We start from the raw sequence: 57,269 nt of genomic DNA on the forward strand, positions 1-57,269 counted from the left end.
AACCTCATGCGCTCATCGTCCCACGCCCCGCCCGCCCCGGCAGGAGGGTTCGCCGCCTCTCCGGCCCTCGGCGGGGCGAGCCGCCCGGGCGAGCAGTTCGTCCGGCGCGGAGCCGTCCTCGTGCCGTTCCGTCGGCAGTTGGCCCGGACTGCCGTGCATTCCGTCCGGATCCGGAGGCCCGCCGCTAGGCTCAGGTGCCATGAACGACGCACAGCCCATCCGACCGCGCCCCGTCCTCGGCAGGCTCCCCGCCTACGCCGCTGGCAAGCCCCCCGCGCCGGTGGACGGCCTGGTCTCCTACAAGCTCGCCTCCAACGAGAACCCGTACGGGCCCGTCCCCGCGGTGCGCGAGTCCATCGCGCGGTTCGACGCCATCGCACGCTACCCGGACCCGCTCTCCACGGCCCTGCGCGAGCGACTGTCCACCCACCTCGGCGTCGATGCCCAGGACATCGTGAGCGGGGCCGGCTCGCTCGGCGCCCTCACCCAGATCATCACCACCTTCGCCGGCACGGGCGAGGACGGCGTCCCGGACGAGGTCATCTTCGCCTGGCGCTCCTTCGAGGCGTACCCGATCGTGGTCCGCTCCTCCGGGGCCCTGGACGTCCAGGTGCCGCTGACCGCCGACTTCCGCCACGACCTGCCGGCCATGGCCGCGGCGATCACCGAGCGCACCCGCGTGGTCCTGCTGTGCACCCCCAACAACCCCACGGGTCCGGTGCTGACCACGGACGAGGTGGAGGACTTCCTGGCGCAGGTGCCCCCGCACGTGCTCGTGGTCATCGACGAGGCGTACCAGGAGTTCGTCCGCCAGCCCGACGCGGTGGACGGGATCGACGTCTTCTCCCGCCACCCCAACGTCGCCGTGCTGCGCACCTTCTCCAAGGCCCACGGCCTGGCCAACCTGCGCGTGGGCTACTCCGTGACCCATCCCCACGTCACCCAGTACCTGCGTGTGCTCGCGGTGCCCTTCGCCGTGTCCTCGCTGGCCGAGCAGGCCGCGATCGCCTCGCTGGACCACCTCGAGGACGTCATGGAGCGGGTGGACACGGTCGTCGCCGAGCGCGAGCGCGTGGTGGCGGCCCTGGCGGAGATGGGCTGGGACGTGCCGGACACCCAGGCGAACTTCGTCTGGCTGGACCTGGGCGAGCAGACCCCGGGCTTCGTGGAGGCCGCCGCCCGCCGGGCCCTGTCCGTGCGCGGCTTCGGCACCGAGGGCGTGCGCGTGTCCATCGGCGAGCAGGAGGCCAACACCCGGTTCCTCGAGCTCTGCCGCGAGGTCCTCGTCCCCCAGCCCGAGTAGGGAGGACGCCGGCCCCGGAGGAGCCGCGCCGCGGGGACCGATTCCCCCGCGGGGCCGCCGTGCCGGCGCGCGCGTCATGCCCGGATGGACGATTCCCCCGGTACTGCCGTCATGGACCGTCCATCCGAGGATGACCACATGACGGACCACGGATGACCACGTGACGGGCCGCCCCGCTGCTGCGTCCCCCGGTGTCCCGTCGCCGCGGCGGCGGCCGGCCCGGCCATGCCCCGAGCCCTCGCGCCGGGCACGTGGCCGGTCGCGCGACAGGCGGTCGTGAAACGAGCGAGTACGCCGGGCTCGGACTAGTCTGGACCGGGACCGGCGCCGGGCGTGCCGGCCTGGAAGGAGTCCCCCCGTGCCCCAGACGCCGCCGCCGACCCCGGCGACCGAGCTTCCCGACGGTGCCGTCCGCCTGCTGGACGCCGACGGCACCCTGCACGAGGACGCGCGGTTCAGTCCCTACCTGCAGGGCCTGGCCGACGAGACGCTGCAGCGCATGTACCGGCTCATGGCCACCGAGCGCCGCGTGGACCAGGAGGGCACCTCCCTGCAGCGGCAGGGCCAACTGGCCCTGTGGGTGCCGGCCGTCGGCCAGGAGGGCGCGCAGGCCGGGGCCCTCACCGCGCTGCGGGACGAGGACTGGATCTTCCCCACCTACCGCGAGCACCTGCTCGCACTGGGCCGCGGCGTCACGCCGGGCCAGCTCTTCGAGCTCTTCCGCGGCACCGCCCACGCCGGCTGGACCGCCGCGGACCACCGGGTCCAGCCCTACACGCTCGTGCTCGCCGCCCAGACCCTGCACGCCACGGGCTATGCGTGGGGCATCGCCCGCGACCAGTCGGACTGGGACGCCGAGCGCCGGGCCGCCGAGGGCCAGGTCGTGCTGGCCTGCTTCGGGGACGGTGCCTCCTCCGAGGGCGACGTCCACGAGTCCATGGTCTTCGCCGCCAGCTACGACCTGCCGGTCGTCTTCTTCTGCCAGAACAACCAGTGGGCCATCTCCGTGCCCGCCTCGACCCAGACGCGCGTGCCGCTGGCCCGCCGTGCCGCGGGCTACGGCTTCGAGGGCGTCACCGTGGACGGCAACGACCCGCTGGCCATGCACGCCGTCACCGCGTGGGCGGCCGAGCAGGCGCGCACCGGGGCCGGGCCCGTGATGATCGAGGCGCACACCTTCCGCAGCGGCGCCCACACCACCGCCGACGACCCCACGAAGTACCGGACCCGGGAGGAGGAGCAGGCCTGGGCCGCCGTCGACCCCCTGGCCCGGCTCGCCGCGCACCTGCGGGCCACCGGCGCGGCCGGTGCCGACCCGGACGCGTTCTTCGCGGACGTGGCCGCCGAGGGCGAGGAGCTGGCCCGCCGCACCCGCGAGGCCGTGCTCGCCATGACCGGGGACGCGCTGCCGACCCTCGATGACGTCTTCGAGACCGTCTACGCCGAGCCCCACCCGCTGGTGGCGGAGGAGCTGGCTTGGCACCGGCAGTGGCAGGCCGGGTTCGCCGACGCCGAGACCGCCGAAGGAGACGCCTCGTGAGCACGGACACCACCACGACGCCGGCCGGTTCCCTTCCCGGGACCGCGGCCGGGACCGCGGCCGCCGGGACGGCCGGGGGCGCCCCGGCCGAGGGGACCCCCACCGCGGCCCCCGCCGGCACCGCCGCCGAGGCCGCCACCCGGCTCGCCGGCGTCGAGACCCTGACGATCGCCAAGGCCATCAACCGGGCCCTGGCCGACGAGCTCGCCGCGGACGAGAAGGTCCTGCTGATGGGCGAGGACATCGGCTCGCTCGGCGGCGTCTACCGCGTGACCGAGGGGCTGAAGGCCCGCTTCGGCGCCGACCGGGTGGTCGACTCGCCGCTGGCGGAGTCGGGCATCATCGGCACCTCGATCGGCCTGGCGCTGCGCGGCTACCGCCCCGTGGCCGAGATCCAGTTCGACGGCTTCGTCTTCCCCGGCTTCAACCAGATCACCACCCAGCTGGCCAAGATGCGCGCCCGCACCCGGGGCGCCGCGAGCGTCCCGGTGACGATCCGCATCCCCTACGGCGGCGGCATCGGCTCGATCGAGCACCACTCCGAGTCGCCCGAGGCGCTGTTCACGCACACCGCCGGGCTGCGCGTCATCACCCCGTCCAATGCGCACGACGCCTACTGGATGACCCGCCAGGCCGTCCGCTCCCAGGACCCCGTGATCATCTTCGAGCCCAAGCGCCGCTACTGGCTCAAGGGCGAGGTGGACCTGTCCGAGGCCGGGCATCGCGGCCTGTCCGCCTTCGAGGCGCAGGTCGTGCGCGAGGGCACCGACGTGACGATCGCGGCGTGGGGCCCCCTCGTGCCCGTGGCGTTGGCCGCCGCGAACGCCGCCGCCGAGGACGGGCGCTCCGTGGAGGTCGTGGACCTGCGCTCCCTCTCGCCCGTGGACTTCGACGCCCTGCAGGCCTCGGTGGAGAAGACCGGCCGGATGGTCATCACCCACGAGGCCCCCACCTTCGGCGGCCTCGGCGGGGAGATCGCCGCCCGGCTCATGGAGCGGTCCTTCCTGCACCTGGAGGCGCCGATCCTGCGCGTGGGCGGGTTCCACCTGCCGTACCCGCCGTCCCGCGTGGAGGAGCAGTACCTGCCGGACCTGGACCGGCTGCTCGACGCCGTGGACCGCACCTTCGCGTACTGACCCCCTCGGCCGCGGACCCGCCCGGCGCCGTCCGGGCCGCGTCCCGGGCCGCCGTCCTGACCCATCCAGACCCCAGACCTGACCACCGGACCCGGGTCCCACCGCGCGGCAGCGCGCGGCGAGACCGCGCGCCGGACCGACCACGACCGCCGGGAGAGCACCCCATGGAGACCTTCAACCTGCCGGACGTCGGCGAGGGACTGACCGAGGCCGAGATCACCGAGTGGAAGGTCGCCGTCGGCGACACGGTCGCCGTCAACGACGTCCTCTGCGAGATCGAGACCGCCAAGTCCCTCGTCGAGCTGCCCAGCCCCTACGCCGGCACCGTCGCCGAGCTGATGGTGCCCGTGGGCGAGACCGTCCCGGTCGGCACCCCGATCATCGGCATCACCACCGCCGCGGGGACCGGGGCGCCGGGCGGCGACGCCGCGGCCGCTGCCGGGGCCGTGGCCCCGTCCGAGAGCGTGGCGGGGGGAGAGACCGGGGGAGAGGCCGACGACGACGGCCCGGCCCCGCGCCCCGGCGTGGGCGAGGAGGCCCCCGTGCCCGCCGACGGCGGCGTCTCCCGCGGTGCATCCACCTCCGCGTCCCCGGGGGGCGCCGGATCGGGCGCCGCGCTGACCGGCTCGGGCCCGAAGGCCGACGCCACGCGCCGCCGCCCGCGCCGCTCCTCCGGCACGGGTGCCGGCACGGCGGCCGCCGTCCCGGCCACCACCCCGGCCGGCCGGGGCGGGACCTCGACGGCGGCGTCCTCCGCCGGCGCCCCGGCGTCCCCGACCGCCGCGACCACCCCGACCGCCGCCGCCCAGCCGTCGGCCCCCGCCCCGGCGGGCCGGGGCCGGAAGCTGCCGGCCGCCGTCGGGCAGTTGGTGGCCGCCGGCCGCGAGCGCCAGGCCGAGGCCGCCGGGCTGTTCGAGCGGGTGCTGGCCAAGCCGCCGGTGCGGCGCATCGCCAAGGAGCTCGGCGTGGACCTGACCAAGGTGCGCGCCACGGGCCAGTTCGGCGAGGTCACCCGCACGGACGTGGAGGACTACCTCGCCGAGCGGGAGACGAACATCCAGACCTCGGGCTCGTTCTGGATGCCGAACACCGGCGACAACGAGCGCCGCACGGAGCGCATCCGCGTCAAGGGCGTGCGCAAGGCCACCGCCCAGGCCGTGACCGAGTCCTACCGGGACGCCCCGCACGTGTCCATCTACGTGGACGTGGACGCCAGCCGGACCATGGAGTTCGTGCAGCGGCTGAAGAAGTCCCCGGACTTCGAGGGCATCAAGGTCACCCCGCTGCTGATCCTGGCCAAGGCCGTCATCTGGGCCGCCGCGCGCAACCCCCACGTCAACGCGAGCTGGACGGACGAGGAGATCCTCGTCAAGCACTACATGAACCTCGGCATCGCCGCGGCCACCCCGCGCGGGCTGCTGGTGCCGAACATCAAGGACGCCAACGAGCTCTCCCTCAAGGAGCTCGCGATGGCCCTGACCGAGCTGGCCAAGCGCGCCCGGGACGGCAAGACGCAGCCGGCCGAGATGGCCGACGGCACCATCTCCATCACCAACATCGGGGCGCTGGGCATCGACACCGGCACGCCGATCATCAACCGCGGCGAGGTGGCGATCGTCGCCTTCGGCACCATCCGGCAGAAGCCGTGGGTCGTCTCCGGCGAGGTCATCCCGCGGTGGATCACCACCCTGGGCGGATCCTTCGACCACCGCGTGGTGGACGGGGACCTCTCGGCGCGGTTCATGGCCGACGTCGCGGCGATCATGGAGGAGCCGGCGCTGCTGCTGGAGTAGCCCGGCGGGCCCCGGCGGGGGTCCGGCGGCCTACTCGCCGGCCTCGAAGGAGTGGGCGAGGACCCAGGACGGGAACGAGGTGATCTTCGCGTCGATCACCAGGGGCCGGTCCCGGGGCCCGTCCACCCAGTCCCGGACGGCCTCCAGGTCCGACTCCTGCCGCACGGTCAGCCCGTGGCAGCCGTAGCCGGCGGCGATCGCGGCGATGTCCGTCTCGGGGAACACCACCGTGTCCAGGTCCTCGGTCTCGTGGACGAAGTGGTGCACCTCGGCGCCGTAGGCGTTGTCGTTGTAGACCACCACCACGAGCGGCAGGCCCAGCCGCACGGCGGTGTCCAGTTCCACGAGGGACATCATGAACCCGCCGTCCCCCACGCCGGCGACCGCCACCCGGCCCGGCAGCGCCACGGCCGCGCCGATCGCGCTGGACAGGGCCAGCCCGATGGACTGGAAGGCCAGCGGGACGCAGTACCCCTCGTGGTCCGGCACCCGCAGGTGCATGGCGGGGTAGGCGTTGAAGTTGCCGCCGTCCGGCACCACCACGCGCTCGTCCGGCAGCATCCGGTCCAGGACGTTCGTCAGCAGCCGGGGGTCGATCCGCCCGCTGCCGGGCTCGCCCTCCACCACCGGCTCGGAGGTGTCCTCGAAGGGCTGGTCCGCCCAGTCCAGGGACGCGGCCACCTTCCGGGCCACCTCCGGGGTCCGGTACCCGACGGCGGCGCCCGCGCCCGGCGCGGCGGCGTCGCCCCCGCCGGTGCGTCCGGCCAGCGCGGCGGTCACCGCCTCAGCGGTCAGCGCCGCGTCCCCCAGCACGGCCAGGTCCACGGGGTGGTGGAAGCCGAAGGCCTCCCGCCGGTCGTCCACCTGGGCGACGGTGGCGTGGCGCAGCAGTTCCCCGCCGCGGGTGGTCCACCGGTTCAGGGCCGCCCCGAAGGCGACGATCACGTCCGCCCCGGCGATCAGCTCCGCCGCGCCCTCCGTGGAGAAGCCGCCCATGACGTCCAGGTGCCACTCGTCCTCCTGCAACAGCCCGCGGCCCGCCGCGCTCGTGGTCAGCAGGGCCCCGGTCACCTCGGCCAGGCGGCGCAGCCCGGGCACCGCACCCGCGGCCCCGCGGCCGCCCACGATCACGGGCCGCCGTGCCCCGGCCAGCAGCTCGGCGAGCCGGTCCACCGCCTCCGGGGCCGGCGCCGAGCGCAGGGGACCGGCCGGAGGGGCCGCCTGCTCCAGCCGCGCCACCTCCCGCTCCGGGACCTCCGCGTTCTGCAGGTCCAGGGGCAGGGACAGCACGACGGTGCGGCGCTGGTCCACCGCCGTCGTGACCGCCCGGATGACGTCCCGCACGGCCGAGGCGGGCGAGTGCACCCGCTCGGGGACCGCGCCCATGCCCTCGGCGACCTTGTCCTGGTCGACCCAGAAGTTGCTCTGCCGCTGGTCCCCGGGGGTGTCCCCGGTGACCACGAGCACCGGGGAGTGGGCCTTGGCCGCCTCGCCGATGCCGGTGAGCGCGTTCGAGAACCCGCAGCCCTGGTGCACGGTGAGCACCGTGAGCTCGCCCGTGGCCCGGGCGTGGGCGTCCGCCATGCAGGCCGCGCCCATCTCGTGCCGGGCGGCCACGAACTCCACGCCCGCGCGGGCCATCGCGTTGGTGACGCGGAAGTTCCCGCTGCCCACCACGCCGAACATCCTCCGGGCGCCCATCCTCCCGATGAGCGTGCCCACTGCCTCGTCCACTCGCACTGCCGCCGTCCTCTCTGCAGGGTGTCACCGCGTCCGCCGCGACGGGGCGGGCGCGTCCGGGGTGGGACCGTCCGGCCCCTACAGCTCGGCGAACATGTCCGGCACGGACAGCTCGCCCTTGATGGTCCCGTACGTGCGGGCCGTGGCGGCCAGTTCCTCCTGGGCGGCCATGTCGAACTCCGCGCGGAACCGCGGGAGCTTGACGTCCGCCAGCACCTTGGGGTCGATCTTCGTGTAGGTGCCGGTGATCCGGCGGACCTCGTCCGGGTTCGCCTGCGCGTACTCCAGGCCCTTCACGAGCGCGGCACGGAACGAGCGCACCAGCTCCGGGTCCTTCTCGATCGTGTCCTCGCTGGCGAAGTACCCGCCGGTGTCCAGCTCCGGGTTGGCCTCGGCGTAGGGCCAGGAGACGGCCACGAAACCGGCCTGCAGGGCGGGGGTGACGAAGGGCTCCACGACGATGCCGGCGTCCAGCTGCCCGTTCTCCAGGGCGGCCTGCACGTCCGGGAACGCCATCTCGATGAACTCGAGCGAGCCGCCGTCGCCGCCGGCCTTGTCCATGGCCTGCCGGCACGCGGTGTCCCCGATGTTCGCCAGCTGGTTGGAGGACAGCGTCTTGCCCTCGAGGTCGCGGATGTCCTCGTAGCCCGAGTCCTCGAGCGCGATGAGGGCGACGTTGTCGTTGCCCGGCTCGCCCGTGGTGGTGGAGCCGGAGCAGAAGAACTTCAGCCCGATGCCCTGGGAACGGGCGACCATCATGGACACCACGTTGCCGAAGGCGAAGTCGAACTGGCCGGAGGAGACGCCCGGGAAGGGGATGGCCCCGCCGGAGGTCGCCTCGATGCTGACGTCCAGCCCGGCCTCCTCGAAGAAGCCCTGGTCCTTGGCCAGGTGCAGGGGGGCCACGTCCACGATGGGGATGGCCGCCACGGACACCGGGCGCAGTCCGGCGGAGGAGCTGCCGGAGGCGCCGCCGGACGGGCTCGCCGCCGAGCCGGAGCCGCCGCCGGAGGGCTGGCCCTGGCCACAGGCCGCCGCCGTGCCGGCCACGAGGGCGGCGGCGCCGGTGAGGAGCAGGTGGCGGCGGCTCAGCGAGCGCCCTGCGCGCGGAGGGGTGGGAGTGGTCTCGGTCCGGGTGCCCATGCGAACTCCTTCGGTCGGTAGGCCGGGTGAGTCCCATCGAACCCGTTGGGCGGCCACCGGACCACTGATCCTTTCGCCAGTGACCCATAGAGATGGTCTATGGGTGCGCGGCCGTCCCCCAGTCCGCGGGCGCATCCAGCGGGTGCTCGCGCAGGACCGCGAGGACCCAGCCGGCGAACCACTCGGCGGCCGCGGTGCGCGGCGAGGAGGCCGCGTGCAGGTACACCGGCGTCTCCACGTCCCCCAGGGGCAGGTCCCACGCGTGGAGGGGCCAGCGGGAGGACCAGCCGGGCACCACGATCCCCGGGGCGATCGCCAGCAGGCCCGTGGCCGAGAGGACGGCCGGGATGCCCGCGAACCCGTCCACCGTCACGGAGCCCGGCGGGGCGGGCGGCAGCCGGGACTCCACGACCGTGTGCCCGGTGGTGCCCCGCACCACGATGCGCGGCAGTGCGGCGAGGTCCTCGAGGGTCGGGGGCGAGGTGAAGCGCCCCGCCCGGGAGATCCCCACGTAGCGGTCCCGGCGGAGGGGCGTGGACTCCAGCCGGCCCCCGAGCCGGACGGAGGCGATCGCCACGTCGAGCTCACCGGACCCCAGGTCACGGGCCGCCGTGCCGGTGTCCAGGGGCAGGACGTCCAGGCGGGCCCGCGGGGCCACCGCGCCCAGGGCGGACACGAGCACGGGCAGGAACGTCGCCTGGCCCAGGTCGGTCATGGCCACCCGGAAGGTGGTCGGCGCCGTGGCGGGGTCGAAGGCCTCCAGCCGGGCCACGGCCGCATCGGCCTCCCGGGGCAGGTGCCCCACCTCGGCGTAGAGCTGGAGGGCGGCGCGGGTGGGACGGATACCGCGGCCGGAGCGCTGGAACAGCTCGTCGCCCGTGGCCCGCCGGAGCCGGTTCACCGCGTGGGTGACGGAGGACTGGGTGAGGTTCAGCCGCGCGGCCGCCGCCGTCAGCGTGCCCTCCTCGACCACGGCCGCGAACACCCGGACGAGGTTCAGGTCCAGCATGGCCGGTCCGGCGGGCGGCGGGGCGGCGGAGGGATCATGGGGACCATTCTGTCCCGGCCGCGGCCGGGACTCCACGGATCGCGGCGGGCGGAGCCGGGCGGTCCCGGGCGGCCGGCTCGGTGCCGAAGCAGTTGCGGGTCGGAATGATTGACGTATTGAACTATCCACGCCGGATGTCTATTCTGGTGCCACGCTGTGGGACACGTCACACCGCGGCCCGCGAGGGCCCGGGCCCCGTACCCCGGCACTGACAACCCCCTGTCACGAGCGGAGCACCACGAGCGATGACCGACCAGACACCGTCCACCGGAGCGCCGGGGCCCCGCCGCCCCCGCGGGTCCGGGGGCTCCCACCGCGAGACGGAGGTGGAGCGGCTGCACCGCCTCGAGGGCGCCTCCCGCGTCGACCAGCGCCGCGGGGACACCCGCCGGCACGTGGACGCGGCCACCGTGGCGGGCCTCGACATCCCCACGCGCCCGGACCCGGCCGCCCCGCCCACCTCGGTGGCCCAGTCCGGTCCCACCGGCTTCCCGACGCCGTCCGGCCCGGCCCGCGCCCGGCGCCGGTCCCGGCGCGGCGGCATGACCCGGTTCCTGGGCCTGCTGGGCCTGCTCGGCTTCCTCGTGACCTGGCAGCTGCTGCCCCTGACCGGGATCGTCAACCCCGCCTACCTGCCCCCGGCCTCGGCGGCGATCACCGACCTCTTCCGCAACCTCGGCCTGGCCGCCTTCTGGGAGGCCGTCGGGGACACCATGTGGCAGTGGCTCCTGGGCATGGTCATCGCGGTGACCGCGGCCGCGGTGCTGGGCTTCGTGATCGGCTCGTCCACGGTCCTGCGCCGGTTCACCAACTCCACGATCGAGTTCCTGCGCCCCGTGCCCTCCGTGGCCCTGATCCCGCTGGCCGTGCTGCTGTACGGCGTGGACATCGAGTCCGCCCTGCTGCTGATCGTCTACGCCTCGTTCTGGCAGGTCCTCATCCAGGTCCTCTACGGGGTGGCGGACGTGGACAACGTGGCCATGAACACCGCCCGGTCCTACGGCCTCGGGCCGTTCGCCCGGCTGCGGTACGTCATCTTCCCCACCACCCTGCCCTACCTGATGACGGGCATCCGCCTGGCCGCCGCCGTCGCCCTCATCCTGGCGATCACCGCCCAGCTGATCATCGGCACCCCGGGCCTGGGCGCGGAGATCGCCAAGGCCCAGTCCGGCGGCTCCTACGTGGCGATGTACGGCCTCGTGCTGGCCACCGGCCTGCTGGGCGTGCTCATCAACCTGGTCATGCGCATCATCGAGCGCCGCGTGCTGTCCTGGCACTCCTCGGTGCGGACGGAGGTCGTCAAGTGAGAATGCTCAAGTCCGTCCTGTACATCGTCGCGCTGCCGGTGCTGCTGCTGGTGATCTGGTACCTGGCCACCGCGTTCGGGGAGAAGAACTTCTTCGTCCCCACCCCCACCCTGCTCGCCGAGACCTTCGTGGACACGTGGACCTGGGACCGGATGACCCGGGACGTCTTCCCGTCGCTGACCCGCCTGCTGTTCGGCATCGCCGGGTCCATCCTCATCGGCATCGTCGCCGGCCTGCTCATCGGCTCGATCCGCTGGCTGCGCGCCCTGCTCGAGCCCACCCTCGAGTTCTTCCGGGCCATCCCGCCCACCGTGCTCATCCCCGTGCTGATGCTGCTGATCGGCATCGGCGACGACATGAAGGTCGCCGTCATCATCTTCGGCGCCGTCTGGCCCATCCTGCTGAACACCATCGAGGGCGTGCGCGCCATGGACGAGGTCCTCTCGGACACCACGCGCACCTACGGCATCGGCGGCGTGAACCGCGTGCGCTACCTGATCCTGCCCTCGGCCGCGCCCCAGATCATGGCCGGCATCCGCCAGTCGCTGTCCATCGCGCTGATCCTGATGGTCATCTCCGAGATGTTCGCGGCCTCCTCCGGGCTGGGCTTCACCATCGTCCAGTTCCAGCGCTCCTTCGCGATCCCGGAGATGTGGTCCGGCATCGTGCTGCTGGGCATCATCGGCGTGGTGATGTCCTTCATCTTCCAGCTGGTCGAGCGCCTGGTTCTGCGCTGGTACCACGGCCTGCGGGAGATCGAGAATGCGGCCTGACCCGTCCCGCCCCGGCGCGGCCCCCGGGCCCGCCCCCCACGCTTCCGACCCCACCATCCCCACCCAGGAAGGGACCGAGGACATGACCCCGGACCAGATCTCCCCCGCCGGGACCGCCGGCACCGTCTCGTCCCAGGGCGGCGTGGCCGAGACCCCGGACGGCCTGCTGACCGTGGGCAGGACCATGCCGGACGGCGAGGCCATGCTGGCCGTGCGGAACCTGAAGAAGGTGTACCACACGGACGGCGGCGACATCGAGGCCGTCCGGAACCTCACCTTCGACCTGCCGCAGGGCCAGCTGGCCTGCCTCGTGGGCCCCTCGGGCTCCGGCAAGACCACGCTGCTCAAGTGCATCTCGGGCCTGCTGGCCCCCACCGCGGGCGAGGTCACGCTGCACGGCAAGAAGGTCACCGGCCCGCCGAAGTCCATGGCCGTCGTCTTCCAGGAGTACGGCCGGTCCCTGTTCCCGTGGATGCGGGTGCGGGACAACGTGGAGCTGCCGCTGAAGAACCAGGGCGTGGACAAGGCCAAGCGGGACGAGCTCGTGGACAACGCGCTCGAGGCCGTGGGCCTGGCCCACGTGCCGAAGTCCTACCCGTGGCAGCTCTCCGGCGGCATGCAGCAACGCGTCGCCATCGCCCGCGCCGTGGCGTACCAGCCCGAGGTGCTGCTGATGGACGAGCCGTTCGCCGCCGTCGACGCCCAGACCCGCGCCGACCTGGAGGACCTCGTCCGCACCGTGTGGAAGCAGCTGGGCGTCTCCGTCCTGTTCGTCACCCACGACATCGACGAGTCCGTCTACCTGGGCGAGCGCGTCATCATCCTCTCGTCCTCGCCCACGGTGATCCAGCAGGACGTGCTGATCGACCTGCCGGACGAGCGCGACCAGCTCGAGACCCGCTCCTCGCAGCGCTTCTCCGAGCTGCGCCACCACGTCTACGAGCAGATCCAGCTCGCCAAGAAGGGCTTCCGCCCCGAGGACTCGATCGCGAAGTAGCCTCCCGGTCCGTCCCCACCGCTCGGTCCCTCTCGCTCTGCGGGCAATACCCGCGGGTCACTTTGCGGGCAATACCCACCGGTGGGTATTGCCCGCAAAGCGCCATCGGGGTGTGGGAAGGCCGGGCGTGTCGTCCACCTGGGCCGGTGGTCGCGGCCCGGGTGGGTGCCCCGCTCGGCCATGCTGGCCGCATGTCACGACGCCGGCCCCTTCCCGAGGAGTACCTCCACGCCCCCTTCAGCCGCGTCCGGGCCCTGGCGGACGGGCTGCCCGAGGGGCGGCTGCGGGCCGGCGACCTCGAACGCATCGGACACGGTCTCTACCGGTCCCGGGCGGCCCCGCTGGGGGACTGGTCCGGGATCGGGCTGCCCCCGCCGCCCCACGGGGTGGCACCCGGACACCTCGCCTCCCTGCTGGAGGCCACCGGCGGTGCCCTGTCGCACCAGTCGGCGGCCCATGTCTACGGGATCCCGTTGCCGCCGTGGCTCCAGGAGGAGACGGACATACAGGTCACGGGGCCGAGCCCCGTGCTGCGCAGTCGCCGCCCCGGGACCAGGGGACATCGCCGGCCGCTGGACCCGGCCGACGTCGTGGTCCACCACGGGATGCCCTGCACCACGCCGGAGCGCACCTGGCTGGACCTCGCCTCGCTGCTCCGGCCGGGCCAGGACGACCTGCTCGTGGCCGCCGGCGATCACCTCGTCAAGCATCCGTGGGTGGAGGGCAGGCGCGAGATGCCGTGGACGACGCGCGAGCGGCTGGAACGGGTGTTCCGGCGCACGGGGCGCTTCAAGGGCGTCCGGCTGGCCCGGGCCGCGCTGCCGCTCATCCGGGTGGGCGCGGACTCGCCGGCGGAGACGCTGGTGCGGCTCGCGCTGGTGGCCGCGGGGCTGCCGGAACCGGCACTCCAGGTCCACGCCACGGACCTGCCCGCGGACCGGTATCCCGCCGATCTCGGGTACCGGGAGGCCAGGATCGCCCTGCAGTACGACGGCGACCACCACCGGGATCCCGCGCAGCAGGAGGTCGACGCCCGCCGCGACGCGTGGTTCGTCCGCCACGGCTGGCTGGTCATCCGCATCACGGTGCAGGACCTGCGGGACGACCTGCGGGACGTGGTCCGTCGGATCCAGGGCCGCTTCGCTGCGCTCGCGCTGCCCTCCGCCTGAGGCGCGGCGGTCCGCTCCGCCCCGTGGCGCGCCGGTCCGCTCCGCCCCAGCACTTTGCGGGCATTACCGACCGGTGGGTATTGCCCGCAAAGTGCCAGGGGCTCGGCGCGCACCCACCGGTTATGCCCTGAAAACGCGATGGACGGCGGACGGGGGCGGGGCGGCGCGATCACTAGGCTGGGGCCATGGCGGAGCACGGCGCGAGCGATACGACCCTGGACCGGCTGATCCGGATCCTCGGCGCGTTCGACGCCGAGCGCTCCACGCTGTCCGTCGCCGCGCTCGCCCGGCGGGCGTCCATCCCGCTGCCCACCGCCTACCGGTGGGTGGACCGGCTCACCGCGGCGGGCCTGCTCGAGCGCGGGGAGGGCGGCGCCGTCGGGCCCGGGATGCGGCTGTGGGAGCTGGCCTCGCGGTCCTCGCCCGGCACCTCCCTGCGGCAGGCGGCCATGCCGTACATGGACGACGTCCAGGCGGTGCTGCGCCAGCACACCCAGATCGCCGTGCTGGACCCGGCCGGCGTGCTCGTCCTCGAGCGGCTCTCGGCGCGCGGTGCGGTGCCGAACCAGGCGACCATCGCCGGCCGGCTGCCGCCCTTCACCACGGCGCTGGGCCTCGTGCTGCTCGCCCACGCGCGGCGGCACGTCACGGAGTCCTTCCTCGCCGAGCACGCCGCGGAGCTCGGCGCCCCGCTCTCCGACTTCTGGCACGACGGCGGCGCCTCCATCGCGGGCGCGTCCGCTCCCGGCCAGGGGACGCTGCGCGGCAGCGCGCGCGGCGTGGTCAACCCGACGGAACCGGAGCTGCGCGCCCAGCTCGCGGAGGTCCGCCGGCGCGGGTGGGCCTCGGTGGACGGGCAGATCGACTCGGAGGCCACCGGCGTGGCGGTGCCCGTGCTCGCCCCGGACGGGCAGACGATCGCCGCCCTGGGCGTGGTGGTGCCCCGGTCCTCGGAGTTCCGCCCCGGCCTGGCGCCCATGCTGCTCGCCGCCGCCCGCGGCATCAGTCGGGCGCTGTCCCCCCAGGACGCCATGCACCCGGCCGACGCCGTCCAGCCGGTGCACGCGCCCGTCGACGTCCCGGGGGAGTGACGGCGCCGGGGTGCCCCCGGCCCCCGCGGCTCCGCCGGCCGCGCCCCCGGCCTCGCCCCGGCTCCGTCGGACGCCGCCCTGCCCGCCGGACGTGCGTCGCGTCACCCCCGGCGGGCGCCATGATTCTCACTGGATGAGAATCGAGGCGTCGCCGGGCTGTACGCTCGATCACACTGGAGCCAAGCAACCCGTACTTCCGTACATCTTCCGTACACCGAAGGAGTTGGCATGGCCGAGACCCCCCGGGTCACCCGTACCAAGGTCGGCATCGTCGGCGGTGGACCCGCCGGACTGCTGCTGTCCCACCTGCTGGCGAAGCAGGGCATCGACAACGTGGTCGTGGAGAAGCGCGACCACGAGACGATCGCGAACACGCACCGCGCCGGCATCCTGGAGCAGCAGGCCGTCCGGATGCTGACGGACACCGGCGTGGACGGCCGCGTGCTGACCGTCGGCGACGAGCACGAGGGCATCGACCTGCGGTTCAAGGGCGAGTCGCACCTGCTGCACTTCCCCGAGCTCGTGGACGCCACCGTCACCCTCTACGCCCAGAACGAGGTCTTCGTGGACCTGGCCGCGGCGCGGAAGCGCGACGGCGGCGACGTCCGGTTCGAGGCCGAGGTCACCGAGGTCCTGGACCTGGAGACGGACACCCCGAAGTTCCGCTACCGGGACATCTCCGCGGGCGCGAACCCGGACGAGGTCTTCGAGGTGCACTGCGACATCCTCGTGGGCGCGGACGGCTCCCGGTCCTTCTGCCGCCGCGCGGTGGGGTCGGCCCAGGGCCACCAGGACTTCAAGATCGAGTACCCGTTCGCGTGGTTCGGCATCCTCACCGAGGCGCCGAAGTCCTCGCCGGAGCTGATCTACGCGAACTCCCCGGAGGGCTTCGCGCTGATCTCCCAGCGCTCCGAGACCGTGCAGCGCATGTACTTCCAGTGCGCCCCGGACGAGAACGTGGACGACTGGTCGGACGACCGGATCTGGTCCGAGCTGCAGAAGCGCGTGGACGGCCCGGACGGCTTCCAGCTCAAGACCGGCCCGATCTTCGACAAGACCGTGCTGAACTTCCGCTCCTTCGTGCGCGAGCCCATGCGCCACGGCAACATGTTCCTGGCCGGGGACGCGGCGCACACCGTCCCGCCGACCGGGGCGAAGGGCCTGAACCTGGCCTTCGCCGACGTCCAGGTGCTGTTCAACGCCCTGGAGTCCTTCTACTCCTCGGGCTCCCGGGACCTGCTCGAGGCGTACTCGGACACCGCCCTGAAGCGCGTCTGGAAGGCCCAGAACTTCTCCTACTGGATGACGTCCATGCTGCACACGCGCGCCGACGCCAACCCGTTCGAGACCAAGCGCGCCCTCGGCGAGCTCGAGACCGTCACCTCCTCCCGCTACGGCCAGCAGTACCTGGCCGAGTCCTACACCGGCTGGCCGCACGCCTGACCGGTCCCGACGCCGGCCCGGCACCGCCCAGCGCGGGCGCCGGGCCGGCGTCGCCCCCGACCACCGGCCCCACCCACCGTCCCACCACGAAAGGAGCAGCCCGTGAGCCAGGACCAGGCAGCCGCCTCGGCTGATGAGAGCTTCACCAACAGCCACGTGCTCGACCCCGCGGCGACCCAGGACTCCCAGGAGACCATCAACGCGGAGATGAAGGAGATCCACGACTCGGCGTCCGGGGAGACCCAGCCGCGCGTGGACTTCCCGCCGTACCGCAGCTCGCTGTACCGCCACCCCACCAAGTCGATGCACCACGCGGACCCGGAGACCATCGAGCTGTGGTCCCCGGCCTTCGGCCACCGGGACGTGCACACCCTCGAGTCCGACCTGACCATCCAGGGCCAGGGCGAGCCGCTGGGCGAGCGCATCGTGGTGCGCGGGAGGATCCTGGACGGCGACGGCCGCCCGGTGCGCAACCAGCTCGTGGAGATCTGGCAGGCCAACGCCTCCGGCCGCTACGTGCACAAGCGCGACCAGCACCCGGCGCCGCTGGACCCCAACTTCACCGGCGTGGGCCGCACCATCACCGGTGACGACGGCTCCTACGAGTTCACCACCATCAAGCCGGCCCCGTACCCGTGGAAGAACCACCACAACGCGTGGCGCCCGGCCCACATCCACTTCTCGCTGTTCGGCACGGACTTCACCCAGCGGATGATCACCCAGATGTACTTCCCGGGCGACCCGCTGTTCAGCCTGGACCCGATCTACCAGTCGATCACGGACCAGAAGGCCCGCGACCGCCTGGTCGCCACCTACGACCACAACGTCTCCACGCACGAGTGGAACACCGGCTACTACTGGGACATCGTCCTGAGCGGCAGCAACCGTACCTGGATGGAGGGCGACACCGATGCGCATTGATCAGAACCAGCTGGACGCGGCCCGCTCCGGCGAGGAGGGGCTCGTCCCCACCCCGGGCCAGACCATCGGCCCGTTCTTCGGGTACGCCGACGGCTACGAGCAGGTCCACCTGCCGTTCCGCGACGGCAACCACCTGGTGAACCCGGCCCGCCCGGATGCCGTGCGCCTGACCGGCACGGTGTACGACGGCAACGGGGACCCGATCCCGGACGCCATGCTGGAGATCTGGCAGGCGGACGCCGAGGGCAACATCCCGCAGGAGACCGGCTCGCTCGTGCGGGACGGCTGGACCTTCACCGGCTGGGGCCGGGCCACCGTGGACAACGTGGGCACCTACACGTTCTCCACCGTGAACCCGGGGCCGACCGAGGAGGGCAAGGCGGCGTTCATCCACCTCGTGGTCTTCGCCCGCGGCCTGTTGAACAAGTTGCACACCCGCATCTACCTGCCGGAGGACACCGAGGCCCTCGAGAAGGACGCGCTGCTGTCCTCCGTGGACGCCGACCGCCGCGGCACGCTGATCGCCGAGCGCCAGGCCGACGGCAGCCTGCTGTTCGACGTGCACCTGCAGGGCGAGAAGGAGACCGTGTTCCTGCAGTTCCCGGGCATCGAGTACCCGGACCACGCCTGAGCCGCGCCGCGCGGCCCCGCGCACGCCGGTCCGAGGGGCCGGATGCCCGGGGCCGTGACGCACGGCACCGGCACCGCCGACCACCGGCCCGGTGGGCCCGGTGCGCTCCGTATTCTGCGGACGCATCGGGCCCCCGGGCCGTCCGTGCGGATAGCCTAGAGACGATCCCGGCCGCCCAGACCGCCGCCCAGACCCCGTTCCCGAACCCCAGGAGTGCGTCACCCGATGACCGATCCCGCCGTGCTGCCGGAGACCCCCGCCGCCCCCCTGCCGGACGCCCCCGGCGGGACCGCGCCGGAGTCCCTCACCGTGCGGGCCCTGGAGGCCGACGCCGGGCTGCTGGACCCGCTGTCCGCGGGCACCACCGCGGCGGCCCGGTCCTCGGACGCCGCCTACCTGCGGAACCTGCTCGAGGTCGAGGCCGCGTGGACCGCGGTGCTCGCCGAGGCCGGGATGACGACGGCGGCGCACGCGCGCGCCGCGGCCGCGGCCGCGGACCCCGCGCTCTACGACCTGGCCGCGCTCGCCCACGCCGGGCAGTCCGGCGGCAACCCGCTGATCCCGGCCCTGAAGGCGATGCGGGCCCGCGCGGCCGAGGCGGCCGCGGCCGCGACTCCGGCCTCGTCGGGCGAGGCCGGCCCGGGGATCGACGCCGGCGCCGGGATCCACGTCGGGGCCACGAGCCAGGACATCATGGACACCGCCATGATGCGGATGTCCGCCCAGGTGGCCGCGACCGTGCTCGCGGACCTGCGCGCCGCCGTCGCCGCCCTGGCGGAGCTGGCCACGCGCCACCGGGACACCCCCATGGTGGCCCGGTCCCTGGCCCAGCACTCCCTGCCCTCCACGTTCGGGCTGCGCGCCGCCGGCTGGCTGGCCGCCCTGGTCCAGGCGGGGGAGCGGCTCGAGGCCGCCACCGCCGCGCCGCCCCTCCAGTGGGGCGGGGCCGCCGGCACCATGGCCGCCCTCGCCGGCCGCGTGGAGAGGGCCCACCGCGCCGGGACCCTCGACGCCGGCACGGACGTGTTCGCCCTCGTGGAGCGCCTCGCCGGCCGGCTCGGGCTGTCCGCCCCCGCCGGGCCCTGGCACACCAACCGCATGCCCGTCACGGGGATCGCCGCGGCCCTGGCCGACGTGGCGGCCGCGTGCGGGAAGATCGCCAACGACGTGCTGCTCTCCGCCCGGATCGAGAACGGCGAGCTCGGCGAGCCGCTCGCCGCCGGCCGCGGCGGGTCCTCCGCGATGCCGCACAAGCAGAACCCCGTGCTCTCGGTGCTGGTCCACTCCGGCGCCCTCGCCGCCCCCGGGGCGCTGGCCCAGGTCCTCACCGCCGCGGGCGCCGCCAACGAGGAGCGTCCGGACGGCGGCTGGCACGCCGAGTGGCCGGCCCTGCGCCAGCTGATGCGCCTGGCCGGGGGCGCCGCCGCGCGCACCGACGAGCTCGTCTCCGGGCTGCGCGTGAACACCGGGCGGATGGCCGAGAACCTGCACCGGGTGGGGCCGCTGCTGGTCTCCGAGCGGCTCATGGCCGAGCTGGCCCCCGTCCTGCAGGAGCAGGCCGGCGGGGCGCCCGGCTCCGGCAAGGCGCGGCTGCAGGCGATCGTGGACCGCAGCCTCGCCGGCGGCCCGGACGAGCCCGACTTCCGCACCCTGCTGCGCGAGGAGCTGCCGGCGTCCGTGACGGACGAGCAGCTGGACGGACTGCTGGACCCGGCGAACTACACCGGCGAGGCCGGCGCGCTCGTGGACCGGATCGTCGCCGCGGCCGGTCCCTTCCTCGCGGCCCCCTCCCGCGGGACCGCCGGGCCCGCCGCCGGCGCCGACTGACCCGGCCCGGCCGCGACCGACCACCCGACGACCGACGACGTGACGACACCCGACGACCGATGAATGGAGCAGACGTGAGCACACCCGAGATCACCGCCATCCGCCTGAGCGGGGACGGGGAGGACACCCCGGAGAAGGACGTCCTGTTCGTGGGCGCCGGACTGGGCACGGGCGTCCAGGCCCTGTGGGGCGAGGCCGCCACGGATCTCGCCGACCGCTTCCAGGTCATCGGCTGGGACCTGCCCGGGCACGGCCAGTCCCCGGCGCACACGGAGCCGCTGTCGATCGCGGACCTGGCGGACGCCGTCGCGGACCTCGTGCGCGCCCAGCACACCGCCGGGACCATCCCGGCCGGCTCGAAGGTCTACTACGCCGGGGTCTCCGTCAACGGCGAGGTGGCCCTGCAGCTGGGGCTGGACCACGGCGAGCTGTTCGACGGCATCGCCGTGGTCTGCTCGGGGGCGAAGATCGGCCAGCCGCAGGCCTGGCGGGAGCGCGCCGAGTTCGTGGCGAAGGCCGGCACCCCGTCCATGGTCGCCGGCTCGGCCGAGCGCTGGTTCGCCCCGGGCTTCATCGAGAAGCACCCCGAGCGCACCACGCGCCTGCTGCACACCCTCCAGGAGGCGGACCGCTTCTCCTACGCGCGGATCTGCGAGGCCCTCGCGGACTTCGACGTGCGCGAGCGCCTCGGCGAGATCTCCACGCCGATCCTGGCCCTGAACGGCGCCGTGGACGAAGTCTGCCCGCCGGAGGTCGCCGAGCAGACCGCCGCGGGCGTCCAGCACGGCACCGCCGTGGTGCTGGAGCACGTGGCGCACCAGGCCCCCGCCGAGGACCCCGAGGGCACCGCGCGGGTCCTCAAGGAGCACTTCGGCGCCGACCGGGCCCGCTGAGCCCGGCGCCCCACCGTCACCCCGAGGGTCCAGGCACGGACCATGGCAAGGATCCGGTCAGGGATCCAGGAACAGGAGCTTCCATGAGCGAGAACACCCGGCCCATCGGCCACGACATGACGGCCACGAGCCAGGAGGTCCTCGACGCCGGCATGGCCGTGCGCCGCGAGGTGCTCGGCAACGCCCACGTGGACCGGGCGGAGGAGAGGAAGGACGAGACCACCGAGGACTTCCAGAACCTCATCACGCGCTACGCCTGGGGCACCATCTGGACCCGCCCGGGCCTGGACCGGCGGATGCGCTCGGCGGTCACCATCTCCGCGATGGTCTCCGGGGGATACTGGGAGGAGGCGGCCATGCACCTCCGCGCCGCCCTGCGCAACGGCCTGAGCCGCGAGGAGATCAAGGAGATCCTGCTGCAGACCGCCATCTACTCCTCCGTCCCCGCGGCCAACATCGCGTTCAAGCTCGCCCAGGAGGTCTTCGCCCAGGTGGACGAGGACCTCGCCGCCGGCAAGGAGCTCTAGGCCCGCCCTGCAGTAGCACCCCCGCCCGACCGAGAGAGAAGAACAGCACGATGACTGCCCAGACTGACGCCTACATCTACGACGCCGTCCGCACCCCCTTCGGCAAGGTCGGCGGCGCGCTGGCCAAGACCCGCCCGGACGACCTGGCCGCCGTGGTGGTCCGCGAGTCCGTGAAGCGCTCCCCGAAGCTCGCCGGCCTGCTGCCGGACGCCCCGGACACCGAGGGCACGGGCCTGGACACCGACCTGGCGAGGATCGACGAGGTCGTCTTCGGCAACGCCAACGGCGCCGGCGAGGAGAACCGCAACATCGCCCGCATGGCCACCCTGCTGGCCGGGCTGCCGACCTCCATCCCCGGCACCACCGTGAACCGGCTGTGCGGGTCCTCCCTGGACGCGGCGATCATCGCCTCGCGCCAGATCAACACCGGCGAGGCCGATGTCATGCTCATCGGCGGCGTCGAGTCCATGTCCCGCGCCCCCTGGGTCCTGCCCAAGACCGAGCGCCCGTTCCCCATGCACAACCTCGAGCTGGCCAACACCACCCTCGGCTGGCGCCTGGTGAACCGCAACATGCCCAAGGAGTGGACGGTCTCCCTCGGCGAGGCCACCGAGCAGCTGCGCGAGAAGTACGGCATCACCCGCGAGCGGATGGACGAGTTCGCCGCGAACTCGCACCAGCTCGCCGCCAAGGCGTGGGACGAGGGCAAGTACGCCAATTTGACCGTGGCCGTGCCGGACGTGGACCTGGCCCGGGACGAGACCATCCGCCCGGACTCCACCCCCGAGTCCCTGGCCGGGCTGCGCACCGTGTTCCGCAAGGAGAACGGCATGGTCACCGCCGGCAACTCCTCGCCCATGAACGACGGCGCCTCCGCCGCCTGGCTCGGCTCGGACAAGGCTGCGGACATCCTGGGCCTGCAGCCGCTGGCGCGCATCGCCGGCCGCGGCGCCGCCGCCAACCAGCCGCAGTACTTCGGCTACGCCCCGGTGGACGCGGCGAACAAGGCCCTCGAGCGGGCGGGCATCACGTGGGACGACGTCGCCGCCGTCGAGCTCAACGAGGCCTTCGCCGCGCAGTCGCTGGCCTGCACCGACGCGTGGGGCGTGGACCTGTCCATCGTCAACACGTGGGGCGGGGCCATCGCGATCGGCCACCCGCTGGGCGCCTCCGGCACGCGCGTGCTGGGCACCCTGGCCCGCCGGCTCGAGGAGTCCGGAGAGCGCTGGGGCGTGGCCGCCCTGTGCATCGGCGTGGGCCAGGGCCTCGCCGTGGTGCTGGAGAACGTCAACGCCCGCTGACCCGGGCCCCGCCCCGCGCTGTGCGGGCAGAACCCACCGGTTCGTTCTGCCCGCACAGTGACCGCGCAGGGGCCCGACGCCGGCCGGCGCCTCCCAGCGCGCGGCACCGGCCGGCGTCGGGAACCGGGACGGACCGGACCGCAGACCAGACCCGACCTGATACGACAACCCCTTCCTGAAGGAGGAACGATGCTTGAGTTCGTGGACACGGCCGCCGAGGCCGTCTCCCGGATCACCGACGGCGCCACGGTGCTGATCGGTGGATTCGGCAACGCCGGCCAGCCGATGGAGCTGATCGACGCGCTGATGGAGTCCGGCGCCACCGGGCTGACCGTGGTGAACAACAACGCCGGCCAGGCCGACGCCGGGCTGGCCCTGCTGATCAAGGAGCGGCGGGTCGCGAAGATCATCTGCTCCTTCCCGCGCCAGTCGGACTCGTGGCACTTCGACGAGGCCTACCGCGCCGGGGAGATCGAGCTCGAGCTCGTCCCGCAGGGCAACCTGGCCGAGCGCATGCGCGCCGCCGGGGCCGGCATCGGCGGCTTCTTCACCCCCACCGGCTACGGCACGCAGCTGGCCGAGGGCAAGGAGGTGCGCGAGATCGACGGCAAGCACTACGTGCTGGAGTCCCCGATCCGCGGCGACTTCGCCCTCATCAAGGCCTACGCCGCCGACCCGTACGGCAACCTGGTCTACCGCAAGACCGCCCGCAACTTCGGCCCGGTCATGGCCACGGCCGCCGCGCACACGATCGTGCAGGTGGACGAGGTCCTCGACGAGCCGATCAACCCGGAGCACGTGGTGACCCCGGGCATCTACGTCGACACGGTCGTGGGGATCCCCACCGAGTCGGGCGTGAAGGAGCGCGAGGAGCGCGAGGCCCTGGCCGCCGGGAAGCCCAAGCCCTGCCTGGCCACCAAGACCGCGGCCGAGCTGGCCGCCGAGAAGTGAAGGGGACGAGCGAGATGAGCGAGCAGACCACCGAGACTGCGGACGTCCAGGCGTTCCGCAGCACTGACACCCCGCTGACCCAGGACCAGCTGGCCCAGGTCATCGCCGAGGACATCGCGCCCGGCTCCTTCGTGAACCTGGGCATCGGCCAGCCGACCACCGTGTCCAACTACCTCTCCCCGGAGAAGAAGGTCACGCTGCACACCGAGAACGGCATGCTCGGCTTCGGCCCGCAGGCCACCGGCGAGCAGGTCGACGAGGACCTCATCAACGCCGGCAAGATCCCGGTGACCGAGCTGCCCGGCGCCAGCTACTTCCACCACGCCGACTCCTTCGCCATGATGCGCGGCGGCCACCTGGACGTGTGCGTGCTGGGGGCCTACCAGGTCTCCGCCACCGGCGACCTCGCCAACTGGTCCACCGGCAAGCCCGGCGCCATCCCGGCCGTGGGCGGCGCGATGGACCTGGCGATCGGCGCCAAGGACACCTACGTGATGATGGACCTGTTCACGAAGAAGGGCGACCCGAAGCTGCTGCCCGAGTGCACCTTCCCGCTGACCGGCGTGGGCTGCGTGTCCCGTATCTACGCGGACAAGGGCGTCTTCCTGCTGGATCCCTCCGGCGTGGTGACCGTGCGCGAGCTGCACGGCATCACCTTCGAGGAGCTCCAGGAGCAGCACCCCGGCGTGCGCTTCGAGAAGGCCGGCGCCTGATCCGCTGAGCCTGCCGCGGGCCCCTGGCCCGTCCCGACGACGGCCGGTCACCTCCCGCAGGTGGCCGGCCGTCGGCGTCCGGTCGCCTGGCCCCCGGGGTGGGCCTCCCGCGACCGGCCGCCGTCCTGGCCGCGCCCCCCGCACCGTGGTGCCCCGCCACCCTGCACCGTGGTGCCCCGCCCTTCGCGCCGCATCCCCGCGCCGGTCCGTATTCAGGAGACTTGTCCGGTGTGGTGCCACCCCGGACAAGTCTCCTGGCCCCGGACAGGCCGTATCCACAGGCTGTGGACTGCCCGCGCGCGGGCCGGGCGTTCCGGCGAGCATGGGCGCGTGACCTCCATCGCCCACCCGGAACCGCTGCTGCTCCGACGATCCGAGGACGACGGCGGCCGGTCCTCCCGCATGCTGGCCCGCCGGGCGCAGCGGGGAGACCTCGTCCGCCTCGCCCCCGGCCGGTACGCCCCCACCCGCCGGTGGCTCCTCCTGCCCCGGCACGAGCGGTTCCGGCTGGCGGCGGTCGCCTTCTCCGATTCCCGACGGCGGCCCGTCACCTTCTGCGGGACGACCGCGCTCGACCTCCTCGGGTACCCGGTGGTGGACCCGGTTCCGGTCCTCCACGTCCGCGCGGCGTACCGCGGTGACGCCGGCACCGCGAGGCAGCCCTCGCCCTACGCCAACGAGCAGGCCGTCCTCCGCACCCTCGCCCAGCTCGGCACCCAGGGACTGGTGGAGGCTGACGGCCGGGTCCCGATGCTCCCCCTCGTGCGGCGGCACTGGAACGTGCCGGGGGAGGGGACGGGGGCGGGGATGACCGTCTCCGCGAGCGGGGCGGTCGCGCGGGCGGCGGAGGCGGGGGTGTTGGCGGACGGAGGGATGGCACCCGCGGCCCCCGCCGGCGCTGCGGGGCGCTTCCCCCTCGACGGCCCCGCGGAGGTCTGCGTGCGCCTGGACGACGGGACCGTCCTGGGCCGCGTCCGGGTGGACCCGCTGCCCGCGGCGATGGCCGCCGTGTTCGGCACGGAGCCGCTGAGCACCGGGACGCCCGCCGCGGACGCGATCAAGCGCAAGCATCCTGCAGCCGCGGCCGTGGCGGCGCAGGCGCGGACCCTGTTGCGGACGGGTGCCCAGCGGACCAGGTTCGACGCCCAATGGGACTTCGCCGACGCCCGGGCGGAGTCCGTGGGAGAGTCGCTCAGCCGCGCCGTCATCCACGAGGAGGGCTTCGTGGTCCCCGAGCTCCAGTACGAGGTGCGGTCCGTGACGGGAGGGCTCATCGCGAGGACCGACTCCTGCTGGGAGGCCATCCGCCTGGTGGGGGAGTTCGACGGACTGGTGAAGTACACGGGGCGGCTGGCCCGTCCCGGCGCCACGGGGCCCGTGGGCCACGATGCCCTCGTCCGGGAGAAGCGGCGCGAGGACGCCGTGCGCCGGACCGGCCACGGCATGGCCCGGTGGACCTGGGCGGACCTGGCGAACAGGCCCCGGTTCGTCGCGATGCTGGAGCAGCACGGCGTCCCCCGCCGTCGGCGGTGACCGTCGGCAGGGGGGAACACGAGGGTCCCGTCGGCGGGCCGTCGGGCTCCACCGCCTTCCGTCCGGACCCAGGGGACTCGTCCGGTGGGGACCCATGGCGGACGAGTCTCCTGGGTCCGGACGAGCCGGGGTGGCAGGAGGGAGAGGGCGCCCGAGGAGGGGGATCTGGCGGCCCGGACCCGCCACTCGCCTCCGGCGCCCGCTTCACCCGGTCGTCACCTCGGGGGCGCCTCCCCGTCAGGTCGGGGGCCCCTGCAGGTCAGCTCGGGCCGGAAGGGTGGACGGGCACGAACGAGCCCGGGCCGGCCGCGGAGAACCGACCGCCCACCCGGACCGGGCCCCAGCGAGAGGTCTCCCATGACGCAGAACCCCACCGCCCGCCGTCGCCCCGTCCTGCGCGCCGCGGCCGCCGGGGCCGCCACCGCCGCCGCCCTGTCCGCCGCCGTCCTGGCCCCGTCCGCGACCGCCGCCCCGGCGCCGGAGGACGCCCCCGTGCTGATCGGGCACCGCGGGGCCGCCGGCACCGCCCCGGAGAACACCGTCGCCGCCTTCGAGGACGGCGTGGCCTCCGGCGCCGACTTCTTCGAGATCGACGTGCAGCTGTCCGCGGACGGCGTGCCGTTCCTGTTCCACGACAACACCCCCGCGCGCACCACGAACGTGGCCGAGGTGTTCCCCGGCCGCGAGGACGACCCCATCACGTCCTTCACGTGGGACGAGCTGCAGCAGCTGGACGCCGGCTCCTACTTCTCCGAGGAGTACGCGGGCGAGCGGATCCCGCACCTGGACGACGCCGCCGAGGTCGCCACCCGCAACACCGGCGTGTTCATCGAGATCAAGTCCCCGGTGAACTCCCCGGGCATCGAGCAGGTCGTGGCGGACGCCCTCGCCGAGGACGCGGAGTGGTCCGAGCTGGTCGAGGCCGGCAAGATCGAGGTGCTCGGCTTCGACGAGGCCTCCAACCAGCGCTTCGCCGAGATCGCTCCGGACGTGCCGCTGCAGCAGCTCGTGGGCACCGTGCCGGACGCCGCCACCCTGGAGCGCTACGCCACCTTCGCCGACGCCTTCGGTACGAACTACCGCACCCTCGACGAGGCCGGGGCCGAGCGGGTCAGGGACGCCGGCCTGGGCCTGGGCGTCTACACCGTGAACTCCACCGAGGCCTACGACGAGGCCGCCGCGCTGGGCGTGGACCGCATCACCGGTGACTTCCCGATCCAGTTCTCCCGCTACGAGCGGGGCCTGAAGGTCTTCCCGCAGAACACCGGCGTGCAGGTGGCCGACTCCGTCAACGATGTCCCGGGCGCCGACCTGCAGCCGGAGACCGGCGAGCACGTGGTGCTGGAGAACACCGGCAACCACGCCGTGGACGTCTCCGGCTGGATCCTGCGGGACGCCGCCAACAACGTGCTGGAGATCGGCGAGGGCTACGAGCTCGAGGCCGGCGAGCGGCTGCGCGTCTACACCGGCCCGGGCGCGGACGCCGAGGACGCCTACTACAACGGCGGCACCGCCAACGTCCTGAACAACGGCGGGGACTCCGTGGCGCTGTGGACGGACGACGCCCAGCTCCAGGACACCTTCGCCAACTGAGCCCGGGAGCCCGACGACGGCCGCGCACCCGGGTGCGCGGCCGTCGTCGGGCCGGGCGCCCCTGCTCCGGTCGCCGGGATGCGGCCGCCGGGATCCGGCCGCCGGCGGCGGTGACTTTGCGGGCAATACCCACCGGTCGGTATTGCCCGCAAAGTCGCGTGTGGGGGGACGGACGGCGGGACCGGGGCGGATCGCTAGAACGCGATGCGCGTGAGCAGGTCGCGCAGCACGTCGCGCTCGGCGTGGGAGAGCCGCGCGAGGACCTCCCGGTCCGAGGCCTCGGTGAGGGCGTTGCCGCGCCGCTCCACCCGGCGGCCCTCCGGCGTGGCGACGATGATCCGCGAGCGCCGGTCGCGCGGGTCGGTGCGGCGCTCCACGAGTCCGCGGCCCTCCAAGGCGTCGACGAGGGTGACCACTTGGCTCGGGTCGAGGTCGAGGAACTCGCTGAGCTCGCGCTGGGTGGGGTCCACGCCGCTGGCCGCCAGGGACAGCACCGAGAAGTGACTGACCTTCAGCTCCAGCTCGCGCCGCAGCAGCGCGTTGGCGTGGCCGGTCCCGCGCGACCGGGCCCGCGCGGTGAGGAACTGGACCTGCCCCGCCAGCCGCGTGCCCCGCAGCCGGTCCGCCGCCGTGCCGGCCGGCGCACCGGCCGAGGTGCCGGACCCGACGTCGGCCGGGCGCCCGGGCGAGCCGGTCCCGGCGCCGGCGTGGCGTCCGGGCGCCCCGGGTCCGGCCTCGTCCTCGGTCCGCACGGTCACCTCAGTGCTCGTGCGTGGCGAGGTCGAGGTCCTTGGACTCGCGCGTCAGCGCGATCGCGACCACGGAGACCAGGGCCAGGCCGGCCAGGAACCCGATGACGGGGACCACGGAGGTGCCCTGTCCGGGGCCGGCGTAGAGCGTGGCGAGGATGGTCGGGGTGAACCCGGCGCCGAGCAGCGTGGCCAGCTGGTAGCCCAGGGAGGCCCCGGTGTAGCGGGCGGTGGTGCCGAACTGCTCGGAGATGAACGCCGCGAGCGGGCCGTAGAGCATCCCGTGCAGGCCCAGGGCGATCGTGAAGGCCAGCAGCAGCACGAACCAGTTCCCGGAGCGCAGCATCGCGAAGAACGGGGTGAGGAAGAGGACGAACAGCACGAGTCCGGCGATCATCACCGGCCGGCGGCCGAACCGGTCCGAGACGTGGCCGAAGCCCACGACGAAGGCGATGGAGACGATGGAGGCCACCGCGAACGCGTAGAGCACGTCCGAGCGGGCGGCGCCGGCCTCGGTGGCGTAGCCGACGGAGAAGGTGGACAGCAGCACCTGCAGGCCGAAGCCGGAGGCCCCGCCGAACATGGTCAGCAGCAGGGCCCGCGGCCGGCGGAGCACCTGCAGCAGCGGCAGCCTGCGCCGTGCGCCCGTGCGGGCGTCCTCGGCCTCGGCCTGCGCCACGGCCGCGGCGAACACGGGGGACTCGCTGACCCGCGCGCGGATGACCATGCCCACCACGAGCAGCACGAAGGACAGCAGGAACGGCACGCGCCAGCCCCACGCGAGGAACTGGTCCTGGGGGAGCAGTGCGGAGAAGGTGCCGAGCACGAACGTGCCGAGGGCCGCGCCGGTCGGGGCGCCGGCGTTCGTGAAGGAGGCGGCGAAGCCGCGCTTGCCGGATTCCGAGTGCTCGAGTGCCATGAGCGCGGCGCCGCCCCACTCGCCGCCCACGGCGATGCCCTGGCACACGCGCAGCAGCACGAGGATGACCGCGCCCCAGCCGCCGATCGTGGCCGCGCCGGGCACCAGGCCGATGAGCGTGGAGGCCACGCCCATGATGAGCATGGACAGCACGAGCATCCTCTTGCGCCCCAGCCGGTCCCCGAAGTGGCCGAACACCGCGCCGCCGAGCGGACGGGCGAGGTAGCCGGCGGCGAAGGTGCCGTAGGCGGCGATCGTGCCGGTCAGGGGGTCCAGCCCCGAGAAGAAGACGGCGGGGAACACGACGGCCGAGGCGGCCGCGTAGAGCAGGAAGTCGTAGAACTCGATCGTCGAGCCCAGGTAGCTGGACGCGATGACGCGGCGCGCCTCGCGGCGCCTCAGCGCCGGGTCGAGCGCGCCGAGGTCCGCCGCGGTCGCGGTCGGGGTGGGGGACACGGTGGTCATGGTGGTCTCCAGGGGGACGGGCGGCGGTGCGCCGCGGGATGGACGGGGGTCGACGCCGGGGGTCACCGGGCGTGGGCCGTGCAGGGGCAGGTGTGGGGCCGGCCCTCAGGCGCCGGCGGGGGCCAGGGGGCGCTCGCGCAGCACGGTCTTGCGGATCTTGCCGGTGGAGGTGCGCGGCAACTCGTCCACCACGACCACCTCCCGCGGCAGCTTGTAGCGGGCCAGGTGTCCGGCGAGCCGGTCCCGCAGCGCCGCGCCGTCCGGCGCGGGGCCGCCGTCGGGCCCCGCGGGGCGCAGCACCACGAAGGCCAGCCCGGTCTCGCCCCAGCGCTCGTCCGGGACGCCGACGACGGCCGCCTCCAGGACGTGGGGCAGGGCCAGCAGGGCGTTCTCCACCTCGGCGGGGTAGACGTTCTCCCCGCCGGAGATGTACATGTCCTTGATGCGGTCCTTGATCGTGTAGAAGCCCTCGGCGTCCCGCACCGCGATGTCCCCGGAGCGGTACCAGCCGCCGGCCAGGGCGGCCTCGGTGGCCTCGGGGCGGTTCCAGTAGCCGGCCATCACCTGGGGGCCGCGGACCCAGACCTCCCCGGCCACGCCGTCGCCGACGTCCTGCCCGGTGGCCGGGTCCACGAGCCGGACCTCGGAGAAGAAGTGCGGGCGGCCGGCGGTGCCGGCGTGCGCGAGGGCGTCCTGCGCCTCGAGCAGGCAGACCCCGGGCGCGGTCTCGGTCATGCCGAAGCCCTGGACCACCTTGACCCCGCGGTCCGTCCAGGCCCGGATGGACCGCTCGGGCAGCGGGGAGCCGCCGACCATGATCGAGCGCAGCGAGGACAGGTCGCGCTCGGCGAAGCCGGGCTCCTGGGCCAGCAGGTCGATCATCGCCGGGACCATGAACGTGCCCGTGACCGCCGAGCGCTCGATCTCCTCGAGCACCGCGGCCGGGCGGAACGCGCGGTGGATGATGAGCCGCCCGCCCATCATGAACGTGGGGATCGTGGTCATGTTCAGGCCCGCGATGTGGAACAGCGGGGCCACCGAGAGCATGACCTCGTCCTGGCGCAGGTCCGTGCCGGTGAAGGCGTTGAGGTACTGGTACGTGAGGTTCCGGTGCGTCAGCATGGCGCCCTTGGGGCGGCCCGTGGTGCCGGAGGTGTACATGAGCAGGGCCACGTCGTCCTCGGCCACGTCCGCCTCCACCTCGGCGGTGCCGGCGGCCGCGAGCAGCTCCTCGTAGCGGGCCCCGGGACCGTCCGGGCCCTCGGCGGCCACGAGCACGAGCCCCGGCTGCCGCTCGGCGAGGTGGGCGGCGGTATCGGCGACCTCCCGGCCGTGGACGACCACCGCGGCACCGGAGTCGGCCACGATGAACTCCGCCTCCGCCGGGGACAGGCGCGGGTTGACGAGCACGGGGGTGGCGCCGAGGAGGTTGGCGGCGAAGAACGTCTCCAGCAGCGTGGGGTGGTTGAACCCGATGTAGGCCACGCGCCCCCCGCGGTCCACGCCCAGGCCCCGCAGGGCGTGGGCCAGCCGGGTGACGCGCTCGCTGAAGCGCCCGTACGTGGTGCTCGTGCCCTCGAACTCGATGGCCACGGCCTCGGGGCGCACCTGCGCGCGACGACGGGGATAGCTGCCGACACCGGTGTTCATGGGACTCCTCGGGGTTGTGGGCTGGGTCACTGTTCTCATGAAACCCACAAGCGTTGAGAAAGTCAATCATTGAGTTTGCGATTCCGACGGCCCGGGCGTCGGTGATTGCATTGGCGAATCCTTGGTAGGGTGGGGAGCAGACGGCGCCGACGGCGGCGCCCGTCCCGGCGTTGATCCCCGTCCTGGCCGGGCGGTGGGCCGGGGCGCGACGTGAGGTCGGACGTTGAGGCAGGGCGGCAGTCGCCCGGAAGCGGTCCTCCATCCGACCCGTCATCGAGCAGAGACAAGGCCGGAAGGCCGGAAGGGAAGCCGTGTCCGAACAGCGCATCGCCATCATCGGAGCCGGACCGAGCGGGATCGCCGCCCTGCGGGCGTTCGAGTCCGCCCAGCGCGCGGGGGCCGAGATCCCCGAGATCGTGTGCTTCGAGAAGCAGGCCGACTGGGGCGGCCAGTGGAACTACGACTGGCGCAGCGGGATCGACGAGTACGGCGAGCCCGTCCACTCCTCGATGTACCGCAACCTGTGGTCGAACGGCCCCAAGGAGGCCCTGGAGTTCGCCGAGTACACCTTCGACGAGCACTTCGGCCGGCCCATCTCCTCCTACCCGCCGCGCGAGGTGCTGTGGGACTACATCGACGGCCGGGTCCGGCGCACGGACGTGAGGGACCGGGTCCGCTTCTCCACCGCCGTCCGCTGGGTCCAGTACGACCCGGAGCGGGACGCCTTCACGGTCACGGTGGAGGACCTGCGCTCGCGGGAGACCTCCTCGTCCGTCTTCGACCAGGTCATCGTGGCCACGGGGCACTTCTCCTACCCGAACGTCCCCGGCTTCCGGGGCATCGAGACCTTCCCCGGCACCCTCCACCACGCCCACGACTTCCGCGGGGCGGAGAAGCTCGCCGGCCAGCGCGTCCTGCTGATCGGCGCCTCCTACTCCGCGGAGGACATCGGCGTGCAGGCCTTCAAGATGGGGGCCGCCTCGGTCACCATGAGCTACCGCAGCCGTCCGCAGGGCTACGACTGGCCGGAGGGCATGGAGGAGCTGCCGGGCATCGAGCGCTTCGAGGGCCAGCGGGTGCACTTCGTCGACGGCGAGGTCCGCGAGGTGGACGCGGTGATCCTGTGCACCGGCTACCTGCACAAGTACCCGTTCCTGCCCTCGGAGCTGGCGCTGTCCGGGCCCAACACCATCTACCCGGACGGGCTCTACCGGGGCGTGGCGTGGCAGGGCAACCCCAAGCTTCACTACCTGGGCGCCCAGGACCAGTGGTTCACCTTCAACATGTTCGACGCCCAGGCCTGGTACGTCCGGGACCTGGTGCTCGGGCGCGCCGAGCTGCCGCCGGCCGAGGAGCGGGCGGCGCACATGGCCCGGTGGCGCGAGCGCTTCGAGGCCGTGGACTCCGACGCCGACGCCGTGCGGTTCCAGGCCGACTACATCCGCGACCTCATCGAGGCCACCGACTACCCGATGTTCGACCTGGACGAGGTGGTGCGGATCTTCCTGGACTGGAAGCGGGACAAGAAGGAGAACATCCTCACCTACCGCGACCGCCCGCACCGCTCCGTGATGACGGGGACCATGGCGGCCGTGCACCACACGCCGTGGCTGCAGGAGCTCGACGACTCCCTGGAGCGCTACCTCTCCACCCCGGAGCCGACCGGCATGGAGGACCTCCTCGCGGCCCGGGAGGCCGCCCCCTCCGCCTGAGCGGGGACCGCTCCCGGCGACGCGTCCCCACGACTTTGCGGGCAGGACCCACCGGTGGGTTCTGCCCGCAAAGTGCGGTTGGGTGCCGGGTGCCGGGTGCCGGATGCGCCGGGAGGAGTTCCCGACGGCGGCCGCGCACCCGGGTGCGCGGCCGCCGTCGTGCCGGGATGGAGGCCCGGGGCTAGAAGGCGATCTTCATCAGCAGCGTGCGCAGCTGGCGGCGCTCGCGCTGGGACAGGGTGCCGAGGGTGACGTCCTCGGACTCCAGCAGCACCGTCCGGGCCCGCTCGAAGAGCTCCAGGCCGGACTCGGTGGCCACGATGATCTTGGAGCGGCGGTCGCGCGGATCGGTCTCGCGCTGCACGGCCCCGATCTGCTCGAGGGAGTCCACCAGGGCCACGATCTGGCTCGGGTCCAGGGCCAGGAACTCCCCCAGCTCGCGCTGGGACGGCTTGAGCCCGCTCGCGGCCAGCGAGAGCACGGAGTACTGCCGGACCTTGATCCCCAGGTCGGCGAGCATCATGTTGGCGTGACCTGAGCCACGTCCGCGCGCCCGGGCCGTGAGGAACTGGACCTGCTGGGCCAGCTCACCGGCCAGGAAGCGCTCGATCCCGGCCTCGGCCATGGCCTCGGGGGCGTCGTCGGCCGTCTGGGTCGTTGTCGGCATGGATCCTCGCTCGGCTCGCTCAATCATTGATGTTCTCAAGTGTAGCGAGGAGGGGGAGGTTTGTGCCCCGGGATTTTGCTGGGGGTTTGCCGGGCGGCGCACCCCCCGGCGTCCATGGCGAAATCCTATCGTTGACTTTCTCAACGGTATGGGTTGTGATGGTGGCGACACCACCAGTACAGCCCACCTCCGAAGGAGAAGCCATGTCCCTCAACGGCAAGGTCGCCATCGTCACCGGCTCCGGCGCAGGCCTCGGCCTGGCCTACGCCCAGGAACTCGCCCGCCAGGGCGCCGCCGTCGTCATCAACGACGTCAACCAGGAGGTGGCGGACCAGGCGGTCGCGTCCATCACCGAGGCCGGCGGCCGGGCTGCCGCGGTGGTGGCCCCCGTGGGCTCCTCCGAGACCGCCGACCAGCTCGTCAAGACCGCCGTGGACACCTTCGGCGGCCTGGACATCCTCGTCACCAATGCCGGCATCCTGCGGGACAAGTCCCTGCTGAAGATGACCGACGACGACTTCGACGCGGTCATCAACGTCCACCTCAAGGGCACCTTCACCTGCGTGCGCTCCGCCTTCGCCTACTTCAAGGAGAACGGCGTGGCCGGACGCATCGTCACCATCGGCTCGCCGACCGGCCAGCGCGGCAACTTCGGCCAGACCAACTACGCCGCGGCCAAGGCCGGGATCGTGGGCATGGTCCGCACCTGGGCCCTGGAGATGAAGAAGGCCGGCGTCGCGGTGAACGCCGTCATCCCGGTGGCCGCCACCGCCATGACCAAGACCGTGCCGTTCTTCGCCAAGGCCGTCGAGGCGGACGAGCGCGGGGAGGCCATGCCGGAGTTCTTCCGCAAGGACCTCGGCTTCGGCCCCGCGCGGGACGTGGCCGGCCTCGTGGCCTTCCTGTCCTCGGACGCGGCCGCCGGCATCTCCGGCCAGGCGATCGGCGTCGGCGGGGACCGCCTGCAGGTCTGGTCCCACCCGGAGCCGGTCGTCACCGAGTACCACGACGGCGGCTGGGACTACGAGACCATGCTCTCCGAGGGCAAGGCCCTCCTCGAGGCCAACCTGCAGTCGGTGGGCGAGCGCCTGCCCGAGCTGCCGGCCGAGCTCCAGCCGGAGGCCGCCGGCCGCTGACCCCGGCCCGACGCCGGCCGGGGACCCTCCCGGCCGGCGTCGCCCCCCGCCGGGGCGCCCCCGCACCGCAGCGCCGCCGCGCCGGCCCTCCGGCCGCCGCGCACCCCGGCAGCACCGCACCAGCACCGCCCACCAGCACCAGACCCCAGCACCAGCTCCCAGCACCGCACCCCAGGAGGAACCATGGGCCAGACCCCCGTGCGCTACGAGTGCGCCGTCGACGTCGACGCCATCACCGCCGTGGACATGCACGTCCACCTCGAGGTCGACGACTGCGGCCACGTGGCCATGCCGGACGACATCATGGAGGCCTCGGCAAAGTACTTCAAGGCCGCCGAGCGCACCCCCTCGATCGACTCGATCGCCGAGACCTACCGGGCCCACCGGATGGCCGCGGTGGTCTTCACCGTGGACGCCCGCACCCAGATGGGCCACCTGCCGAACTCGATCGACGACCTCGTGGCCGGCTGCGCCCGACACCACGACGTGCTGATCCCCTTCGGCAGCGTGGACCCCCGCACCGGCCCGGCCGCGATCGCTGAGGCCCGGCGCCAGGCCGAGGAGCTCGGCGTGCGAGGGTTCAAGTTCCACCCCTCCGTCCAGGGCTTCAACCCCTCGGACGAGCAGTACTTCCCGCTGTGGGCGGAGCTGGAGCGGTTCGGCCTGCCGTGCATCTTCCACACGGGCCAGAACGGCATGGGCGCCGGGCTGCCGGGCGGGCGCGGCATCAAGCTGAAGTACTCCAACCCGCTGCTGCTGGACGACGTGGCCGCCGAGCACCCGGGGCTGCCGATCATCATGGCGCACCCCTCCGTGCCGTGGCAGGACGAGGCGAACTCGATCGCCACGCACAAGGCCAACGTGTACATCGACCTCTCGGGCTGGTCCCCGAAGTACTTCCCGGAGTCGCTCGTGCGCCAGTCCAACAACGTGCTCTCGCGCAAGGTCCTGTTCGGCACCGACTTCCCGCTCATCACCCCGGACCAGTGGCTGAAGGCCTTCGCCGAGCTGCCGCTCAAGGACGAGGTCCGCCCCCGGATCCTCAAGGACAACGCCGTGGGGCTGCTCGGCCTGGGCTCCCGGCCGGCCGCCGGGACCCCCGACGCCGGCCGGGGCGCCTCCGCGGGCGAGCGCACCGCCGCGGGCGGTGCGGCATGAGCGGCGGGCGCGCGCCCGCCGTCGGGACCGTCATCCCCTCGGACCTCTACGGCTTCGCCGAGCGGCTCACCGAGGCCGAGCGCGCGGTCCTCACCGGCCTGCGGGAGCAGCTGCAGTCCACGGTGTACCCGCTCCTGAACGACGCCTGGGACCGGGCCGAGCTGCCCACGGAACTGCTCGAGGCGGTGCGCGGGCTCGAGCTGATGGACCCGCCGGCGCTGCGCGAGGCGGGCGAGCCCGTGGGGGACCTCCTCACGGGGTTCCGCAACTTCGAGCTGGCTCGCTGCGACATCAACGTCGGCACGCTCTACAACGCCCAGGCCGGGCTGTTCCGCACCGTGTGCACGCTCGGCGGCTCCCCGGAGCAGGCGCGGGACCTGGACGCGAGGATCCGCACCTACGAGCTGACCGGCGTGTTCGGGCTGACCGAGCCGGACCACGGCTCGGACGTGGCCGGCGGGCTGGCCACCACCGCCACCCGGGACGCGGCCACGGGCGAGTGGGTCATCAACGGGGCCAAGCGCTGGATCGGCGGCGCCACCGTCTCCGACGTGGTGGCCACCTTCGCCCGGGACACCGCCGACGGCCAGGTCAAGTGCTTCCTCGTCCCGCGCGGGGCCGAGGGCGTGTCCATGACGATCATCCCGCACAAGGCCTCGCTGCGGATCATGCAGAACGCGCACATCGAGTACCGGGACGTGCGGGTGGGCGAGGACGCGCGCCTGCAGGGCATCAACTCCTTCGCCGACGTGGCCCGCTGCCTGCGGAACATGCGCTCGGACGTGGCGTGGATGGCCGTGGGCGCCCAGGCCGGGGCCTACGAGGCCGCGCTGCGCTACGTGCGCGGGCGGGAGCAGTTCGGCCAGCCGATCGCCGGGTTCCAGCTCGTGCAGGAGAAGCTGGCGGTCATGCTGGGCAACCTCACCGCGTCCCTGGGCATGGTGGTGCAGCTGACCGAGCAGCAGGCGGCCGGGGTCTTCAAGGACGAGAACTCCGCGCTGGCCAAGATGTACACGTCCCTGCGCCTGCGGGAGACGGTGGCCCTGGCCCGCGAGGTGTGCGGCGGCAACGGGATCACCCTGGACACGGACGTGGCCCGGTTCCACGCGGACGCCGAGGCGATCTACTCCTACGAGGGCACCCACGAGATCAACGCGCTGATCGTGGGCCGCGCCGTCACCGGGGTCGGCGCCTTCGTCTGAGGCCCGGGGCCGAAACCGACCCCCGCGCTTTGCGGGCAGAACCCACCGGTGGGTTTTGCCCGCAAAGTGCCGAAAACCATTGCGCTCATCAACCATTGTGATGTAGAACACATTCCTAGGAGGAAGCCATGACCGAGACCACCACCCCCACGTCCAGGCTCGTCGTCACGTTCGAGGAGGCCAAGTCCCTGGCCGGCAAGGACCTCGGCGTCACCGAGTGGCGCGAGGTGACCCAGCAGATGGTGAACACCTTCGCCGACGCCACGGACGACCAGCAGTGGATCCACGTGGACCCGGAGCGTGCCAAGGACGGCCCGTTCGGGGCCCCGATCGCCCACGGCTTCCTCACCCTGTCCATGATCATCCCGTTCTGGTCCGAGCTCTTCGACGTCTCCGACGTCAAGACCAAGGTCAACTACGGGCTGGACAAGGTGCGCTTCACCTCGCCGGTGAAGGTCGGCTCCCGCATCCGCATGAAGGGCTCCATCGCGGACGTCCAGGAGGTCAAGGGCAACGGCCTGCACATCGTCGTGGACTCCACCATCGAGATCGAGGGGGAGGAGCGCCCGGCCGTGGTGGCCACCTTCCTCGCCCGCTTCTACGCCTAGGCACCGCCGACGGCACTCCACCCTCCGGCGCCGCCGGACCTATCCCCAGGAGAGACCATGAACACAAAGCTCCTCTCGCTGATGGCCACCGTCGCCGTCACGGGACTCGCGCTGACCGGCTGCGGCTCCGGCTCGCCGTCCGGCGGCGGGGACGCCTCCTCGCCCGGGGCCTCGGAGACCGCCTCCGGGTCCGCCGGCGGCTCGGGCGAGCTGGACCAGGTCAAGGTCGGCGTGCTGCCGATCGCCCCGTCGGTCGGGATCTACTACGGCGTCGAGAAGGGCATCTTCGAGGACCACGGCATCGACGTGGAGCTCTCCACCTCCAATGCCGGCGCCGCGATGCTGCCGGCCGTGGCGAACGAGCAGCTGCAGTTCGGCATCGGCAACCCCAACTCCGTGATGAACGCCAACGACCGCGGCCTCGACATGAAGATCGTGGCCGGGTACTCCAACTCGCTGGCCGAGGGCGAGGACATCGCCGGCGTGGTGACCACCAAGGACAGCGGGATCCAGGGCTGGGAGGACCTCGCGGGCAAGACCGTCTCCGTCAACGCCCTGAAGACGCAGGGCGACCTGACGATCATGGAGGCCGTGTCCAAGGCCGGCGGCGACCCCGAGGCGGTCAACTTCTCGGAGATGCCGTTCCAGGACATGCCGGCCCAGCTCGAGCGCGGCAACACGGACGCCATCTGGGTCCCCGAGCCGTTCCTGAGCAGCTCGCTGGCGAACGAGGACAACCAGCTCGTGGGCTACTCCTTCCAGGACTCGGTGGCCGGCATGCCGACCATGGTGACCTTCAGCTCCGGCTCCTTCGTGGAGGAGAACCCGGACCTGGCGAAGCGCTTCGTGGACGCCATGACGGAGTCCCTGGACGCGGCCCAGGAGGACGAGGAGGGCGCCCGCGCCCTGCTGCCGGAGTTCATCAACCTCCCCGAGGACGTGGCCAAGGACCTGAAGATGGAGGAGCTCTCCGCCGAGATCCGCAAGGACCAGATCGAGGAGGCCGGGCGGCTCATGGTGAAGTACGGCTTCATCAGCAACGAGCCGGACACCGGGAAGCTCTACTGGGAGGGCCAGTGAGCTGATGACCCGCGACGGCGGGTGATTCCCTCGGCGTGACGATGCCCCGGACCGGTGGTCCGGGGCATCGTGCTGCCGGAGGGGCGGGGTGCTCAGCCCCGGTCGGGGTGCGCGGTGGCTGCCTCGTGGTCGAGCACCCTCCGCATCAGGTGCAGCAGCTGCTCGGACTCGGCGGCGCTGAGCGGGGCGAACAGCTGCTCGTTCACCTCGACGGCGGGCTGGTACAGCTCCCGGAGCACCTTCCGTCCAGCGGGGGTGAGGGTGGCCACGCGGCGCCGGCCGTCCCGGGCGTCCCGGTGCACGGCCACGTGCCCCTGGGCCTCCATGCGGCGCACCAACTCGGTCAGCGTGGCCTTGTCCACGGCGAGGGCCGCGGCGATCTCGGTCTGGGACAGCCCCTCGGCGGCCCGGGCCAGGCACAGCAGCAGGCCGAACTGGATCGACGTGTGGTCGGGGGACACCTGCTGGGCCCAGAGGCGTCCGTGTCGGCTCAGCATCCGGCGCACCGCCAGGCTGCGGAAATCCTCGGGGGCGACGAGGGAGGCGTCCCCGTCCCCCTCCCCGGGGGCGGCGGCGCCCTCCCGGCGGTCGTTCGGCATGGGGCCTCCTGTCGCGAGAAGCAAGCGGAAACAGTTGAGAAGATTAATGGATTGTCCTTGTTCGCCGACGGCGCGGCTGACTAGGCTGTGAGTCACCTTACAGGCCGTCCGCACCCCCTGCGCCGGCCCGCGGCGGCGGGACCTCCCGCCACCGCACACCCGCACCCCGTGACCCAGGAGCACCGACAATGAGGACCTTCCGACTGGCCGCCGTGGGCGCGGCCGCCCTGCTCGCCCTGACCGCCTGTGGCTCCGGTTCCCCGTCCGGGGGCGGGGACGGATCCAGCCCCGCGGCGGGTGGCCAGAGCGGTTCCCCCGCCTCCGGCGACCTGACCCCCATCGAGGTCGGGGTCATCCCGATCGTGGACGTCGCCCCCATCTACCTGGGCGTCAAGGAGGGCATCTTCGAGGACCACGGCCTGGACGTCACCCTGACCCTGGCCCAGGGCGGGGCCGCGATCGTGCCCGCCGTGCAGTCGGGGCAGATGGACTTCGGCTTCTCCAACGTCACCTCCCTCGTGATCGGCCGCTCGCAGGGGCTGCCGGTGAAGCTCGTCGCCACCGGCCCGCAGACCACCGGCGACTCCGAGGACGACTTCGCCGCGGTCATGGTCCCCGAGGACTCGGACGTCGAGTCCGCGGCGGACCTGGACGACAAGCGCATCGCCGTGAACACCCTGAACAACATCAACGACACCGTCATCTCGGAGGGCATCCGCCAGGACGGCGGCAACCCGGACACCATCGAGTACGTCGAGATGGCCTTCCCGGACATGGTCGGCCAGCTGGAGGCCGGCAACGTGGACGCGATCGGCGCCGTCGAGCCGTTCGTGACCCTCGCCGAGGAGGGTGGCGCCCGGCGCGTCTTCGCGCAGTACGCCGACCCGATCCCGGACCTGTCGATTGCCGGGTACTTCACCACGGATGACAAGATCGAGCAGGACCCGGAGGTGGTGGACAACTTCGTGGCCGCCATGAAGGAGTCCCAGCAGTACGCCACGGACAACCCGGACGAGGCCAAGGCGGTCCTGCCCGAGTACACGTCCCTCGAGCCGGACGTGATCGAGGAGCTGACCATGCCGCGCTTCCCGCAGGAGCACGACCGGGACTCGCTGCAGGAGGTCATCGACCTCTCCCTCGAGGGCGGCCTGATCGACGAGGCGCCGTCCATGGACGACCTCATCCGCGAGGGCGCCTGACCCCTGCACTGGCGGGTCGGCCCCACCGGCCGTTCCGGCCGACCTCCTCCCCCTGCGCTTCGGGGGCAATCCCGACCGGTCGGGATTGCCCCCAAAGCCTTCTCTGGACCCGCCCGCCCCGCCCGCCCCGCCCGCGGCCCCGCGTCGAATGCCCCGGACAACGATTGAAATACTCAATCAAATGGCGCAGACTGGGGGCAGTGTGATTCTGGGCACAGGAGCCGTGAGGAGCTGCAGATGTTCAACCGTGGGATCGGGGACTGGATCCACCGCCGCCGCGTCAAGTCGGCCGGGCACACCGCCGTCATCAGCGCCGCGGGCGAGCTGACCTACGACGCCTGGGCGGAGCGCATCGACCGCCTGGCCGACGCCCTGTCCGCCCGGGGCGTGGCCCCGGGGGACCGCGTGGCCTACCTGGGCGAGAACTACCCGTCCTTCCTCGAGGTGCTGTTCGCCGCCGGGTCCCTCGGGGCCGTCTTCGTCCCCCTGAACACCCGGCTCGCCCCGCCCGAGATCGGCTTCGCCCTCGAGGACTCCGGCTCCACCGTGCTCGTCGCCTCGGCCACGCTGGAACCGCTCGCCCTCGCGGGGAGCCGCGGGACCGGCGTCGGGCTCCTGGCGCTGGTGCAGGACGGCCCCCGGGCCGCGGCCGAGCGCCGCGACGGCGACCTCGAGCCGCTCGACTACGAGGACCTGGTGGCCTCCGGCCGGCCGGAGCGCCCGGACGTGGCCGTGGACCTGGACGACCTGGCGATCATCCTCTACACCTCCGGGACCACGGGCAAGCCCAAGGGCGCCATGCTCACCCACGGCAACCTGACGTGGAACGCCTTCAACGTCCTGGCCGACTTCGACGTCACGAGCGAGACGCGGGCGCTGATGATCGCCCCCATGTTCCACGTCGCCTCCCTCGGCATGGGCGCCCTGCCGACCCTGCTCAAGGGCGGCACGCTCGTGCTCGAGCCGCGCTTCGAGCCCGGCCGGGTCCTCCGGCTGATCGAGGAGCACGGCATCACCAGCATGTCCGGCGTGCCGACCACGTACCAGCTGCTGGCCGAGCACCCCGACTGGGACCGCACCGACCTGTCCTCCCTCCGCATCCTCACCTGCGGCGGCTCCGCGGTGCCCATCCGCGTGCTGGAGGCCTACGAGCAGCGGGGGCTCGCCATCGGCATGGGCTACGGCATGACCGAGACCTCGCCCGGCGCCACCGTCCTGCCGGCCCGCTTCTCGCGGCCGAAGCAGGGATCCGGCGGCCTGCCGCACTTCCACACCGCGGTGCGCGTGGTGGACCCCCTCGGCGAGCGCTGCGCCCCGGGGGACGTGGGCGAGATCCAGGTGCAGGGGCCCAACGTCATCTCCGCCTACTGGAACCGTCCCGAGGCCACCCAGGAGTCCTTCGTGCAGGCCGAGGGGGGCACGTGGCTGAAGACGGGGGACATGGGCTACCTCGACGAGGAGGGGTTCCTGTTCATCTCCGACCGGCTCAAGGACATGATCATCTCCGGGGGCGAGAACATCTACCCCGCCCAGGTGGAGCAGGCCATCGCCGAGCTCGAGGCGGTCGCCGCCGTCGCCGTGATCGGGGTGCCCGACGAGAAGTGGGGCGAGGTCCCGCGCGCCGTGGTCGTGGTCCGCGAGGGCCACGAGCTGACCGAGGAGCAGGTCATCGGCCACCTCGACGGCAAGCTCGCCCGGTACAAGATCCCGAAGTCCGTGGTGTTCGTGGACGAGATGCCGCGCACCGCCTCCGGCAAGATCCGCAAGCCGGACCTGCGCCGCCGGTACGGCGGCTGACCGGAGCCCGACGGCGGCGCCCCGGCCCGCGGGCCCGGCCCGCCGAGGCCGGGCGCGGGACTCAGCCGGCCGGCGTCGGGCGCTGGGCTGCCGCCAGGTCGCGGACGATCCGGGCCGCCGCGGCGCGCAGGACGTTGACGAGCGGGCGGGCCGGGGCGTCGTCGTTGGGCACCACCACCGAGACCGCGCCCAGGACCTCCCCGCGTGCCCCGAGCAGCGGCACCGCGACCCCGCGCGCGGCCGGGTGGACGTAGCCGTCCGTCACCACGTGACCCTCCCGGCGGATCGCCGCGAGCCGGCGCCGCAGGACCCCGGGATCGGCCAGCGGCGCGGGCAGCTGCCCCTGCCGCCGCGCGCCGTCCACGACGGCGTCCCGGTCCTCGGCCGCGAGGAAGGCGACCTGCGCCAGCCCGGAGGAGGAGAGCAGGGCCGGGGTGCGGCCGCCGATCATCGTGTAGTTCACCACCGCGTCCGGCGCGGAGAGTCGCTCGACGAAGACGACGTCCGTGCCCCGCAGCACGCCGAGCTGGACGTGCTGGCGCACCAGGTGATGGACGTGCTGGAGGTGCGGCCGGGCCGCCGAGCGCAGTCCGGCGGCGCCCGGGGTGCGGGCCGCCCACTCCCAGAGCCGGACGCCGAGCTGGTAGGTCCGGTCCGGGGAGCGCTCCACGAGCCCCAGGCGCTCGAGCTCGGCCAGCAGCCCGTGCGTGCTCGACAGCGGCATCCCCGTGCGGGCCGCCACCGCGGAGACCGTCAGGTGCACGCTGGCGGAGTCGAAGGCGTCCAGCACGTCCACCGCCCGGCTGAGGGACGACCGTCCCTCCGATGACCTCGCCATGGTCCCTCCTCCGCGTGCCCCGTCCGGGCCTGCCGTGCCCCTGCCGCGCCCGTCCTGCCGGCAGTACCGGGGCGCCGGCTTTCGCATGATGCGAAAGCCACCCTCCCGTCCCAGTGTGGCCGACCCTACGCTGGCCGCACCAGTGGCCGACCGCGGGGCCCGGCCTCGCATCCCGTGCGGCCTCGACCCCCGCCCCCTCGCCCCTCCCCACACCCACCCCCATCCCCAGCACCCAGGAGCAGACACCATGCCGGAGACCCTCGCCCAGGCCATCGACCGCGTCGGGAACCCCGTCGAGTTCCTGCGCAACCAGGACTGGCCGTCCATCACGTTCCCCATCCGCCCGGAGTTCACGAACTGGCGGGACGAACAGCGGGCGTGGCACGAGACGGTGGCGCTGATGGACCAGTCGCACCACATGACCCAGCTCTTCCTCGGCGGCGCGGACCTCATCCCGCTGCTCGAGTCCATCTCCCCGAACACGTTCGCCACCTTCCGCCCCGGCGTGGCCAAGCAGCTGATCTCCGTCAACCAGGACGGCTACCTCATCGGGGACGGCATCCTCTTCTACAACGAGGAGGGCCCCGAGGGGCTCGTGCTCGTGGGCCACCACATCCTCATCGACTGGGTCCGCTTCAACGTGGAGAAGGCCCAGGCCGCGGGCCGGGACGTCCACCAGCGGCTGGACCCGAACTCGACCATGCGGCAGGGCCCGCCGACCTTCTACCGCTACGAGCTCCAGGGCCCGGAGGCGAACCGGGTCATGGAGAAGGTCTTCGGCGGTCCCATCCCGGAGGTGAAGTTCTTCCACATCGCGGACGTCACGGTGGCGGGGCGGAACGTCAAGGCCCTGCGGCACGGCATGGCCGGCCAGCCCGGCTTCGAGTTCTACGGGCCGTGGGCCGACCACGAGGCCGTGCACTCCGCCATCCTCGAGGCCGGCCGCGCGTTCGGCATCCGGGAGGTCGGCGCCAAGGCGTACTCCTCCTCGCCGCTGGAGTCGGGATGGATCCCCACGCCGTTCCCCGCCATCTTCGGGGAGGACCTCGCCGAGTACCGGGAGTGGCTGCCGGCCGCCCGGGCGGGGTCGATCGGCGGCTCGCTGTACTCGACCGACGTGGAGGACTACTACGCCACCCCCTTCGACTTCGGCCTGGGGCGGTCCGTGCGGTTCGACCACGACTTCCACGGCCGCGAGGCGCTCGAGCGGCACGCGGCGAACCAGTCCCGGCGCAAGGTGACCCTCATCTGGCACGCGGAGGACGTGGCCGCCGTCGTGCGCTCGCAGGTGGAGGCGGGCACCCCGGCCAAGTACCTGGACTTCCCCAAGGCCCGCTACGGCTTCTACCAGATGGACGAGGTCCTGCTGGACGGCCGCCGCGTGGGCATCTCCACCGACGCCGGCTACGTGGCCCAGCCGCAGCTGTACATGTCCCTGGCCACCGTGGACCAGGACGTCCCCGAGGGCACCGTGGTGGAGGTGGTGTGGGGCGAGGACCCGGTCTCCGCCAAGCCGCAGGTGGACCGCAACCACCGCCAGGTGCGCATCCGTGCCACCGTGGCCCCGGCGCCGTACCAGGAGTACGCGCGCACCACGTACCGGCAGGACGCCTACGCCTGATCACTGCCGGCCGCCGCCCGTCCGGACGTGGTCCGGGCGGGCGGCGGCCGTCCGGGGCCAGGCGACGCGTCCGGGGTGGTCCCGGGGGTGACGTGTCCTCCGGAGCCGGACGGCCGGGGTGGCGCCGGAGAGGCCTCGGGGGGATGATCCGCCCGGCGCTCAGGCGGGGCTGCCGGCCGAGAGCTGCTCGGGGTAGAGCTCCGCGAGCAGCTGCAGCCCGCGGTCGGCCCAGGCGATCTCCGCCTCGGCGCGGGCCACGAGGCCCTCGTAGGTGAAGCGCTTGAACGCCGCGGTGCGGTGGTGCTCGGCCTCCGGCACGGTCGAGAGGCGGCGGGCCAGGGGGGCGGAGGTGCCGGCGTCGATCTCGTCGATCTGCTGCTGCCAGGCCGCCTGGATCTGCCGGGTGTGCTCCCGGTAGGCCAGGAGCTGCTCGCGGGCGCGCTGCGGCGAGGCGTACTCGAAGTAGGCGGCGCGCAGGTGCATGGGGTCGCGGTCCCGGGCCCACTGCAGGTCCGAGTCCATCCACTCGCGGAAGGACTGGCGGCCGGCCTCCGTGATGGAGTAGGCGATCTTGCGCCCCTTGCGCCCGAACGGGACCTCCTCGGCCTCCAGCAGCCCGTCCTGGGCCATGCGGCGCAGCTCGGGGTAGATCTGCGAGTCGGGGGCGTGCCAGACGTTGCCCACCGAGGAGCCGAAGCGCTTGGCGAGGTCGTAGCCGGTCATCGGCTCCACCATCAGCAGCGCCAGGAGCGCGTTGCGCAGGGACATGGCGCATCCTTCCCGCGGGGCGACTGGTCCCGTCCACTGTAACGGCTTCCACCTCCCAGGCACTATCCCCATAGGGGATTCGCGGGGCTCCGGGACGGGCCGCCGGGATCAGCCGGGCCGGCCCGACACCGCGGCGTTGAGCACGGGGGCGAGCCGGCGCACCCCCTCGCGCAGCACCTCCGGGGCCACGAAGGAGAAGGCGAGGCGGAAGTGCGGGTCCGGGCCGCCGTCGGGGGTGAAGGCGGCCCCGGGCACGAAGACCACGCCCTCCGCGGCGGCCGCGTGCATCAGGGGCGCGGTGTCCACGCCGTCCGGCATCCGCGCCCAGACGAAGAACCCGCCGGCGGGCCGGGTGACGAGCACGCGCGGGTCCAGCCGCGCCTCGAGCTCCTCCACCAGCGCATCACAGCGGCGGGCGTACTCGGCGGCGCACCGGGCCACGTGGCCCTGCCAGTCGAAGCGGGTGAGGAAGGCGGTGGCCAGCATCTGGCTGGGCACCGGCGGGCAGATGTACGCGGACTCGGCGCACAGGTAGAACTCGCGCAGCAGGACCGGGGGGACCAGGGCCCAGCCGATGCGCACCCCGGGGGCGAAGATCTTGGACACGGTCCCCAGGTAGAGCACCTGGTCCCGATGGGCGGCGGCGATCGGCGGGACGGGGGCGTCGTCGAAGCCGAGCTGGCCATAGGGGTTGTCCTCCACGATCAGCACGCCCTCCTCGCGGCAGATCCGCGCCACCTCGTCCCGGCGCTCGGCCGGCATGAGGGCCCCGGAGGGGTTCGCGTAGGACGGGATCGTGTAGAGGAACGCCACGCGCCGGCCCTCGGCCCGCAGCCGCTGCAGGGTCCGGCGCAGGAAGGCCGGGATGAGGCCCTCCTCGTCGGTCGGGGTGGTGACCGCGTCCAGCTGCCACGTGTTGAAGGTGTTCAGCGCGCCCACGAAGGTGGGATCCTCCACCACGACGGCGTCGCCCGGGTTCCCGAGCAGGCGCGCCGCGGTGTCGATCCCGGCCTGCGAGCCCGGCGTGACGACGACGAGGTCCGGGTCCGCCCCCTCGATCCCGTCCGCGGCCATGACGGTGCAGGCGGCGTCGCGCAGCTCGGGAGTGCCCTGGCCGGCACCGTACTGCAGGCTCAGGTGCCCCTGCCGGGCCACGAGCCCCTCGGCCACGCGGCCCAGGTCCTCCAGCGGCAGGTCGTCCAGCCACGGGTTCCCGCCGGCGAGGGAGACGACGCCGGGGGTCATGGCCAGGTCGAAGACGTCCCGGACCGCCGACTGCCGCACGCCGCGGGCGCGGTCCGAAAGGAATGCTGAGGGCTCGGCCACGGCTCCGAGGCTAGCAACGGGGCGACGGAGGGAGAAGGGGTGTCGCTGGGGCCGGGGCGCGGGGGCGGGAGCTCGGGGAGGCGCGGCGCGGAGGCCGCGGCGGGTCAGCCCTGGCCGGCGGCCTGGTCGGTCTGGTCCGCCTGGTCGGGATCACCGATCTCCACGAGCGGATCGGTGCCCGTGCCCTCGGCGCCTGCGGAGGACCCGGCGCTCGCCGCGGGGGAGGGCTCGCCGCCCGGGGTGGTGATCTTCTCCCCGAGCTCCAGCGGGGACAGGCCGAGGAGGTCCTCGATCCGGACGCCGTCCACCAGGACCTCCGCGTCCGGCACGCCGGCGGCGGCCGCGGCGGTGCGGTTGAGCTGGGCCCGCAGTCGGTAGGACTCGCACTGGCTGCGGCTCACCACGTCCCCGGTCAGCTCGAGCGTCACGCGGTCGCCCTCCACGCGCGAGGAGACGAACCGCAGCCCGTCCTCGGAGGGGTCGAGGGAGTTCGTCACGGCAGGGTCCCCGTGCTCGTACTGTTCGTCGTCCAGCAGGAAGTCGATGGCGGAGGCCACCGGGTCCTCCGTCCTCACCGGCACGGTGGTCACCCGCACGAGCAGGTCACCGCACGCCACGTCCCGGCCGGTCGTGCCGGGCGGGAAGTCCCCGTTGAGCGCCACGAAGTACAGCGGCAGCTCCACGAAGCCCTCGGCGGAGGTCCTCGGCAGCGGATCGTCCCCCTGGTCCTGGGAGGTGCCGTTCCCGGGCAGCAGCGAGCAGCCGGCGAGCACGACGGCGGCCGCGGCGCCTCCCAGCGCGAGGGCCGCGCGGCGCGCGGTGGCCGTGACGGGGCTCGCGGCGGTGCCGGGGGGACGGTGCCCGGCGGAGGGCCGGCCGGCTCGCGACGGGGTGCCGGGCGCGCGGGGTGACGTGCGGTCCGGGCGGCGTCGCGCGGTCATGGAACTCCTGGGGGACGGCGGGCGTGCGGCGGGCGCCGTCCGGGGCCGGCCGCGCGAGGTCGGCACCATCGTACTCCGGAGCCCGTCGGCCGCCGGGTCACGGCGCGGACGACGCCGCAGGTCACCGTGCGGCGGGGAAGAAAGTGGCCGGGGCCCAAGAACGGGGTGGGCCCCGGCCGGTCTGGCGGCCATCCGGTCCTCGGAGGGGGGAATGAGGTGACCGGCCTTCACGCCAGACTCTGCACCGACCGGCTCAGGAGCGGTCGGAAACTTTTGACATCAATCAATACTGGCACGGTATGGCTCTCCTGCCAAGCGTGAACGGCGGGTTAAATCGGTGACCTCGCTCTCATGCCGGCGGGACGCAGCGTCAGCCCTCGTCAAAGGAGGGGGCAGGGGCAGGGTGGGCGCCATCGCCCGAGGCTGACCGCGAGTCCCGCGCCCGCTCCTCCTGCGCGCGGGCCTCCTCGCGCCGGCGCACCCACGCGAGCACGTCCTCGGGGTGGATCCGGCGGTGCGTGCCCCGGTAGGTCACCGGGATCTCGCCCCGGTCGGCCAACTGGCGCAGGTAGGTGTTGGACACCCCGGCCAGCCGGGCCGCCTGCGAGGTGTTCAGCCAGCGGTTCTGCTCCGCGACCGTCACCACCGCGCCGCCGGCGAGCCGGCCGAGGAGGTCCAGCACCGCGGTCGTGGCCGCCGGGCCGAGGCGCACGGTGGTGCCGTCCAGCACGACGGTGGCGTCCGGCGTCGGGCCGTGCGGCGCGCCCAACCCGCCGAGGCGGCCGAGCACCGCGAGCTCGCCGGCGGGCAGGGGACCGTGGGTGGTGCTGCGGGACAGCACGGGGATGTCATCGGCCATGGGCCGAACCCTACCCGTGGCCGGTCCCGCGGTGCCGTCCCGCGGCGCCGTCCCGCCGGGGGCGGCGGCGGTAGGCTGGGGGCATGCCCCTGCGTAACCGCCGTGCTGCCGCCCTGCCCGCCAAGCTGAGCCGGTCCTGGCTGCTGGTGAACGCGGCCCACCCGGAGGACTTCGCCCCGGGCCTGGCCTCGGAGGCGGACTCGGTCCTGTTCGACCTCGAGGCGGCCGTGCCCCAGGACCAGAAGGACGCCGCGCGGCAGTCCGTGGTCGAGGCGCTCAACGGCGGCATGGATGCCTGGGTCCGGATCAACGCGATCGACACCGAGGACTGGCAGCGGGACCTCGAGGCGCTGTCCGGGGCCACCGGGCTGCGCGGGGTGATGCTCGCGCTGGCCGAGGAACCCGAGCAGGTCACCCTGACCGCCATGCGGCTGCGGGCCGGCACGCCGGTGATCGCGCTCATCGAGTCGGCGCTGGGCCTGGAGAACGCGACCGCGGTGGCCCGCGCCCCGGGCACCTTCCGCCTCGCGTTCGGCACCAACGACTTCCGCAAGGACACCGGCGTCTCCGACGACCCCATGGCCATGGCCTATGCGCGCTCCCGGCTCGTCATCGCCTCGCGCGTGGGCAAGCTGCCCGGGGCGATCGACGGGCCGCCGGCCGCCGCGGACGACGAGGCCGCCGTGGTGGAGACCTCCCGGGTCACCGCCTCGATGGGCATGACCGGGCGGCTGTGCCTCAACCGCGCCCAGGTGGACTCCATCAACCGGGCCCTGTCCCCGTCCGAGGACGAGGTCGCCTGGGCCGTGGACATGCTGCAGGCGCACCGGGCCGGGGCGTCCGTGGGCGACGGCTCCTACCTGCCGCGTCTGGCCCGTGCCCAGAAGATCGCCGACCTGGCCGATTCCTACGGCCTCTGGAACGCCTGACCGTCACGCCCGGACACCGGTTCCCGGGCATGCGTGCGGGGACGGTAGATTTCTCCCCAGCCATACCGACGTGACGTCCCCCACGCGGGTGGCGGATTCGTGAAAGGAACACCCATGACCAGCACCACCGCAGGGACGTCCGCCACCCAGGACGTCACCGCCTCCTCGATCGCCGGCTCCGAGACCCACGAGCCCGGCTCCATCCAGGACTCCGGCCAGGGCTCGCCGCGCACCGGCACGGCCCGCGTCAAGCGCGGCCTGGCCGACATGCTCAAGGGCGGCGTGATCATGGACGTCGTCACCGCCGAGCAGGCGAGGATCGCCGAGGACGCCGGTGCCGTGGCCGTGATGGCCCTCGAGCGCGTGCCCGCTGACATCCGCGCCCAGGGCGGCGTGGCCCGCATGTCCGACCCGGACCTGATCGACCAGATCGTGGACGCCGTGTCCATCCCCGTCATGGCCAAGGCCCGGATCGGCCACTTCGTGGAGGCCCAGGTCCTCGAGGCGCTCAAGGTCGACTACATCGACGAGTCCGAGGTCCTGTCCCCGGCCGACTACGTGAACCACATCGACAAGTGGGACTTCACCGTCCCCTTCGTCTGCGGCGCCACCAACCTCGGCGAGGCCCTGCGCCGCATCACCGAGGGCGCGGCCATGATCCGCTCCAAGGGCGAGGCCGGCACCGGTGACGTCTCCGAGGCCGTCAAGCACATCCGCACCATCCGCGGCGAGATCGCCAAGCTGTCCGCGCTGTCCAAGGACGAGCTCTACGTGGCCGCCAAGGAGCTGCAGGCCCCGTACGAGCTCGTGGCCGAGGTCGCCCGCGAGGGCAAGCTGCCCGTGGTGCTCTTCACCGCCGGCGGCGTGGCCACCCCGGCCGACGCGGCCCTGATGATGCAGCTCGGCGCCGACGGCGTGTTCGTGGGCTCCGGCATCTTCAAGTCCGGCAACCCCGAGGCCCGTGCCGCCGCGATCGTGCGCGCCACGGCCCAGTACACCGACGCCGCCGCCGTCGCCGACGCTTCGCGCGGCCTGGGCGAGGCCATGGTCGGCATCAACGTCGCCGACCTGCCCGCCCCGCACCGCCTGGCCGAACGCGGGTGGTGAGCCCCGCCGTCGGGACCCGTCCCGACGACGCCCTCCAGGTGACTTTGCGGGCAGAACCCACCGGTCGATACTGCCCGCAAAGTCACCACGGGGGAGGGCGGGCGTGAGCGCCGGCCGGAGCCCCGCCACGGAGCCGGGCCTCGCGGGGGCGGCTCCCGCCGTCGGGGTCTTCGCCCTCCAGGGGGACGTGCGCGAGCACGTCCGCGTGCTGACCGAGCTGGGGGCCCGCGTGTCCCCGGTGCGCTCGGCCGGGGACCTGGCCGGGCTGGACGGCCTGGTCATCCCGGGCGGCGAGTCCTCGGTGATGGACAAGCTCTCCCGGCTGCTGGGCCTGGCCCCGGCGGTGCGGGACGCGATCGACGGCGGCCTGCCCGTCTACGGCACGTGCGCCGGGATGATCATGCTCGCGGACCGGATCGCCAACCCGATCACCGGCCAGCAGTCCCTGGGCGGCCTGGACGTCACGGTCCAGCGCAACGCCTTCGGCTCGCAGGTCGACTCCTTCGAGACGGACCTCGAGGTGCCGGCGGTGTCCGCCGAGCCGGTGCAGGCCGTCTTCATCCGCGCGCCCGCCGTCCTGGCGGCCGGGCCGGAGGTCGAGGTGCTGGCCTCCGTCCCGGCGGAGCGGCTCGAGGCCGGGGTGCCGCGCGAGGGCCTGGGCGCCGAGGTCCCCGTGGCCGTGCGCCAGGGCAACCTGCTGGCCACGAGCTTCCATCCCGAGGTCACCGGAGACTGGTCCTTCCACCGGTACTTCCTGGGGGAGCTGGTCGGCCCGTCACGGCCGTGAGGGGTGCCGGGTCCTCGCCCGGCACCCCGCTCCGGGCCGGTCCGTGCTCGTCCGCCGGCCAGGGGGTCGCCGGTCTCAGCCGGCTTGCGCGAGCGCGCCCAGGGCGGCCAGCGGGGAGGGCGTGGAGCCCGCGTCGGCCTCGTCCTGCACCGTGTTGCGCAGCACGCCCAGGCCGGTGATCTCCACCTCGACCTCGTCGCCCGCGTCCAGCAGGCCGTCCTCGCCCCAGAACAGGCCGACGCCGCCGGGGGTGCCGGTGACGATGACGTCACCGGGATGGAGCCGGGTGAACCCGGTGACGTAGCTGATGAGGGTCGGGATGTCGAAGTAGAGGTCCGCCACGGAGGCGTGCTGGCGCACCTCGCCGTTGACCCGGGTCTCCAGGGTCAGTCCGTGCACGTCGCCCACGTCCGCGGCCGGGACCAGGTAGGGGCCGAAGGCGCCGGTGGCCGGGAAGTTCTTGCCCGGGATCCACTGGCTGGCGGCCTTCTGCCAGTCGCGGACGGAGAAGTCGTTGTAGTTGGCGTAGCCGGCGACGTGGTCGAACGCGTCCTCCGGGGCCACGTGCCACGCCTCCTTGCCGATGACCAGGGCCATCTCACCTTCGTAGTCGAACGTGCCCGTGGAGGCCGGCTTGATCGCCGGGGCCAGGTGGCCCATCTGCGTGTCCGCGAACCGGGTGAAGACCGTGGGCGCCGTCTGCCCGGTCTTGCCGGACTCCTCCTGGTGCGTCCGGTAGTTCACGCCGATGCAGATGATCTTCCCGGGCGTGGTCAGGCATGGCAGGTAGGAGATGTCCGCCTCGGCGTAGGTGGGCGCACCGGCCAGGGCGGAGGGCTCCAGGGTGCCGAAGACTCCGGCGGCCACGGCGTCGTGCAACGAGGCGGCGCGGCCGGTGCCGGTGGGGCCGAGGTCGTAGACGACTCCCTGCGAGGCGACGCCCCATGTCGGGGTGCCTTCCGGGGTCACGAAGCTGAGGTAGTTCACAAGGGTCTCCCAAGGGTCGGGCCAGGGGGCGCACCATCGGTCCGCCGGTCGCGGCGGAGTGCCGCGCGCATCGTCACACACCGTATCCAGCGATCCTGCACTGTGCAAGAAGAAAATATTCTTCAGCCTTAATTGCGAAAGGGGTGGAAAAATGCCGTGCTGTGCGTCATGCTGGTCCGTGACAGCCGTCTCAGCGGCGCGTGCGCCACCCCGACCCCCGTGAGTCACCGGGGGAGGGCCCGGAGTCTAGGAAAGGACGACCCCCGATGAGCACTTCCAAGCCGGCTCAGCACATGGTCCTGACGACCTTCATGCTGCCCGCGGGATACCACAAGGACAGCTGGCGGATGGAGGGGAGCCGGGCCGAGGAGCTCGGCAACCTGGACTTCGTCCTCGAGCTCACCCAGATGGCCGAGGCGGCCAAGCTGGACGCCGTGTTCTTCGGGGACGTGGTGCACGCCAACACCCTGCTGCGTGGGGACATCAAGATGAACGGCTTCTACGAACCCGTCGCCGTGCTCTCGGCCCTGGCCGCCCGCACCCAGCACATCGGCCTGGTCGGCACCATCTCCACGTCCTTCACCGAGCCCTACAACGTGGCCCGGCAGCTCTGCGGGCTCGACCACATGTCCAACGGCCGCGCCGGGTGGAACATCGTGACCTCCTCGGACGGCTTCCAGAACTTCGGCATGGACCAGGCCCCGGACCCGGCCACCCGCTACCGCCGCGCCACCGAGTTCGTGGACGTGGTGCGCCGGCTGTGGGACTCCTGGGACGACGGCGCCGTGATCGTGGACCGCGCCTCGGGCGAGTACCTGGACCGCACCCGCCTGCACCCGATCGACCACGAGGGCGAGTTCTTCCGCGTCCAGGGCCCGCTGAACATGCCCACCAGCCCGCAGCGCCACCCCGTGCTGGCCCAGGCCGGGTCCTCGGGCCCGGGCATGGAGCTGGGCTCGTCCATCGGGGACATGATCTACACGGCCCAGCCCCACAAGCAGCCCTCGATCGAGTTCTACGCCACGTTCAAGCGGATGGCCAAGGACAAGGGGCGCCACCCGGACCACGTGAAGATCATCCCCGGCATCCTGCCCATCCTCGGGGACACCGAGGCCGAGGCGCGCGAGCTGGCCGACGAGCTCGGCCGCCACGTGCACCTGGAGAACGGGCGCACCCAGGTCGGTGCGGACCTGCGCATGGACCTGTCCGAGCTGGATTACGACGAGCGCATCCCGGCCGAGTGGTTCCGCGAGGACGACTCCCTGGGCAGCCGCTACAAGATTTACCGGATGAAGTCCGTGGAGATGGGCATGACCCTGCGCGAGCTGATCGTGGACCTCGCCCGGTCCACCGGTCACCAGTGGATGGCCGGCACCGCGTCCCAGGTCGCCGACCGGATGGTCGACTGGTTCGAGTCCAAGGCCTGCGACGGCTTCAACCTGAACTCCCCGTTCAACCCCGGGGGTTTCAAGCTGATCTGCGACAAGCTCGTGCCCGAGCTGCAGGACCGCGGGTACTTCCGCAGCGAGTACGAGGGCGCCACGTTCCGGGAGAACCTCGGCCTGCCCGAGGTCTCACCGTCGCTGCAGCCGGCCTGAGGCCGCCCCGCCCGCCCCGGCGCGACGCCGGGGCGGGCCCCCAAGCCGGGCCGCCCACCGCTGGAGGAACCGCGGTGGGCGGCCCGAACCAGTCCCTGGAGAAGAGGTATGGAGATGACTGAACTGACCGTGGAGCGGGCGGCCGAGGCCCCGGGGGCGCGCGAGGAGTTCCTGCGCCGCGCCGAGGAGATCGTCGGCGCCGAGCACGTGATCCGCCCGGGGGCCGAGGAGGGCTACCGGGACCCCTACCCGCTGGTCCCCGGCCGGTCCACCTGGCCGGGCGTGCGTCCCGCCGACACCGCCCAGGTGCAGGCGCTGGTGCGCCTGGCCAACGAGACCGGCACCGCCCTGTGGACGTTCTCCAAGGGCAAGAACCTCGGCTACGGGGGGCCGGAGCCGCGGGGCGAGTCGATGGTCGCCCTGGACCTGGGGCGGATGAACCGCATCCTCGAGGTCGACGACCGCCTGTGCTACGCCGTCGTCGAGCCGGGCGTGACGTTCTTCGACCTGTACGAGTACATCCAGGAGCGGGGCCTGGAGGTGTGGATGTCCGTCCCGGCCCTCGGCTGGGGTTCCGTGCTGGGCAACGCCCTGGACCGGGGCTATGGCATGACGCCGCTGGGTGATCATTCCAAGCAGATCTGCGGCATGGAGGTCGTCCTCCCGGACGGGGAGCTGCTGCGCACCGGCATGGGCGCCATGGAGGGCACCGACCTGGGGCCCCTCTTCCAGGGCGGCTTCGGCCCCACCCTGGACGGGCTGTTCGCCCAGTCGAACCTCGGGGTGGTCACCCGGATCGGGCTGTGGCTCATGCCCTGGCCGGAGGTCTACGTCAACGGCGAGGTGACGGTCGAGCGCGAGGAGGACATGCCGGTCCTGGTCGACCTCCTCACCCAGTTGCGCCGCGAGGACGTCATCCAGAACAACGCCCTGTGCGGCAACGTGGTGCGAGCGGTCACCATGAACGGCCCCCGGTCCCGCTGGTACCAGGGCGAGGGCTCGATCCCGCCGGAGCGGCTGGAGGAGATCCGCCAGGAGCTGGGGATCGGCCAGTGGAACGCGAAGTTCGGCATCTACGGGGACAAGGGCCTGGCGGAGCGCCGGCTCGAGATCATCCGGGAGCGCTTCGCCGGGCTCGAGGGCTTCACCGTCACCGCCCGGATGTACGAGGGGGCCGAGGGCGCCCGCGTGGCCTACGAGGACATCGCCGAGGGCGACCGCACCCAGATGGCCGGCGTGCCCACGCTCAAGCCCCTGGGCACCATCAACTACCTGGCCGAGGACGGCGGGCACATCGACGCGGCCCCGATCCTGCCGGCACGTGGCGAGGAGGTCTGGGACTTCTACCAGGAGGTCAAGGAGCTGTACACCGAGTACGGCTTCGACCTGTACATCGGCTACCACCTCTACCCGCGGCACATGGTGCACGTGACCATGATCTACTTCGAGAACGGCAACGAGGAGATGCTCGGCCGGGCCCGGGAGCTGTACGGCAGGCTGCTGGACGCCGCCCGCGACCGGGGGTATGCCCCGTACCGCAGCCACGTGGACTACATGGACCGGATCGCGGACGGCTTCGACTTCAACGGCCACGCCGCGCGCCGGTTCCAGGAGCGCCTGAAGGACGCCGTCGATCCGAACGGGATCCTCGCGCCGGGCAAGCAGGGGGTCTGGCCGGCACGCTACCGCGTGGAGGGCTGAACCCTCCGGGCCAGAGGTCCGCGGGATCGTGGGCCTTCCGGCGGCGGCCGCCTGGTGATCAGGCGGTCGTCGCCGGGAGGCCCACTTCCACGCCCAGCTTCGTGATGGCCTCGAGCGTGCCGTGGTAGTGCTCGGCCAGCAGCCGGGAGGTGGTCTCGGCGTCCCGCGCCAGGGCCGCGTCGAGGATCGCCTGGTGCTCGGCGGAGAGGTCCCGGCCGGACCAGTTGGTGGCGCTCGTGGCCCAGCGGTTGTACAGCTGCGTGAGGTCGGAGAGCGTGTTCGTCAGGTCGATCAGCACGGGCACGCCGCAGGCGGCCAGCAGCTGCGCGTGGAACGCCTGGTGGGCGGCCGCCCACTCGATGGTGGGGAGGTTCTCCGCGTCGCGGCTGGGGGTCCTCTCCATCCGGTGGTGGACGGCCATCAACTCGCCCTCCCAGTTCAGGTCCCCGCGCTCGATGGCCAGCGAGACGGCGAACTGCTCGTTGACGCACCGCAGCTCGGTGATGTCCCGCAGTTCGTCCAGGGACACGGTGGGGACGAAGAAGCCCCGGTTGGGCTTCAACACCACCAGGCGATCACCGGCCAGGCGGGTCAGCGCCTCCCGGACCACCGTGGACGAGGTGCTGAACTGCTCGGAGAGCTGGTTCAGCTGGAGGCGGTCGCCGGGGGCCCACTGCCCCCGCAGGATATTGGTGCGCAGCTCATCGCGGATGTGCTTGGAGAGCGTCTCGGCATCGGTTCGCTTGGCCATGCCGCCAGTCTAGGGCGCAATCGTGCAAATGTGCGACGAAAAAATTAACCCGCTTCGCCCGCGTCAGGATTGCATTCTTCCGGATCCGCTCGGCCGCGACTATTGCCTGGCTCACATCCACCTCGTACACTCGTGGCAACAGAAAATATTATTCAGCGCAAAATGCACTGAGGATGGACGGGAGACGAGATGACCGCGAGGACCGGGGCCCAGTACAAGGCAGGCCTGGACGACGGCCGGGAGGTGTGGCTGGGTGACGAGCAGATCGACATCACCACCCACCCGGCCATGGCCCGCTCCGTCGAGGGGATGGCCGGCTACTTCGACTACCAGCACGTGCATGCGGACGAGGTGCTCATGGAGTCCCCGCACGGCGGGATGATGAACGTCTCGCACCTGCTGCCGCGCGGCGCCGAGGACATCGAGCGCCGCCACGTGGCCTTCGACCGCCTGGCCAGGTACTCCGTGGGCATGCTCGGGCGGACCCCGGACTACGTGAACGTGGTGCTGGCCGGGCACGTCTCCCGCCGGGACATCTTCGAGCAGTACGGGGACCCCGTGCTCCACGACCGCCTGGCCGCCTACCAGCGCGAGGTCATCGACGGTGACCTGGCGCTGACCCACACGATCGTGCACGCCGCCATCGACAAGTCCGCCGGCGAGTTCGAGGGCGTCAACGAGGACCTGACCCTGCGGGTGGTGGACCGCACCCCCGAGGGCGTGGTCGTCCGCGGCGCCAAGA

Annotated in this window: 51 protein-coding genes (2 of these 51 cut by a window edge); 35 read left to right on the forward strand and 16 right to left on the reverse strand. The window is 73.0% G+C overall.

All coding sequences use genetic code 11. The annotated features are described in order from the left end of the window. Positions 1–8: the beginning of a phage holin family protein gene (locus tag E7744_RS01555; RefSeq protein ID WP_137772599.1), read on the reverse strand. It extends 400 nt beyond the left edge of the window; the window shows 8 of its 408 coding nt (coding positions 1–8); it begins with the start codon at positions 6–8; its stop codon lies beyond the left edge, outside the window. 191 nt (positions 9–199) lie between these two features. Here E7744_RS01555 and hisC point away from each other — a divergent pair, with 191 nt between their 5' ends. The 4 genes from hisC (at position 200) to E7744_RS01580 (ending at position 5,772) form a co-directional block, all read left to right on the forward strand. Then, entirely contained in the window at positions 200–1,303 is a 1,104-nt protein-coding gene (gene hisC, locus E7744_RS01560; protein ID WP_137772600.1) for a histidinol-phosphate transaminase, read from the forward strand. Positions 1,304–1,661: 358 nt separating this feature from the next. After that, positions 1,662–2,843 carry a thiamine pyrophosphate-dependent enzyme gene (locus tag E7744_RS01565; protein WP_137772601.1) on the forward strand — a complete coding sequence of 394 codons (1,182 nt, stop codon included), beginning with the start codon at positions 1,662–1,664 and terminating at the stop codon, positions 2,841–2,843. Between the two features lie 161 nt (positions 2,844–3,004). Beyond that, positions 3,005–3,979, forward strand: a complete 975-nt coding sequence (locus E7744_RS01575; RefSeq protein WP_137774780.1) for an alpha-ketoacid dehydrogenase subunit beta — start codon at positions 3,005–3,007, stop codon at positions 3,977–3,979. A 164-nt stretch (positions 3,980–4,143) separates the two neighbouring features. Next, positions 4,144–5,772: a dihydrolipoamide acetyltransferase family protein gene (locus E7744_RS01580; RefSeq protein ID WP_137772602.1), complete on the forward strand. Its 1,629-nt coding sequence runs from the start codon at positions 4,144–4,146 to the stop codon at positions 5,770–5,772. Between the two features lie 30 nt (positions 5,773–5,802). Here E7744_RS01580 and E7744_RS01585 read toward each other — a convergent pair whose 3' ends face one another. The 3 genes from E7744_RS01585 to E7744_RS01595 form a co-directional block, all read right to left on the reverse strand. Then, positions 5,803–7,506 carry a thiamine pyrophosphate-binding protein gene (locus tag E7744_RS01585; RefSeq protein WP_371415367.1) on the reverse strand — a complete coding sequence of 568 codons (1,704 nt, stop codon included), beginning with the start codon at positions 7,504–7,506 and terminating at the stop codon, positions 5,803–5,805. Between the two features lie 84 nt (positions 7,507–7,590). Then, positions 7,591–8,655 carry an ABC transporter substrate-binding protein gene (locus E7744_RS01590; RefSeq protein ID WP_246858504.1) on the reverse strand — a complete coding sequence of 355 codons (1,065 nt, stop codon included), beginning with the start codon at positions 8,653–8,655 and terminating at the stop codon, positions 7,591–7,593. Positions 8,656–8,752: 97 nt separating this feature from the next. Beyond that, entirely contained in the window at positions 8,753–9,664 is a 912-nt protein-coding gene (locus E7744_RS01595; protein ID WP_137772605.1) for a LysR family transcriptional regulator, read from the reverse strand. A 284-nt stretch (positions 9,665–9,948) separates the two neighbouring features. Here E7744_RS01595 and E7744_RS01600 point away from each other — a divergent pair, with 284 nt between their 5' ends. From E7744_RS01600 to E7744_RS01675, 16 genes are all read left to right on the forward strand, one after another. Then, positions 9,949–11,010, forward strand: coding sequence for an ABC transporter permease (locus tag E7744_RS01600; RefSeq protein WP_371415368.1), 1,062 nt, complete (start codon positions 9,949–9,951; stop codon positions 11,008–11,010). After that, positions 11,007–11,783, forward strand: coding sequence for an ABC transporter permease (locus tag E7744_RS01605; protein ID WP_137772606.1), 777 nt, complete (start codon positions 11,007–11,009; stop codon positions 11,781–11,783). The genes E7744_RS01600 and E7744_RS01605 overlap by 4 nt, the downstream gene beginning before the upstream one ends. 184 nt (positions 11,784–11,967) lie before the next feature. Next, entirely contained in the window at positions 11,968–12,780 is an 813-nt protein-coding gene (locus E7744_RS01610; protein ID WP_371415388.1) for an ABC transporter ATP-binding protein, read from the forward strand. A gap of 191 nt (positions 12,781–12,971) precedes the next feature. Continuing rightward, positions 12,972–13,949 carry a DUF559 domain-containing protein gene (locus E7744_RS01615; protein WP_137772607.1) on the forward strand — a complete coding sequence of 326 codons (978 nt, stop codon included), beginning with the start codon at positions 12,972–12,974 and terminating at the stop codon, positions 13,947–13,949. A 185-nt stretch (positions 13,950–14,134) separates the two neighbouring features. Next, positions 14,135–15,040: an IclR family transcriptional regulator gene (locus tag E7744_RS01620; RefSeq protein WP_137772608.1), complete on the forward strand. Its 906-nt coding sequence runs from the start codon at positions 14,135–14,137 to the stop codon at positions 15,038–15,040. Positions 15,041–15,268: 228 nt separating this feature from the next. After that, complete coding sequence (locus tag E7744_RS01625) at positions 15,269–16,483, forward strand: 4-hydroxybenzoate 3-monooxygenase (RefSeq protein WP_137772609.1); 1,215 nt, start codon at positions 15,269–15,271, stop codon at positions 16,481–16,483. A 207-nt stretch (positions 16,484–16,690) separates the two neighbouring features. Then, positions 16,691–17,404, forward strand: a complete 714-nt coding sequence (gene pcaH / locus E7744_RS01630; RefSeq protein ID WP_246858603.1) for a protocatechuate 3,4-dioxygenase subunit beta — start codon at positions 16,691–16,693, stop codon at positions 17,402–17,404. Further along, positions 17,394–18,035 (forward strand): protocatechuate 3,4-dioxygenase subunit alpha, encoded by a 642-nt coding sequence (gene pcaG, locus E7744_RS01635; RefSeq protein WP_137772611.1) that lies wholly within the window; start codon positions 17,394–17,396, stop codon positions 18,033–18,035. Before pcaH ends, pcaG begins: the two co-directional genes overlap by 11 nt. 225 nt (positions 18,036–18,260) lie before the next feature. Beyond that, on the forward strand, positions 18,261–19,862 hold the full coding sequence (locus tag E7744_RS01640; protein WP_137772612.1) for a lyase family protein: 1,602 nt from the start codon (positions 18,261–18,263) through the stop codon (positions 19,860–19,862). Between the two features lie 74 nt (positions 19,863–19,936). After that, positions 19,937–20,755, forward strand: coding sequence for an alpha/beta fold hydrolase (locus tag E7744_RS01645; RefSeq protein WP_137772613.1), 819 nt, complete (start codon positions 19,937–19,939; stop codon positions 20,753–20,755). 83 nt (positions 20,756–20,838) lie between these two features. Then, positions 20,839–21,282: a 4-carboxymuconolactone decarboxylase gene (gene pcaC, locus E7744_RS01650; RefSeq protein WP_137772614.1), complete on the forward strand. Its 444-nt coding sequence runs from the start codon at positions 20,839–20,841 to the stop codon at positions 21,280–21,282. A gap of 50 nt (positions 21,283–21,332) precedes the next feature. Further along, entirely contained in the window at positions 21,333–22,583 is a 1,251-nt protein-coding gene (locus E7744_RS01655; protein WP_137772615.1) for a thiolase family protein, read from the forward strand. Positions 22,584–22,772: 189 nt separating this feature from the next. Beyond that, entirely contained in the window at positions 22,773–23,534 is a 762-nt protein-coding gene (locus E7744_RS01660; protein ID WP_137772616.1) for a 3-oxoacid CoA-transferase subunit A, read from the forward strand. A 14-nt stretch (positions 23,535–23,548) separates the two neighbouring features. Beyond that, complete coding sequence (locus E7744_RS01665; RefSeq protein WP_137772617.1) at positions 23,549–24,247, forward strand: 3-oxoacid CoA-transferase subunit B; 699 nt, start codon at positions 23,549–23,551, stop codon at positions 24,245–24,247. A gap of 330 nt (positions 24,248–24,577) precedes the next feature. After that, positions 24,578–25,780 carry a hypothetical protein gene (locus E7744_RS01670; protein ID WP_137772618.1) on the forward strand — a complete coding sequence of 401 codons (1,203 nt, stop codon included), beginning with the start codon at positions 24,578–24,580 and terminating at the stop codon, positions 25,778–25,780. A 357-nt stretch (positions 25,781–26,137) separates the two neighbouring features. Continuing rightward, entirely contained in the window at positions 26,138–27,373 is a 1,236-nt protein-coding gene (locus tag E7744_RS01675) for a glycerophosphodiester phosphodiesterase family protein (protein ID WP_137772619.1), read from the forward strand. Positions 27,374–27,567: 194 nt separating this feature from the next. Here E7744_RS01675 and E7744_RS01680 read toward each other — a convergent pair whose 3' ends face one another. From E7744_RS01680 to E7744_RS01690, 3 genes are all read right to left on the reverse strand, one after another. After that, positions 27,568–28,131 carry a MarR family winged helix-turn-helix transcriptional regulator gene (locus tag E7744_RS01680; protein WP_246858505.1) on the reverse strand — a complete coding sequence of 188 codons (564 nt, stop codon included), beginning with the start codon at positions 28,129–28,131 and terminating at the stop codon, positions 27,568–27,570. Position 28,132: 1 nt separating this feature from the next. After that, on the reverse strand, positions 28,133–29,506 hold the full coding sequence (locus E7744_RS01685) for an MFS transporter (RefSeq protein WP_137772620.1): 1,374 nt from the start codon (positions 29,504–29,506) through the stop codon (positions 28,133–28,135). A 105-nt stretch (positions 29,507–29,611) separates the two neighbouring features. Continuing rightward, positions 29,612–31,156 carry a long-chain fatty acid--CoA ligase gene (locus tag E7744_RS01690; protein WP_137772621.1) on the reverse strand — a complete coding sequence of 515 codons (1,545 nt, stop codon included), beginning with the start codon at positions 31,154–31,156 and terminating at the stop codon, positions 29,612–29,614. A gap of 311 nt (positions 31,157–31,467) precedes the next feature. On the opposite strand from E7744_RS01690, the gene E7744_RS01695 reads away from it, so the two are divergent. Beyond that, complete coding sequence (locus E7744_RS01695; protein ID WP_137772622.1) at positions 31,468–32,868, forward strand: NAD(P)-binding domain-containing protein; 1,401 nt, start codon at positions 31,468–31,470, stop codon at positions 32,866–32,868. A 181-nt stretch (positions 32,869–33,049) separates the two neighbouring features. Here the strand turns inward: E7744_RS01695 and E7744_RS01700 are convergent, their stop codons facing one another. Further along, positions 33,050–33,535 carry a MarR family winged helix-turn-helix transcriptional regulator gene (locus E7744_RS01700; RefSeq protein WP_137772623.1) on the reverse strand — a complete coding sequence of 162 codons (486 nt, stop codon included), beginning with the start codon at positions 33,533–33,535 and terminating at the stop codon, positions 33,050–33,052. Positions 33,536–33,738: 203 nt separating this feature from the next. On the opposite strand from E7744_RS01700, the gene E7744_RS01705 reads away from it, so the two are divergent. The 5 genes from E7744_RS01705 to E7744_RS01725 all read left to right on the forward strand — a co-directional run bounded on the left by E7744_RS01705 (position 33,739) and on the right by E7744_RS01725 (position 38,719). Beyond that, positions 33,739–34,671 carry an SDR family NAD(P)-dependent oxidoreductase gene (locus E7744_RS01705; protein WP_137772624.1) on the forward strand — a complete coding sequence of 311 codons (933 nt, stop codon included), beginning with the start codon at positions 33,739–33,741 and terminating at the stop codon, positions 34,669–34,671. Between the two features lie 183 nt (positions 34,672–34,854). Next, on the forward strand, positions 34,855–35,829 hold the full coding sequence (locus tag E7744_RS01710; RefSeq protein ID WP_137772625.1) for an amidohydrolase family protein: 975 nt from the start codon (positions 34,855–34,857) through the stop codon (positions 35,827–35,829). Then, positions 35,826–37,031, forward strand: coding sequence for an acyl-CoA dehydrogenase family protein (locus E7744_RS01715; protein ID WP_137772626.1), 1,206 nt, complete (start codon positions 35,826–35,828; stop codon positions 37,029–37,031). The genes E7744_RS01710 and E7744_RS01715 overlap by 4 nt, the downstream gene beginning before the upstream one ends. 128 nt (positions 37,032–37,159) lie before the next feature. Beyond that, the gene (locus E7744_RS01720) at positions 37,160–37,639 is read left to right on the forward strand and encodes a MaoC family dehydratase (protein ID WP_137772627.1); all 480 of its coding nucleotides are present in this window, start codon (positions 37,160–37,162) and stop codon (positions 37,637–37,639) included. Between the two features lie 57 nt (positions 37,640–37,696). Beyond that, on the forward strand, positions 37,697–38,719 hold the full coding sequence (locus E7744_RS01725) for an ABC transporter substrate-binding protein (protein ID WP_137772628.1): 1,023 nt from the start codon (positions 37,697–37,699) through the stop codon (positions 38,717–38,719). 92 nt (positions 38,720–38,811) lie between these two features. On the opposite strand, the gene E7744_RS01730 is transcribed toward E7744_RS01725, so the two are convergent. Next, positions 38,812–39,318, reverse strand: a complete 507-nt coding sequence (locus tag E7744_RS01730; RefSeq protein ID WP_137772629.1) for a MarR family winged helix-turn-helix transcriptional regulator — start codon at positions 39,316–39,318, stop codon at positions 38,812–38,814. A gap of 188 nt (positions 39,319–39,506) precedes the next feature. Between E7744_RS01730 and E7744_RS01735 the strand changes: the two genes are divergently transcribed. Both E7744_RS01735 and E7744_RS01740 read left to right on the forward strand, forming a co-directional pair. Next, on the forward strand, positions 39,507–40,517 hold the full coding sequence (locus E7744_RS01735) for an ABC transporter substrate-binding protein (protein WP_137772630.1): 1,011 nt from the start codon (positions 39,507–39,509) through the stop codon (positions 40,515–40,517). 237 nt (positions 40,518–40,754) lie between these two features. Then, entirely contained in the window at positions 40,755–42,314 is a 1,560-nt protein-coding gene (locus E7744_RS01740) for a long-chain fatty acid--CoA ligase (protein ID WP_137772631.1), read from the forward strand. A 61-nt stretch (positions 42,315–42,375) separates the two neighbouring features. Here the strand turns inward: E7744_RS01740 and E7744_RS01745 are convergent, their stop codons facing one another. Next, on the reverse strand, positions 42,376–43,152 hold the full coding sequence (locus E7744_RS01745) for an IclR family transcriptional regulator (RefSeq protein ID WP_168199719.1): 777 nt from the start codon (positions 43,150–43,152) through the stop codon (positions 42,376–42,378). Positions 43,153–43,399: 247 nt separating this feature from the next. Here E7744_RS01745 and E7744_RS01750 point away from each other — a divergent pair, with 247 nt between their 5' ends. Next, positions 43,400–44,773, forward strand: a complete 1,374-nt coding sequence (locus E7744_RS01750; protein ID WP_137772633.1) for an aminomethyltransferase family protein — start codon at positions 43,400–43,402, stop codon at positions 44,771–44,773. Between the two features lie 159 nt (positions 44,774–44,932). On the opposite strand, the gene E7744_RS01755 is transcribed toward E7744_RS01750, so the two are convergent. The 4 genes from E7744_RS01755 to E7744_RS01770 all read right to left on the reverse strand — a co-directional run bounded on the left by E7744_RS01755 (position 44,933) and on the right by E7744_RS01770 (position 48,667). Further along, complete coding sequence (locus E7744_RS01755; protein ID WP_137772634.1) at positions 44,933–45,541, reverse strand: PadR family transcriptional regulator; 609 nt, start codon at positions 45,539–45,541, stop codon at positions 44,933–44,935. 108 nt (positions 45,542–45,649) lie between these two features. Next, positions 45,650–46,867 carry a PLP-dependent aminotransferase family protein gene (locus tag E7744_RS01760; RefSeq protein WP_246858506.1) on the reverse strand — a complete coding sequence of 406 codons (1,218 nt, stop codon included), beginning with the start codon at positions 46,865–46,867 and terminating at the stop codon, positions 45,650–45,652. A 104-nt stretch (positions 46,868–46,971) separates the two neighbouring features. Beyond that, positions 46,972–47,808, reverse strand: a complete 837-nt coding sequence (locus tag E7744_RS01765; protein ID WP_137772635.1) for a hypothetical protein — start codon at positions 47,806–47,808, stop codon at positions 46,972–46,974. 370 nt (positions 47,809–48,178) lie between these two features. Beyond that, on the reverse strand, positions 48,179–48,667 hold the full coding sequence (locus E7744_RS01770; protein ID WP_137772636.1) for a helix-turn-helix domain-containing protein: 489 nt from the start codon (positions 48,665–48,667) through the stop codon (positions 48,179–48,181). Between the two features lie 83 nt (positions 48,668–48,750). On the opposite strand from E7744_RS01770, the gene E7744_RS01775 reads away from it, so the two are divergent. The 3 genes from E7744_RS01775 to pdxT all read left to right on the forward strand — a co-directional run bounded on the left by E7744_RS01775 (position 48,751) and on the right by pdxT (position 51,490). After that, positions 48,751–49,596: a CoA ester lyase gene (locus E7744_RS01775; RefSeq protein ID WP_137772637.1), complete on the forward strand. Its 846-nt coding sequence runs from the start codon at positions 48,751–48,753 to the stop codon at positions 49,594–49,596. Positions 49,597–49,710: 114 nt separating this feature from the next. Continuing rightward, on the forward strand, positions 49,711–50,703 hold the full coding sequence (pdxS, locus tag E7744_RS01780) for a pyridoxal 5'-phosphate synthase lyase subunit PdxS (RefSeq protein ID WP_305764208.1): 993 nt from the start codon (positions 49,711–49,713) through the stop codon (positions 50,701–50,703). Between the two features lie 103 nt (positions 50,704–50,806). Next, the gene (gene pdxT, locus E7744_RS01785) at positions 50,807–51,490 is read left to right on the forward strand and encodes a pyridoxal 5'-phosphate synthase glutaminase subunit PdxT (RefSeq protein ID WP_137772638.1); all 684 of its coding nucleotides are present in this window, start codon (positions 50,807–50,809) and stop codon (positions 51,488–51,490) included. A 75-nt stretch (positions 51,491–51,565) separates the two neighbouring features. Here pdxT and E7744_RS01790 read toward each other — a convergent pair whose 3' ends face one another. Further along, the gene (locus E7744_RS01790) at positions 51,566–52,477 is read right to left on the reverse strand and encodes a fumarylacetoacetate hydrolase family protein (protein WP_137772639.1); all 912 of its coding nucleotides are present in this window, start codon (positions 52,475–52,477) and stop codon (positions 51,566–51,568) included. A gap of 266 nt (positions 52,478–52,743) precedes the next feature. Here E7744_RS01790 and E7744_RS01795 point away from each other — a divergent pair, with 266 nt between their 5' ends. Further along, positions 52,744–54,075: an LLM class flavin-dependent oxidoreductase gene (locus E7744_RS01795; protein ID WP_137772640.1), complete on the forward strand. Its 1,332-nt coding sequence runs from the start codon at positions 52,744–52,746 to the stop codon at positions 54,073–54,075. Between the two features lie 114 nt (positions 54,076–54,189). After that, positions 54,190–55,776, forward strand: coding sequence for an FAD-binding oxidoreductase (locus E7744_RS01800; protein ID WP_168199720.1), 1,587 nt, complete (start codon positions 54,190–54,192; stop codon positions 55,774–55,776). Positions 55,777–55,834: 58 nt separating this feature from the next. On the opposite strand, the gene E7744_RS01805 is transcribed toward E7744_RS01800, so the two are convergent. Beyond that, positions 55,835–56,527, reverse strand: a complete 693-nt coding sequence (locus E7744_RS01805) for a GntR family transcriptional regulator (protein ID WP_137772642.1) — start codon at positions 56,525–56,527, stop codon at positions 55,835–55,837. 189 nt (positions 56,528–56,716) lie between these two features. Between E7744_RS01805 and E7744_RS01810 the strand changes: the two genes are divergently transcribed. Next, positions 56,717–57,269, forward strand: the 5' end (the start) of a protein-coding gene (locus E7744_RS01810) for a 4-hydroxyphenylacetate 3-hydroxylase N-terminal domain-containing protein (protein ID WP_137772643.1). The gene runs 926 nt beyond the window's last position; only the first 553 of its 1,479 coding nucleotides appear in the window; the start codon lies at positions 56,717–56,719; its stop codon lies off the right edge, out of view.

Origin of the sequence: Citricoccus sp. SGAir0253 (assembly GCF_005877055.1) — a bacterium.
GTDB lineage: Bacteria > Actinomycetota > Actinomycetes > Actinomycetales > Micrococcaceae > Citricoccus.

Coding starts and splice junctions, on each gene's coding strand:
- E7744_RS01805 (WP_137772642.1), bottom strand. CDS start 56,527: ATGGCCAAGCGAACCGATGCCGAGACGCTCTCCAAGCACATCCGCGAT.
- pcaC (WP_137772614.1), top strand. CDS start 20,839: ATGAGCGAGAACACCCGGCCCATCGGCCACGACATGACGGCCACGAGC.
- E7744_RS01710 (WP_137772625.1), top strand. CDS start 34,855: ATGGGCCAGACCCCCGTGCGCTACGAGTGCGCCGTCGACGTCGACGCC.
- E7744_RS01595 (WP_137772605.1), bottom strand. CDS start 9,664: ATGCTGGACCTGAACCTCGTCCGGGTGTTCGCGGCCGTGGTCGAGGAG.
- E7744_RS01750 (WP_137772633.1), top strand. CDS start 43,400: ATGCCGGAGACCCTCGCCCAGGCCATCGACCGCGTCGGGAACCCCGTC.
- E7744_RS01755 (WP_137772634.1), bottom strand. CDS start 45,541: ATGTCCCTGCGCAACGCGCTCCTGGCGCTGCTGATGGTGGAGCCGATG.
- E7744_RS01800 (WP_168199720.1), top strand. CDS start 54,190: ATGACTGAACTGACCGTGGAGCGGGCGGCCGAGGCCCCGGGGGCGCGC.
- E7744_RS01675 (WP_137772619.1), top strand. CDS start 26,138: ATGACGCAGAACCCCACCGCCCGCCGTCGCCCCGTCCTGCGCGCCGCG.
- E7744_RS01725 (WP_137772628.1), top strand. CDS start 37,697: ATGAACACAAAGCTCCTCTCGCTGATGGCCACCGTCGCCGTCACGGGA.
- E7744_RS01740 (WP_137772631.1), top strand. CDS start 40,755: ATGTTCAACCGTGGGATCGGGGACTGGATCCACCGCCGCCGCGTCAAG.
- E7744_RS01665 (WP_137772617.1), top strand. CDS start 23,549: ATGAGCGAGCAGACCACCGAGACTGCGGACGTCCAGGCGTTCCGCAGC.
- E7744_RS01690 (WP_137772621.1), bottom strand. CDS start 31,156: ATGAACACCGGTGTCGGCAGCTATCCCCGTCGTCGCGCGCAGGTGCGC.
- E7744_RS01775 (WP_137772637.1), top strand. CDS start 48,751: ATGCCCCTGCGTAACCGCCGTGCTGCCGCCCTGCCCGCCAAGCTGAGC.
- E7744_RS01705 (WP_137772624.1), top strand. CDS start 33,739: ATGTCCCTCAACGGCAAGGTCGCCATCGTCACCGGCTCCGGCGCAGGC.
- E7744_RS01795 (WP_137772640.1), top strand. CDS start 52,744: ATGAGCACTTCCAAGCCGGCTCAGCACATGGTCCTGACGACCTTCATG.
- E7744_RS01600 (WP_371415368.1), top strand. CDS start 9,949: ATGACCGACCAGACACCGTCCACCGGAGCGCCGGGGCCCCGCCGCCCC.
- E7744_RS01735 (WP_137772630.1), top strand. CDS start 39,507: ATGAGGACCTTCCGACTGGCCGCCGTGGGCGCGGCCGCCCTGCTCGCC.
- E7744_RS01640 (WP_137772612.1), top strand. CDS start 18,261: ATGACCGATCCCGCCGTGCTGCCGGAGACCCCCGCCGCCCCCCTGCCG.
- E7744_RS01625 (WP_137772609.1), top strand. CDS start 15,269: ATGGCCGAGACCCCCCGGGTCACCCGTACCAAGGTCGGCATCGTCGGC.
- E7744_RS01660 (WP_137772616.1), top strand. CDS start 22,773: ATGCTTGAGTTCGTGGACACGGCCGCCGAGGCCGTCTCCCGGATCACC.
- E7744_RS01700 (WP_137772623.1), bottom strand. CDS start 33,535: ATGCCGACAACGACCCAGACGGCCGACGACGCCCCCGAGGCCATGGCC.
- E7744_RS01765 (WP_137772635.1), bottom strand. CDS start 47,808: ATGACCGCGCGACGCCGCCCGGACCGCACGTCACCCCGCGCGCCCGGC.
- E7744_RS01590 (WP_246858504.1), bottom strand. CDS start 8,655: ATGGGCACCCGGACCGAGACCACTCCCACCCCTCCGCGCGCAGGGCGC.
- E7744_RS01620 (WP_137772608.1), top strand. CDS start 14,135: ATGGCGGAGCACGGCGCGAGCGATACGACCCTGGACCGGCTGATCCGG.
- E7744_RS01655 (WP_137772615.1), top strand. CDS start 21,333: ATGACTGCCCAGACTGACGCCTACATCTACGACGCCGTCCGCACCCCC.
- E7744_RS01720 (WP_137772627.1), top strand. CDS start 37,160: ATGACCGAGACCACCACCCCCACGTCCAGGCTCGTCGTCACGTTCGAG.
- E7744_RS01770 (WP_137772636.1), bottom strand. CDS start 48,667: ATGGCCGATGACATCCCCGTGCTGTCCCGCAGCACCACCCACGGTCCC.
- E7744_RS01745 (WP_168199719.1), bottom strand. CDS start 43,152: ATGGCGAGGTCATCGGAGGGACGGTCGTCCCTCAGCCGGGCGGTGGAC.
- E7744_RS01610 (WP_371415388.1), top strand. CDS start 11,968: ATGCCGGACGGCGAGGCCATGCTGGCCGTGCGGAACCTGAAGAAGGTG.
- E7744_RS01685 (WP_137772620.1), bottom strand. CDS start 29,506: ATGACCACCGTGTCCCCCACCCCGACCGCGACCGCGGCGGACCTCGGC.
- E7744_RS01715 (WP_137772626.1), top strand. CDS start 35,826: ATGAGCGGCGGGCGCGCGCCCGCCGTCGGGACCGTCATCCCCTCGGAC.
- E7744_RS01730 (WP_137772629.1), bottom strand. CDS start 39,318: ATGCCGAACGACCGCCGGGAGGGCGCCGCCGCCCCCGGGGAGGGGGAC.
- E7744_RS01615 (WP_137772607.1), top strand. CDS start 12,972: ATGTCACGACGCCGGCCCCTTCCCGAGGAGTACCTCCACGCCCCCTTC.
- pcaH (WP_246858603.1), top strand. CDS start 16,691: ATGAAGGAGATCCACGACTCGGCGTCCGGGGAGACCCAGCCGCGCGTG.
- hisC (WP_137772600.1), top strand. CDS start 200: ATGAACGACGCACAGCCCATCCGACCGCGCCCCGTCCTCGGCAGGCTC.
- pdxS (WP_305764208.1), top strand. CDS start 49,711: ATGACCAGCACCACCGCAGGGACGTCCGCCACCCAGGACGTCACCGCC.
- pcaG (WP_137772611.1), top strand. CDS start 17,394: ATGCGCATTGATCAGAACCAGCTGGACGCGGCCCGCTCCGGCGAGGAG.
- E7744_RS01580 (WP_137772602.1), top strand. CDS start 4,144: ATGGAGACCTTCAACCTGCCGGACGTCGGCGAGGGACTGACCGAGGCC.